Here is a 53,270-nt window from a genome sequence, read left to right as displayed (position 1 = left end):
CAGCGGAAGCTTTATTCTCCTTACAATTCTCCCGCTGTCTATCACGATCACCTCATCCGCTATGCCGTCTATGTACGATATGTTGTGGGAACTAAGTACCACAGCCTTGTTTTGCTTCTTCATATCCCTGATCATGGCGACGATCTCCTCACTTGAAGTCTGATCGACCCCATCGAACGGTTCATCAAATATAACAACATCAGGATTCTGTGCCATCGCTACGGCCACCGACAGCTTCCTCCTCATACCCTTGGAGAGTTGCGATGCCAGAACCTTGGAACTGCCCAGAATGTTCAGCCTTGACAGTATACGCTCATAGTCAGAATGCCCTTCCGATATATCGGAGAAGAACTTCACGTTTTCTTCCACATTTAGATTCGGGTATATACCCATATTCTCGGGGACGTAGGAGACCCTCCCGTGCACAGCAACCCTACCCTCGGTGGGTTTGAGCACGTTCGCCATTATCTTCAGCGCAGTGCTCTTTCCAGCGCCATTCCTTCCGATAAGGGCAAGGCACATGCCTTTCTGAAGCGATACGCTGAACCCTTCCAGGGCCTTTTTGGTATTTCTGATTCCGTATCTCTTGCCAACGCTGGTCATCTCCAGCAATACTTCGTTCATCACATCACCATATTTTCGCTATTTGGCAGAGCTGACAAGACTTACAGTGCCGTTGTCAACCACTATGAAATCGCTTGGTAAGAAGAGGTTTGGAATACCAGAACCTGCGCCAACTACCATATCTGCATACATTATGTAGTATCCATTTGGCGCAGGCATGAATGGTGGAGGGGTGAAGTTGTATACAGTTTCATTCCAGTATGCAACGGTCTTGGGATGTTCGTTTGACAGATAGAAGTGTACAACAGCAGATAGATCAACGTTTGACATGCCTGGAGGGATTACTCCGGAGCTGAGATCTTTAGCATCAGTTATGTTCGGGCCGACATAATACACATGTATACCCTCAATGTATTGAGTCTCCGGAAATGTGAATTTTGTCAGGGAGTTTGTTGAGTTTATTACCGCAGATATATAGAATGCCACTGAGCCGTTATTCAATGGCTTAACGCTGACATCTATGCCGATGTACGGCTGCGAATGCTCGTTGACATAGTCATGATAATAGACGATGCCTGAAACGAGGACAATCAGCGCTATCAATGCCGCAATTATTATTTTCCTCAGACTGGCCATTTTATAACCACCATATAAAATTTATAATATAAATATTGTCATTATATCATTGCTGCGTTGGAATCCCATACACATAGCCATTTTCAACCCAATAGTAATGGGTAAATGCATTTAACCATCCCCAGTAATGAGCAAAATGGCCGCCCTCCGTCAATGATACGTAGTCATATGGCCCGCTTCCTTCCACTGATACTGCCGTCATGAACGAGGTTGCCAGTGGGTGTTGCCCTGTACTGGCAAGATCGTTGGAGAACACAAACGTAGCATTGCTGTCTGTCATAGATGTTTGAGTCAATTCGAACATGGGCACATTGTAGGAGAATTCGACGGAGTATGTAGAGGAGAGCGAAGAATCGTACACTGTCTGGGCTGCGGTATCGCTGATACCAACGGTTATGGTGCCGGCACTGCCCTCTTCCATAACATTGTTTGGTGAATATTGATTGAATTCAGCCGCTGTCGGAGTCACTCCAGTTCCTATCGGCACGATATCCCATTCCGGATTCGTGAAGGAGCTTAGACCTGACCATTGACCGCCGTTTGGCTCGTTTCCCGCAACCCAGTACCCATTGTTTGAATCTGCTGTTATATAGGTATTTACCACATATATAATGTAATCAGAAGAGCTTGACGTCATGAAGGCGGAAAAGTTGAAGTAAACCGTGCTTTCCTTACCTGAGAACTGTACGAGCTGATTGAAGATCATCTTTGCGCCGTTGGTGACAATGGAATTGTCTTGGGCCGAATTATTACTCGCAGGCAAAGAAAAGGCAACTGACGGGGCGATTACAAATGCTGCAACACCGATCGCCAAGATAAATTTGGAGATGTCATATTTTTTCAAGCGATCAAATCATAACATGATCTGCAATATATATATAATTTTCTTTTTTAAATTATATTTCAGGAATATAAATGATATATTCGATTATTCGCATCGTATTGCGGTAAAACCTTGCAGAATTACAATATCTCACAATACAAATTACGGAATTATGTCAATGACGTTCTACGAAGGCCTCATTAATAATGCAAGCCATAGTTCTCAATGTCTGTAGGAAGAAGTATAAAAATTTAAAATACTGCCCATAATGGATATATCCTCGAGTATGGCATGTTTTCAGAGTATGCAGATTGCACAACTGAATGAAGCGACAGAAATCCGCAGGATCACTATGATCTTTATAATAATTGAATTGAAGGACTTGCATTATCTATCCTTTGAAGCAACCCAACCATCCTTTCTATGATTATCCCGACACCATTCATGTTCGATCAATAATTCGAATTAAGAATGAGGAGGCAATTGCAAAAATTTTTGGATTTCCGAGCGCCACAATCCCAGTATTTTCTAAATTGTTACTGATATTTTCTCATAAATTTTTATAAAATGAGCTCTCCTTATAATGTGGGATGACAAGATACAGAAAAGTATATATATTTTTATGACGTTGTCAGACGTATGGGAGATATAACGGATCTGCTTTCCAAAGTTTCAATCGATGATGTATACGATGACTGGGATGATCAGGCGTCCACCGGTCTGCCAGAGGATGCAGAGATAGAGAATGTTTACAAGACGCTGAATGTCAAGATCAAGGTCATCGGATGCGGTGGTGGCGGATCAAATACCGTAAACAGGCTGTTCGATGATGCGCTGAAGAACGCCGATCTGATAGCGATAAACACGGATGCAAGCCACCTCAGATCCATGAAGGTAAAGCATAAACTTCTCATCGGCCAGAAGACCACCAAGGGCCTGGGGACAGGTGCGGATCCGAAGGTTGGAGAAGAGGCTGCAATAGAGGAGATAGTGGCAATAAAAAAGATAGTGCAGAACACGGACATAACCTTCGTCACCGCAGGTCTAGGAGGCGGTACCGGAACAGGCTGTGCTCCTGTCATAGCAAGGGCCGCCAAGGAGGCAGGATCCATAGTTATATCGGTAGTTACATTGCCATTCGAATCAGAGGGCCCCCTCAGGATGGACAACGCCGTTATCGGTCTAGAAAAGCTGGCGCAGTTTTCTGACACGCTTGTTGCCATACCGAACCAGAGGCTCCTCAGCGAGGTACCAAACGCAGAGATGAAGGTGGCCTTCGCCTATGCGGACAAAGTTCTTGCGGATACGATAAGATCCATAGTTGAGATAATAACGAAGACGGGCATAATAAACATAGATTATTCGGACATAAAAACAGTAATGCAGACAGGAGGAGTAGCTCTGATAGGCATGGGACAGTCAAAGAAAGGCGGTGATCGCATAATGACTGCGCTGGAAGAGGCCATGAAACCGAGGCTCATAGACGTTGATGTTAGCACTGCCAAGGACTGCGTCTTCAAGATCATTGCACCGCCGGACATTACAGTGAGCGAGGTTGGAAAGGCCATGGATGAGATAAAGAAGAGAATAAATCCAAGATCCCGCATAATCTGGGGTCTTACGATAGACAAGAGCCTTGATAAAGATGTAAAGGTTCTGATATTCATGACCGGGGTAAGCTCTGCCTATCTTGTGAAGGACGTTGAGAGCGCCAGAAAGCTGGCGAGTATGTTTACAGGATCATATGCGGCCGAGATTGACTCTGTGAATTAGAGTGAGCTGCTCCTCGCTAAAGTTTCAGAGCTTCCTGCTTCAGCGACCAAACTCGATCCCAATACAAACATATCGCAGTTCCCCTTCGTTGGAAACTCTATTTTGATCTACGTCTGGAAACAGGTTTAAGGAGGTTGCTATCTCCACAGGTGTTGATTCGGATCGTACCGATCCTACTTATGTATCACATCACTTGGTCTTCGTGAAGGATATGTGAAGAAAAATAGAAAAACTATCAATAGATCTTTCTATTGGAGTAAGCCCGTGTATATCATAGCTGAAGCTGTTGAGACTTGTAGATCTCCTCAAACCCCTAACCTTCCTTTAATCGATGATCAGGGAAACATTTTCTTTAACCTGATAATCCCTTTCAGATGTCAGAATCAAGGCTCGTGGTGGCGCTGGACATAACGGACAGGGAACGAGCAATCAGAATTGCCAGATCCTTGGGGAAGAACGTATTTGCCATCAAGATCAACTGGCCGCTGGTTCTTGCCGGTTCAGGATCTGTAATTGGGGATATCGCGAAGATATCCAGGGTGGTATGCGATTTCAAGATAGCCGACATACCAAATACGAACAGCATTATAGCTAGATTTGCCAGGGATCAGGGAGCCTGGGGCATAATATCACATTCATTCACAGGCCTTGAATCACTTCGATCGGTTGTGGAAGCTTCCGGTGATATGAAGGTATTCTCCGTGGTAGCCATGTCGCATCCCGGGGCAGACCTCATCAATGGGAACTATGAGCGGCTCATGGACATATCTGAGAGGGCTGGCGTATACGGATACATAGCACCTGGAAACAGGTTATCGGATCTTTCGAAGATAAGGAAACGTACCATGAAAATGATAATGTCTCCGGGCATAGGATCGCAGGGCGGAAAGGCAGCGGATGCCATAAAAGCCGGTGCGGATCTGGTCATAGTGGGAAGATCGATATATGAGAGTGCCGATCCTCTTGCCGCAGCTGAAGCGATCAACGCTGAAATAGCGAAGGCGGCGGATCTTCCATAAAATATCCGGATGGTGCTGTATCGGCCTTGCCTGATATCTTGTTTAGATGCGGATCAAAACACTAAATAGATGATATTTGATAGGTATTTGTGTACATACTCAGAACCAGGATAGAGGGAACTATAACTCAACAGCTTTATAGATCGTATTATCCCATACTATCCTTTGCCGAAAGCAAGAAATCGGTTGCTGGCCTGGTCTTGGTTTTCAACTCCGGTGGCGGTGACGCTGTCGCTTCGCAGCTTATGTTCGAGATGATCCGTAAGATCAGGAAGAAGAAGCCCGTATACTCTTTCATACAGGGTATATGCGCCTCCGGTGCCTACTGGATATCCACCGGATCCTCGAGGATATATTCGCTTGAAACTTCACTCATCGGGTCTATAGGAGTCATATCTATGATACCATACATAAAGCCACTGCTCGACAAACTTGGCGTCGAGATGAAGGTGTATAAGGTTGGCAGATACAAGGACATGCTATCATCATACAGGGAGCCAAGCGAAGAGGAGAACGAACACTACATGAGGGTTCTGAACGACGTGTACATGAAATTCAGGGATTCTGTCATGTCGGAGAGGAATATCCCGGCAGATAAGATGGACGATATTGCACAGGGGCAGATATTTTCCCCGTCGATGGCGATGGAGAACCATCTGATAGACGGGATAGGTACAATGGACTCGATGATGGAGGACATGTACAGGCAGCTTGGACGAAAGTATAAAACCCGCGATATCCTTCCAAGGAGACCATGGATAATGAGATTTCTTGGAACCTGAGATCCGTGGATGGTCGAGTGGCATGAAGATGATTCAGGTGCTGGGAACATCCTCTGGGTCAGGTAAAACTACCATAGCCATGGCGATCACCAGGATACTCTCAGGAATGGGATACAGGGTCGCGCCATTTAAGGCCGTAAACATGTCGCTAAACTCAGTAATTGTTGAGGGTGAGTATGAGATAGCCAGGGCACAGTGGCTTCAGGCAAAGGCCGCAAATACCGTCCCGACCAGGTTCATGAATCCGATACTGCTGAAACCTGAGGGCATGGGTGCAAGCCAAGTCATACTTTTCGGAAAGTCCCTGGGTAAGAAATCAGTTGGAGAATATTACGAGTTCATAAAGAAAGAGGGCGGAAGGGCAATAAGGTCGGCCATTGACAGGATGGCTGGCGAACACGATGTCATCGTTGCTGAGGGCGCGGGATCCCCTGCAGAGATAAACCTGCTGGACAGGGATCTGGCGAACATTTACGTTTCATCGATTTACAATACTCCTGCGATGCTCGTTGGAGACATAGAGCGTGGTGGAGTCTTCGCGTCAATATATGGTACAATATCGCTAATGCCCAGACCTGATCTTGTTCGCTGGTTGGTCATAAACAAGATGCGTGGTGACGCCTCGATGCTCGATGCAGGAATAGTTAAGCTGCAGGACCTAACAGGAAAGAAGGTGATAGGCGTTGTTCCGTATTCGGAAAACAGGCTTCCCGGTGAGGACTCGTTCGACTACGATCACCCAAGGTCAAAGGGTTCGAAGATAGTGGTCATTCGATACCCTTTCATGGAGAATTACAGCGATCTCGATCCGCTCATATACACGGATACAGGATACAATTATGTAACGGCCGAAAATGCATCAGATATTTCGGAGGCGGATCTCATCATACTTCCAGGATCAAAGAACGTGTTCGCCGACCTTGAATATGTGAGGAGAAGCGGGATTTTCATGAAGATCCTTGAAAACGCCGGGAGGGCAAAGATACTGGGAATATGCGGTGGATACCAGATGCTGGGTCAGAGGATAACCATGGATGGTGTGTCTGTGGAGGGGCTTGGGCTGCTGAGAGCACAGACCCACTATGAGAAAATGAAGACAACGAGATCCGTAAGGTACCGTGTCCATAACAGCCTTATGGATGGCCCATGGGAGGAGGGATACGAGATCCATTATGGCATGGTATCTAACCTGGGGGACGAGCACATGAATGAGACAACATACGGTCCGGAAGGAAACCTGGATAGGGATCGCATGATCTTTGGTACAAATATACATGGAATACTTGAGAACAGATCAGTATTCAGGTTCATGACAGGAAGTGATATAGGCGATCCCGAAGAGCATCTCAGAAAGGAGATAGATAGGTTTGCCACTGTGGTTAGGAACAGCATAGATCTGGAAGATATCCTATCTTATGTCGATGGAAAGGACCACTGATAAATTCTTTTTGAGGGCCGTTATGCTATCCAATTGGATATTCATACTTTTCGATGATAATCGATCTGCAGGTGCCCAATGAAGCCATTCCCCATGGGCCAATATCCATTTGTTCGTTCATGGTATTGCTGATGCGAATGATGGCAATGTGCACATGATTAGCATCAGAACAATACCTCATGGTTTTCGTCAGCACCTCGATACTGAGTTTGATCCTTCCAGCGTTTCCTTTCCAATCTCCAACTTCTTTATAAATAACAAATTATTCTGGTAAGTAGGAGCAATTCGTGGCCACATGCCGGATCTGGTCACAGTGCAGCGTGTAAGACAATATAAACAGGTGGTTGCAGCCGGGAAACTGGTGAACATATGAATAATCTAATCATAATGATAATAATACTGATAGGCGCGATCGCAGTTGACATAATATTCGGCGAACCAAAGGAATACATACACCCGGTTGTTTTCTCCGGCAGGGTCTCAAAGAGGATAGAGAATTACTTCAGGCATCACGACAACAGGATAATATCGGGTTCTGTCTTTGCGGTATCAGTTATTGTCATAACGGCAGTACCGTATTTTCTTGCAATATATCTTTCAAGCTTTGTTGTGGTCATATATGTCATTGTTTCCATGATCGTTCTTAAAACAACCTTTTCAATCTCTTCAATGGGAGACCATATAAGGCTAATTGTGGAATCCCTCAAGAACGGAAACATAAATGATGCAAGGGTGTACCTTTCAAGGGTCGTTAGAAGAGATACATCTAATCTGAATGAGAATGAGATATCGTCTGCAGCCATAGAGACGATCGCGGAGGGCCTCGTTGATGGGTATATGACGCCGCTTTTTTTCTTCATATTCCTTGGCATACCAGGGGCCTTCGTGGCGAGAATAATAAACACCATGGACTCAATGTATGGCTACAAGGACAGGGAGAACTTCGAATTCGGAAGGTTCTCAGCCTTCATGGATACCGTCATAAATTACATACCTGCCAGGCTATCCTGGTTCTTCATAGGGTTCTCCGCAGACGTGCTGAACTACAGGCATAAGGTGATAAGCCCGCGCAAGTATGTCAGCAGGTTTGACAGCGTGAATGCTGGCTGGCCAATTTCAACCATGGCATGTGCACTAAATCTTAGGCTTGAAAAGAAGGGTTCATACATAGTTAACGATGATGGGTACCAACCATCGGTTAGGGATATAGAGCGCTCCATGCGGGTCTTCTACGTCGCGGTTTATTCGTACACAATAATATTCATTCTGCCGCTCCTGGTCGCAATGGCCTTCCTCATGTGATATTCGTACAGTATCTGTCCTTCAGCATCTCCTCATCCAGAGGTAATGACTAAAATTTCTTATAATGAAGTCAAATAAACTTCCGTGAACAACTCCATTTCCGGTTCTATTGGTCCATTCTTCCAATCTCTGTCTTCAATAGGGCCTATGCTGAACATAATTGGTCTCTTCTCGATCATTGCGGCTATAGACTATAAGGCCATATTTTACATAGTGATCATAGCCTTTGGCTTCTCCGCTTTCAACATCTATATGCCATACAGGGCCTCATCGCTGATAAGATCTAATGGCGGATACTATGCCATCACTGGTACGATCTCCGGGAAAAGGGCCGGTGTTGCCACCGCTTATCTCTATCTCATCTACGGTTTCTCCGCATTGCCATCCATAACGCTTTTTCTGATGTCATTCGCATCGTTCTTTTTAAACAGCATCTACATCGAAATGATCATACCGGTGGCTTACACCACACTTGCTCTGTACGTTATATCGAGGGGAGTGGGCAGATCTGTTGACACCATGAAGATGCTGGGACTGGCGGAGGTCGCTTTCATAATCATGCTCGACGCGATCATGCTGATCCGTCCAGAGGGTACCGTTCCGGGAATAAGTCGGATAGATTTCACTGGAGGCGGCCTCTGGAGCGGGCTTCTATTTGGAATGCTCATGTTCTCAGGTTCCGGATCGGCATTCTTCATAACGGAGAATACCAAGAATGGCAAGAAGACGGTACCGCTTGGAATTATCCTGGCCTTCTTTGCGTCCGGCATTCTGATGTCAATTTCGGCATACGCTGTCCAGGCATTCCTGGGCGGAAGAATGCTTTCCTATTCAATGAACCCTTATATAATCGTGGATTACATCAGATCTTCAGCAGGATCTATGGTCTATTATGCTTTCATATTTTTTTCGCTGTCCAGCTCATTCAATCTCACCATAGGCTATCTCAACTCGTTCAGGAACGCTGTTGCGCGTATGTCTCTTGATAATATACTTTATATGGGGAAGCGCAGGTTCTATGCTCTGGTCTTCCTGCTGAACATCGCGATATCCTGGGGTCTTTATCTGACCATTGGGTCATTCTACGGTTTTATTGTTGTAAGCGGCATAGTGTCATCAATGTATTTAACAGTGCATCTGATATCCACGGCGTCACTTTCCAGATGGATGCTTTCAAACAGGAAAAGGCTTTCAATGGCCATACTGTCTGTATCGTTCGTCATACTTACGATCACACTTGCATATTCAATCATAGCCGACGCAACTTCAGATGTTATGATAGACCTGATATACGCCATCGTCCTGGTAGCGGTTTTCGTTTCGATACTCTTCCTGTCAAGGAGGCCGGCAATTGATTCTGTGAGGTTCGGTGGTGAGGAGGCATGAATGTGGATGATGTGATAATGGGAAAGATGGCGGATGATCTTGAGATCTCAAGGGATAACACCATATTTGTCCTGATCGCCGGTACAACTGAGGTATCACTGCGCCAAGGAATAACAGCGGCCGGCTCCTCTCCGGAGTCAACCAGGATAACACCCACTGTCGATTCTGAGATAATAGGGGAGGGCAGATGCCTGAGCATGGATGAACCGCCAATGACTCCGGAGGGCATACCCACGCCGGCGATAGTGTCGCGTGCGATCCTCTCCCTCACTGGTCTCAGACACATGATAGTCAATGGTGGTTTTTCAGTACGGCCTAAAACGATCTTTCTAGAGACATACCTGGATCCGTCCAGGGATCCGGGCATTGAAAGATCCATAGCAGATCCGGAGAAAGTCATGGATGCAGGCCGTCGCATCGGAAGGATGATCGATGGAAACTACAGAAACATCATAATAGGTGAGAGCTTCCCAGGCGGAACCACAACTGCCTATATAGTGCTGAAGGCCATGGGCATAGATTCGGGAACAAGCAGCACGATGCCCACCGATCCGGATGAACTGAAGAGAAATGTCGCAGAGGAAAGCTTCAGAAGGCGATTCGTCCGATCACCATTGGAAGCCGCCACGGAGTACGGTGACAATCTAATGCTGTTCATGGTTGGGATGGCAGAGGCGGTCCGCAGATCATCGATGATACTTGCCGGAGGTACGCAGATGGCCAACGTGGCCAATCTGATAAGGCATGTTAATGGGCGGACAGACCCGGTTCTCGCGACCACGCAATGGGTATTCTCGCACAGATCAGACCTCTTCAGGATTCTCAGCCTTGAGGATCGCAGCATTGTTTCTGTTATGGACTTCAGCAGGATGAAGAACGCAGGTCTGAGGTTCTATAACCAGGGCCATGTGCGCGAAGGCGTCGGCATGGGTGCACTGTACGCCTATGCCAGAATTGTTGGGTTCAGCAGGGCCGAGATAGAATCCTCCATAGATGAATTCTATTCGAGCTTTCTGAACATAGGATGATACGCCATCCTGAAGGCCAGATCGCCTCCCCATCCGATTTTTCATCTGGCGTTTATGTTTCGGCGTTCATGCCCTGCGATGCCAGAACCAGGTATGTTGTCAGTGCATCCCTGTTCTCCTTCACGTCATGCACCCTTAGGATCGATACCCTGTTCTCCGCAAGATATATGCTTGTCCCTATCGTTCCTGCGAGCCTGTTCTCTACCTTCTGTCCGGTTATGGCCCCTATAAAGGTCTTCCTGGAAGTACCAACAAGGATAGGGAATCCGACATTCAGGCTCTTTATGTTCCTCAGGATCTCAACATTCCCCTTTGTATCTTTAGCGAATCCTATTCCAGGATCAAGTATTATCCGGTCGAAACCGATCTCATTTCTCAGGAGTTCATTGGCCCTGTCTGCTAGGAAACCAGCGACATCGTATATTATGTCATCATATGAGGTAAGGCTCTGCATGTTCTCGGGAGTACCGCGCATGTGCATTATTATGCAGTTTAGGCCAGAATCTTTCGCTATTTCTATCATCCTCTTATCTGTGAAGCCAGATATGTCGTTTATATAATTTATGTCGTATTTGGTCAGCCCATCGATAACTGATGGATGCCTTGAATCTATGGATATGGGTATATCTGAGTAATCCCTGACCATCTTGACCACAGGAATGAGCCTTTCAAGCTCAGTTGCTGGATCTACACCCCTGCTCCCTGGCCTTGTGCTCTCTGCGCCAATGTCCAGTATATCCGGTTTTTCGTCTATCACCCTGAATACAAGATCCGAGTGGCCCAGGACTCTACTGCCAGGATAGAATGAATCCGGAGTTGCATTCACTATACCCATTATCTTCGGTATTGCGGGCTTATCATCCAGCGCATTGAATATCGCGGCAGAAGCCAGATCCTCGTATCCAGGGTATATGGAATAGAATTCCATGAGATCCCTGACCGTCCTCCGATCTGCCAACACAATGTATTTTCTCCTTCCGCCCTCCATGATCACCTCGTGATCTATTGGCGGAGCCCTATCAGAATACACCTCAAACTGAAACTTTCCGTTTGATCCGCCGTGAGACCCTCTACGCGGGATGATCAGACCGTCCATGATCCCTTATTAAATGAAGCATCTTATAGGTTTTTTGTTTCCATGAAGCATCAGGAAGCATCTGAATGAACCCATGTTTCTGCGCAGATATGGCTATCCTGTCCATGCCATCAGGATGCCAAAGCATTCTGCAGGTCAGCTATCAGGTCCTCCGTGTCCTCTATACCTATTGAGAACCTAACGAGGTTGTCGCTTATGCCCATCTTCTCACGTTCTTCCCTTGAGAGTGATGAATGCGATGTTTCAGCTGGAAGCGTTATAAGGCTTTCCACACCACCTAGGCTTGCGGCCACCATTGGGATGCTCAGCTTCTTCAGGAAGGAGTGAACATCCATGCCCCTCCTTATCTCGAATGACACCATGCCTCCGAATCCTGTGAGAACCTTTTTTCCGATATCTGTGTCCGGATAGTAGACCCTCGATATCGCTTCATTTTTCCTCAGGAATTCAGCTATCTCCATCCCGTTTCTGTTGTGTTTTTCCATCCTCAGGCCAAGGGTCTTGAGTCCGCGGAGGGCCAGATAGGCCTGGAGGGGATCTGGGGTTGATCCGAATGTTTTCCTCCTTATGACGAGGCTGTTGAATATGTCCTTAACATGCGTGGCAACAACACCCATGACTATGTCGCTGTGCCCTCCTATGTATTTTGTGGCACTGTGTATAACGACATCCGCTCCAAGATCGAGAGGATGCTGATTGTAGGGAGATGCAAAGGTTGCATCGACTATTATCAGGGGCTTTTCAGCATGTTCCGATACGGATCTGATATCAGGAACCTTGAGCGTTGGGTTCGTTATTGACTCCATGTAGATCGCGTCGTATTTAGTTGGATCGAAATCCAATCTGTTGATCCTCTCCGTATCAATGTAATCTACCTTTATACCGAGATCGGCGAGAACCTTGTTGAAGAAATAGAAGGTCTGCCCATAGAGATCAGACAGGGAGAGCATCCTGCTCCCCGGACGAAGGAGGCCAGTGATGGTGGATGTTATCGCGCCCATACCGGATGAAAAGGAAAGTGCGTATTCCGATCCCTCAACAGAGGCATACTTCTCCTCAAATGACTGTATTGTCGGATTTCCCCACCTTGTGTATATGTAAGGTTCATTCCTTGTATGGTCAGTGTACGCCTCTCTCTCTGGGTTCGGGTAAACGAACGTTGACGTCTCGAATATGGGTGTGGTTACATTTCCGAACCTTGGATCTCTTAGCTCTCCAGATTGAACGGCCCTGGTGTTGAAACCCTTAAACTTCTTGGATACCATGAATCTGCATGGCACTTTAGGATAACAAGATTTGCAATTCTCATGATCACAGCGAAATTCTTCAGCACATCAATGCACTGCAAGTTCGACCGCTCAGTACATTTATTATCATGTGGCATCTATCCACCTGAATGTTCATAGCTATTGAGGGCATAGATGGGGCTGGTAAGACAACCCTGGCAAGAGGAATATTTAACCTGCTATCTGAAGAGGGCTACCCTGTATATCTCACAAGAGAACCAACAGACAGCATGGAAAATTATACCGGTGACGGGGTGGAACTTTTCCTCAAGTTCACCATCAACAGGTACGCGCATCAGAGAGAGATAGAGTACCACATCAACAATGGCGAGATAGTGTTATGCGACCGCTACATACGATCATCGTTTGCATACCAGTTCGATGGGATAACGGACTTCTTCGGCGATCCTGATAAGGCGTGGAGATGGATGGAGGAGGTATCGGAAATAATAACGCTGAGGCCAGATATCCAGGTATATGTGGATGTCGACGTGCGGACGGCAATGGATCGCATCTCAATGAGAGGAGTGAGGAACCCTGGATTCGAAGATGAACAGAAACTCAGAAGAGTTCGAGAGATATACAGGAAATTCCGATGGGATGTGACGGTCGATGGAAGCAAGGATAGGGACGTTATGATATCAGAGGCCTTCGGCAGCATAATTGAAAGGATACGGCGGATCAGGCAATGAAGACGTGGATACAGTTAAGACAACTTCAGAGATACAGATCATGTCATGAGGAGCATATGTGTCCTTGTTTCCGGCGCTGGCACGACGCTGCAGGCGGTAATTGATGCAATAGGATCGGGAAAACTGGATGCCAGGATATCAAAAGTCATAGCGGATCGGAAGTGCATGGCTATCGATCGCGCCACGAAAGCAGGCATCTCAACAGTTGTTGTGAAGAGAGGGAATGATTTTCAATCGGAGCTAATGAGGGAGATGGAGAGTTCAGATGCAGATTTCTTCCTTCTTGCTGGCTTCCTGAGCATACTCGAACCAGCAATAATCCAGAGGTTCAGGAACAGGATAATCAACACGCATCCCAGCCTTCTGCCATGCTTCGGCGGTAAGGGTTTCTACGGCATGAAGGTGCATGAGGCCGTCATCAAAAGCGGTTCCAAGTTCTCTGGATGCACCGTTCATTTCGTGACCGAGGAAATAGACGGTGGCCCTATAATACTGCAGAGGGCCATACAGGTTGATGACGTGGACACGCCAGAAACGCTTGAAAATAAGATACATGCCATAGAGCATTCCGCGGTGCTGCAGGCCCTGAATATCGTCATATCCGGTAGATACAGGATCGACGGAAAACGCGTGATTGCACCTTGACCGATCATCGACGTAGAAACAAGTAAAAAGGTACTTTTACTGCGATCAGAAATGATGATGGAAACAGAAAAATAGACTCAATGCATCATTGAATGGATCACTGTGATGAGAATTCATCTTTCTGATGCATGATGAAAGACGGGCAGGCTGAGTGATCATTAGATCTTTTCTTCATCTATTTTTCAGCGCTATGGAATGATCACTCGTTATCGTAGAATGAGTGGAATTCTTCTCTCTTCTTCTCTGCATTGTATATGTATATATGATCGCCCTCATCGGCAGTTATTTTGTGGGTTCCATCGCAGTATGGTTTATGCGAGGACAGGCCGCAGCCGCATATATGAACCTCTTTGTCGCCAACCTTTATCGCGTAGGGATGATCCCTCGTGTGCAGTACAAGTCTTGCCATATTCTATGATACGGATTCTCATTAAAATACATTTTGCAAATTGCTGTGAACAAACAGGGTATTATTTTATCCGTTCGACGTTGAACGATCCCAGGGTGAATGTACCGTCTTCAGGGTATATTCTCACCCATTCCTTTGTTCTTATCCTCTTCAGGGTGAGCACCCTGAGGTAGTCTCTGTCACCATCGTTTCTAAAATGAAGTGCAGAATCCATCAGATACGCGAACCATTCTGACCTTTCTTCCGGTACGAAATCGTCAACGGCGTAAATGGATACGAGGGATCTCTTACGGTTCATGCTTATCAGCTGTATGAAGAAGCGGTCAGTATTCGGATCCTGGGACATAAGATACCTTGTCGCAGAGATCATAACAAAGACATATTCGTCCATCCTCTGCACTGCGGATGTTATCTGCTTGAGCACAGACGGTATGTTTGAAGGATCGTCCAGTATCTCCGTATTTGCCGGTGCAGATATCTGGAAAGGCTTTGCAAAGCCGTCAAGTATATGTATCATGTCGGTGTTTGTGCCGCTGCGTGCCAGATCAGCCATTATCCCCTCTGACGGGAAATCAAAATCAGCGAGGATAACTCCTATCCCACTGTTTGCAGCGTTCCTTATGAAGCTGTAGATGAAATTCCTTTTCTGTGAGAAATTGTTTCCCTTGACAACCACATTGTCATTTCGATCGAAACCACCATAGAAGAGATCGTCAAGGCGCTCTATACCTGTTGAAACCTTCTCAATCTTCTGTAGTCCGTCCTGATCTGGCGCCATATAAAAAAAGATTATGCACTGATATAAAAATTATTTTTGTCGGTATGGCTTGAAGGTACCGGAAACCACCCATGGGGGTTCCTTGTCGTCGAAGGGCTCCATGCCAGAAACCTGGTATTTTGAAACTATGTCCTCGTTAACCTTGCACACTCCTGGTTCGCCAGTCAGGCTGAAGTACCCGTTTTCCAGTTTGTATCCCGATGATACAAGCCTCTTCTTCCAGTCCGGCCAGAACATCTCAAAGCTCTCCTGTATAATGAAATTGGTGATGGTTGTGTCAAGGTTCAGCGTAGCAGCGGTCTGTATTGGTCCAAATGCATTGTGTGGTGCAACCGGTATTCCGAAGCCGTCAGCTATCGCCGCTATCTTCTTGCCCTCAAGTATTCCTCCAGAATTGGTGAGATCTGGCTGTATTATATCGACGAGCTTCTGAGATATAAATCGGGCAAATATTTTTTTGTTCAGCACTCTCTCACCGAGGGCGATCGGTACTCTGTAATAGTTCTTCAGGTCCAGAAGATCATGGTCAAGATCAGGGTGAAGCGGTTCTTCATAGAAGAACGGATGGTATTCCTCCAGTGCCATGCCGGCCTTTATCGCAGCTATCTTTGAGAACCTGCCATGGTACTCTATCAGAAGATCGACCTTGTCCCCAAGCTCGGATCTCAGGGTTCCTACGATGTTCCTGGCATTCTCCAGGCCCTCGTTCGTTATTGAATCATAGTTGTCTCCGAACGGATCAAACTTCATGGCTGTGAACCCCATCTTCACAACTTCCTTTGCCTTCTTCAGGAAATCATCGGGGGAGACACAGTCGTTATACCATCCGTTTGCGTATGCTCTCATTTTAGGGTTCACTTCACCGCCCAGTAGCTTGTAAACCGGCGTTCCCAGTTGCTTTCCTATCAGATCCCATGAGGCTATCTCGAATGCGCTAAGCGCCGAGGTGGCTTCCATGGAGACTGGAAGATAGAAGGAATCTCTGTAAAAGTCGAATACGTTGCGTTCAACATTGAAGAAATCCTTTCCATTGAATACCCTTGCTACCTCTTTCATGCTCTCAAGAACCGGAAGCGTCATGAGAGTCGTGGGTGCCTCACCATATCCAACGAGCCCATCAGCACTTGTGATCTTTACCAGCAGTATCGTTGAGCTCCACGGGGAAGAAGTCTCACGTGATTTCTCTCCCATCTCTATTATCTCAATGTTCTTTATGGTAGAATTCATGAATGAGATATCGTCTCATTCCTCATAAAACTGTTGTGGTATTCGTGGAAAATATCATGAAACAAATCAGAAAATGAATGGATGTAAAATTGGATACGATGATAATTCGGCAACAACGCGTCATGGAACGATCATAGCTGCACTGGATCCCCGTGTCCCGGAAGGACGAGGTAGCCTTTCATGCCCTTTATTGTCTCAAGCGATTTCTCTGCACTGTTTATTTCGTAGGAGAAACTCTTGTTTATCTTCAGTTCTCCGCCTGATTCAACGGCAGCATCTCCGCTGAAAATGATGTGCAGATCTTCCACTATGTAGGAGGTGCTGCCAATGGTATGGCCCGGAGTGGCCATCTCCTCTATGCCTGGAATGCTAGCCCTGGAAACGGGCTTAACATCCTTGACCGGCTCAAACTTCAGCATACCGGTCACAATTCTTCCGAAGAATGATTTTGGCTTTGGTGGTTCCTCCTGGCCACCAATGATCTTCATCTCCAGATCCGGCACGAATATTTCTGGATTGTACCTATCCGCTATCTCTTTGAGGCCGCCAACATGATCCGCATGATGGTGTGTTATTATAACGTAATCTGGTCTCACTGCAGTCCTATCGAAGTGGTCTATTATCTTCCTGCCTCCGCCGGCCGTCCCAGTATCTATGAGAATCTTCTTACCTTCAATGCTTAGGAGATACGAATTGGCCGTTGCCCCATCGATCCTCTCAACAGCCTCATTTATCTTCATAGAATACATATCAACAGGATTTATAAAAACGTTAACAGGTTAAAGGTGTCACTTGAAAAGTATATATCCCATGGTAATTTATGGCAGACGCTCAACAGTACCCATTGATCAGGAAATTCTCCAATAAAGGCCTACGGAAAAAATAAGATAAAAATATATAGAAAGGATTTTAATATCGATTTCGATACACCGATATGGCTTTCGCAAATGCAAACGACTTGCACAGCTATATGGTTGGTACGAGATTCCAGTTTACGTACTATTTTAGGAGCCGGAGGTTCGTTGGACTTCTGATATTCTCTGTTTTCATAACCGCGCTCATACTGTTTCTCGATCTGCATTACAATTATTCGTTTTACAAGTCCGAAAACTCAGCGGCTTTCCTTGATGCATACTTTTCGAGCGATATCACAGCTTATTTCGCAATACTTGCAGCTTTCTTTGGTGGCGATATGGTATCCATGGATCTAGGTACAAATACCGCCTATTACACGCTTGTTCAGCCCATAAGACGCAGCATCCTGTACATCGGGAGATACACAGCAGCATTCCTCTCCACCGCCGTGCTCGTCCTGATAATATACCTCGGTGGGGTGGCCGGTTCACTTTACCTCTACGGTGATGTAACAGATCTAATAGTGCCATCTTTTGGATTCGCCCTGCTTTACATGCTCGCATTGATCTCATTCGCTACACTCTTCAGCGCCATATTCAAGACTCCAAGCATAGGGCTCGTCGTCTCCATACTTTTTCTGATACTCGTCTATCCTGCGGTGCAGGGCATAGTATCTGCACTTGCAGGGATCAATCCATGGATGTTCGTGACCTATGCTGGAGAAATGATATATCTGGTGTTTGAAAAGAGCTACGTTGTGCATTCAGTCAATCACACGCACTTCGGAACGATATACACATTCAATCCGACAGGAAATGAAGCTATATTTATAATGCTTGGATATATAATAGTATTCTCACTGATATCCATACTTGTTTTCACCAGGAAGGAGATAAAGGGGTGATATAGATGGCGTCAATAGAACTGGTCAATGTATCGAAGTATTTCGGAAAGTTCAAGGCACTCGAAAATGTATCATTCAGATATGAGGACAGCGGTGCCATCGGATATCTTGGCCCAAACGGCGCAGGTAAGACGACAACGCTGAAGATACTCACTAATCTTCTCAGGCCGTCGTCCGGGAAAGCCATGATAAACGGGATAGATGTGAACAGGAATCCGGTCGAGGCTTTCAAGAGTATGGGGTCTGTCATAGAGTCCCCATCACCGTTTCCGTACTTCACTGTTGAAGATTCCCTTATGTTCGTTGCGGAACTACGTAGGATGAACAGGAAGGACGCAAGAGATAAGATAGAGTATTATTCAAAGGCACTTGCCCTTCCCGATCTGGATAAGAGGATAGGCGATCTGTCCAAGGGCCAGAGGCAGAGAGTGGTGATCGCCTCTGCACTGTTGCCGGATCCACAGGTTCTTCTGCTGGATGAGCCCACAAGCGGTCTAGATCCATTTGAGATGAAGATAATACGCGATCTCATTGTTAAACTTAAGGAAGACAGGCTCGTGCTCATGAGTTCGCATCTGCTGTCCGAGGTTTCAGAGGTCTGCGACGAGGTCATATTCATAAATCACGGCAGGATTCTGGCGAAGGATAAGGTATCGAACATATCAAGAGAATTCAGGACAAAAGCTGTCGTCGTTGAATTCCTCGATCAGGTGGATGAGAGAACCATATCGGCGATCAAAGCCATTGGGCTCGATCCACAGATAAATGGCCGGAATTCTGTCGTTATACCATATGATGGAAGCAATGAGGAACGCGCCGAGATACTCCAGAAGCTGGTTGGGGTCGGAAAGATAATACGGTACGACAGCGTTGGATCTGGGCTGGAGGAAGCCTATATATCTATACTTAAAAATGGGGGGGATCAGTAATAGCCCTTCAGTGAGACCTCATATTTCGGTATCTCAACGCCAGTACCATTCTCCACATGGCCCAGAACCTTAACCGGTACCTTACCCTTGAGCGCATTCATCACATCTACTTTTTCATCCTCATCTATAACCAGGACAAAGCCCGTCCCCATGTTGAAGACCTCGAACATCTGGGCGTAATTCAGGTCACCCATCTCCATGAGCCTTACAAAGACGTTCTGGGGTTCGAATGGATCATCTATGATGTACTTCATATCCTTCATCCTTGTTATGTTCTTGAAGCCTCCGCCTGTTATATTCGCCATGCCCTTTATCGTTATTATACCCATTATATCAAGTATCTCCCTCACATATATCCTGGTGGGCTCAAGGAGAACCTCGTAGGTCTTCTTTGAATCTCCAGGGAAAGGATCCTGAAGATCTATCCTGTTATCTTCAATTATCTTCCTGACGGTGGTGAAGCCATTGGAATGCAGTCCGCTGCTTCCCAGCCCTATTATTATGTCGCCTTCCTTTATATTTGAACCAGTTATTATCTGGTTCTTCTGCACGATTCCAATAACCGCGCCGGATACATCTATATGCTTGACCACATCTGGCAGCACCGCCGTTTCCCCGCCCACTATGCTTATGTTGGCCATCTGGGCACCCACGTTGAATCCGGTTCCCAGCTGTTTTGCCATCTCATCGTCCATCCTGTTAACTGCAAGGTAATCAACCATCGCAATTGGTTCTGATCCAACGGTTATGGCATCGTTAACGTTCATAGCAACACAGTCGATACCCAGCGTATCATACTTATTAACCGCCTCAGCTATCATCGTCTTGGTACCGACACCATCATTGTTGAAGGTGATGGCAAAATTTCCCATGTCTATTATTGATGTGAAGCCACCCATATATCCAATATTCTTGAAATCTTCACGGTGAAATTTCAACTGCCTGATGAAGGTGTTTACGAATTCACCCTGGAGCTTCCTGTTTATGATCCCCCCTTCAACTTCGCTCATGATGTGGGTATCACTTCATATAATAACTTTGTTGTGATTTCATGGCATAGTGGAGATATGATCATTTTATATATGAATATCAATATAAAGGTAAATGTCAGATATAAATATCAGATACGTATTATGCATCACACACAGTAAGATCAGTTTCATGGCATCATGGTGATATAATGGGAAATGGTATAAACGCCGGAAGAAAATTACTCGAGACGAGGAAGAAATTCAGGTGGTCCGATAGAGATTACAAGAGGAGAGTTCTTCAGCTCAAGAGGAAGAGTGACCCCCTTGAGGGTGCACCCCAGGCAAAGGGGATAGCCATAGAGAAGGTTGGTATAGAGGCCAAGCAGCCTAACTCCGCCATAAGGAAATGCGTCAAGGTACAGCTCATAAAGAACGGAAGACAGATAACTGCTTTCGCGGTCGGTGATGGTGCAATCAACTATATCGATGAGCATGATGAGGTCACCGTTGAGGGCATAGGCGGAAGGATGGGCAGAAGTAAGGGTGATATACCTGGAGTGAGGTATAAGGTTGTGGCAGTAAATGGGATCTCGCTCAAGGAACTTGTTAAGGGAAGAAAGGAGAAGACGGTGAGATAAATGCTGATGCTGTTCAACAAATACGATGTCAATACCGTGGAGATCCACGATCCAGGTATGGTGAAATACATCAACGTAAAGTCCGCATTGAACCTGCATACCGGTGGCAGGTTCTCGTCCTATTATGCTGGAAAAATAAATATGAATGTGGTAGAAAGATTGATAAACAAGCTGATGAGGAGCGAGAAATGGACCGGCAAAAAATACAGCGCTTACAAGATAACAGAGGAGGCTTTTCAGATAATAGCAGAGAAGACGAAGCAGAACCCGTTGCAGATACTGATAAACGCCATAGAGAATGCAGGGCCAAGGGAAGAGGTTACCAGACTCAAATACGGTGGTATAGCTGTGCCAAAATCGGTTGATGTTTCCCCATCCAGGAGGGTTGATGAGGCCCTGAGGAACATTGCAACCGGTGCGACGAATGCCTCATTCAAGAACAAGAAGTCCATAGTAAACTGCCTCGCCGATGAGATAATGGCTGCAGCAAGGAACGATCCCTCATCATTCGCGATAAGCAAGAAGGAAGAGATAGAAAGGGTTGCGCAGTCCGCAAGGTAAGCGCACATCTGATCTATAACATTTTTACGTTTATTGAGAGTTTCCTTTCATTTATCATTAGAAGATAAAAGCGGAGAAATAAAAATAAAGATGTAAAATGGATCAGCTTACTGCTGATATTTGATCTTGCTTGAGGCCCTGAAGACGAATTTCTTCTTGGACGGTACTTCAATGACCTTCTTTGTCTGCGGGTTCCTTGCTTTCCTCGGGCCCTGCGTCCTTCTCTCAAAGATACCAAAGCCAGCCAGGTTTATCTTCTGGCCTCCGTTGGCCTGCGCGACTATCTCATCCAGAAAAGACTTTATCACGGTTCTTGCCACTTTCTGGGTGGTGTTTGCCTTCTTTGCTACCTCCTTGGATAGCTCACTGATTCCAACCATTCTTTACCACCTGTATGATAATAACATAGGAAGTATTAAAATATTTCTATCATGTTTTTATTGGAGCATTGTTTAGACGTAGTCTGCCAATATTCAAAATTTATAATAAAAAAATGTATCATTAATTATTCACGGATCATCGATGAAATAGCATATTTATTCATATATCAATATTATTTCTAATTAGGCATCATACATATATAGGTGTAAATTAAAAGCAATTTCACTGGACTTGTCAGACATGAACTTCTACAAAAATACGATTATGAGGAATGTTGCAGCCATCTCGATCGAAATTCGCAGGCAAGCCAACATTAATTTATAGAACTTAAAAATTGAAGCGTATGAGCATAGTAGGGATACTGCTTGCAGTACTCATAATACATGTCTTCGCCGCCATGATCTTCATTGGAGGGTCGCTCTTCATATGGTTCATTGTCTGGCCTGCATCTTACAAGGCCACATCAGACGAGAGTGAGAGGACGAAGATAGTTGGTATCATTGGACGGTACTTCGGCTGGTGGACAGACGCCACGGTTGCCATACTCCTTGTGACCGGTGCATACCTTGGCTACGAATACATAGGCGGTAACTTCTCCCTGTTGACGACGACGCTGGGTGGGGAGATACTGCTTTACAAGGTGATCATAGTCTGGATAACAATAGTTCTGATGTACGCAAACAACATCTATCACGGGAAATTGATAATGCGCCTGGCTGCAGAGAAGAAATACGATGAGATGAAGAGGATAAGGAGGATAACTCATATGGCATCTTTCATAACACTGGGCCTGCTGCTTATCATAATGGGTCTGGCCGTGGCCCTCCAGTTCTTCATGCCGTCCTAATCCTTTGTCATCAATTTTTTCCTTTCCTTGGCGGAATAGCCGGTCAACTTCTCTATGAAGTCGTTGTATGCCCTGACAACAGCCAGTTTGTCGGAACCGCTATCATAATCGCCAGTATTGACAAGGATCTTTTTTTTATCGGGCTTTATCTCTATCCTGGATATGCCCGGAATGGATGCTATTAGAAGATCTCCCTCTGATCTAACGCTGTATCCAAGTTCCGATATCTTCGCCCTTATGGATTCATAATCCGTTGGAAAACCCTTCTTGACAGGATATTCGCGCATTCAATCACCCGAAAGTGGTTTTTCTACGACCCTTTTTCTCTGCATCTTCTTGAAGTACGACCTGACATATATTATCTGCATGTACTGCGCGTCGTGCTCAAGCAGTGGCGATGAAGAGATTATTGTCATGTCGTCTGGATAATCGATCAGATACTCAGATAGAGTTTCAAACTTCAACGTACCGTGTTTTATGGCCGTGAGCCTCCGTTCCTCATTGCCATCGAATTCCACGCCGGAAAATTCCGTGTAGAGATCGTATTTCGCATACTTCTTGAAATCATTTATGACGCTTTCGAAATCCTTTATCTCAACGAGGGAACCTCCAGTTAAAGCATGGACGTGTGCAAAATTAAGTATGGGCTCTATGTTTATCCTTCTGGCCAGCTCCAGAACCTCCTTTGTCGTACCGAAGACCTCATGCTTCCCGGAGGTCTCGACACCAATGTATGGATAACCACTATCTGGAGAGAACTCGTTCAGTATATCAGAATAGACCTCAGCAAATTTGTTGAGGCTGTCCTTCTTGCTTCCATGATAGAAGCCAGAATGGGTGACAACTCTCCTTGCACCCAGATACTTCCCAAGGATGAGTGCCCATCTGAGGTGGTTAATCGATTTCTCAGCTATGTCAGGCGACCCTATCATATCCATATAATACGGTGCATGCATGGAAAGTGTAACATCCAGTTCCTTGGCAAGTTCGCCTCCGGTCTCAAGTTCGTCATAATTCCTTGCCATGTTCCAGAAGAGCTCCTGGACTATGTCATCTTCCTCTATTTCGGTATCTATGCCAACACTCCTGTAGTTGCCGTCTTCATCCTGCCTGAGTACGTCTATTATTATTGAATCCTCGACATCGTATGGCCTCAGGCCAGTATATTCTTCGGCCGAATTCTCCTGCACGTTGACACGGAGAAGTTGCACCTCCAACGCATTAAGGCCCAGGTTATGTGTTTCTTCAACCGAATCTATAAAAGTCCTTCCCTTGCTTGTGAGGGGTATTCCAGCAATACCGAATCTTATCATGTATAACCTTGATATTGCTATTTAATTGACCTATAAATATCTGACCATCATCGTATCAATGCGCAAAAATAAGCTGTCCGTCAGACAGATCAACTATATTTCCCATGTCCGTTGCGTGATAGAATACATTATATATCATTTATGCATTTGTTAATTTGATGCCGATTTTAGGTGGTAATGTTAATATCATTATCATTCAAAAAGGTGATATGGATGAACGTAGATCCAAACTTAACAAAATACATGATCAAGGCGAAGATATATACCGATGGGGTGGTTGAAAAACCAGATGTGGTTGGAGCAATATTTGGTCAGACTGAGGGTTTGCTTGGTGACGATCTGGATCTGAGGGATCTCCAGAAAAGCGGGAAGATCGGGAGGATCGAGGTCGAGATAGACAGCAAAAAGGGCAGAACCGAGGGTTATGCCCTCATTCCTTCTGGTCTTGATCAGGTTGAAACAGCCATCCTGGCAGCGGCTCTAGAGACAATTGACAGGATAGGTCCATGCAAGGCCAAGGTTGAGATAGCAAATGTTGAAGACGTGAGAGTACAGAAGAGGCAGAAGATAATAGAGAGGGCAAAGAAGATCTATCAGGATATGAACAGCAAGGGGGACGATCTCAGCGAAAGCCTTGTCAAGAGCGTTAGGGAGGAGGTAGAAAAGTCAGAGATAATATCCTATGGCGAGGAAAAGCTTCCAGCAGGTCCGGCGATAAACGATTCTGATTCGATAATCGTCGTTGAGGGCAGAAATGACGTACTGAATCTCCTGAAATATGGTATAAAGAATACCATAGCTGTACAGGGTACAAACATCCCTGATACCGTTAAAAAGCTTTCAAAGGAGAGAACAGTTACGGTATTTCTGGACGGAGACAGGGGCGGCGATCTAATACTGAAGGAGATGCTTCAGGTAGCCGAAGTGGACTTTGTTGCAAGGGCCCCACCGGGGACTGAGGTTGAGGAACTTACCTACAAGCAGATCGTCAAGGCCCTCAGGTACAAGACTCCAATAGACCAGTACCTGTCCATGCACGGCATGAACGACGAGCTCAAGGAATATTCACAGAGGAACAATATTGTCTTTGGATCTCAGCCCAGCAACAACCATGAGGCCAAAGCTGAAGTCGTGGAGGAACCTCCAGAACAGACTTCAAGGGCAGAGGAGATGCATGAGGAACAGACCCAGCAGGTAACCGTGCAGAAGGAGGGATTTCTGGATCTTCTTAACCCGCATGAAGTTTCCAAGAGGATAGAGGCGCTTGCGCAGCTCAAGCTGACCGAGGTCTATGATTCAAACGGCGAGAAGCTCTTTTCCTTTCCTGTTTCGGAGGCTGTGGACAGGATATCTCAGGATCCTAGGGGCAACACGGTCATAACGGGTGGCATAATATCACAGAGGCTGATAGACGTCTCATACAATGCGGGAATAAAGAATATATACGGGCTCAAACTTGGGCACATAACGAAGAAGCCCGTTGATATAAACGTGATAGCATGGGAACGTTCTATGTAGACTCTTATAATGATTATCCCGACACATCCTACATAAAGATACCAACGAATCCCCTGGAAAGGGTTATAGGTCAGGATGATGCCGTAAAGATAGCCATGGTGGCGGCAAAGCAGAGGAGGCATCTTCTGCTGGTTGGGCCACCCGGCGTCGGCAAGTCGATGATAGCGCAGGCCATGTCCTTCTATATCGAGAGGCCAACTGAGGAGATACGTGTGGTGCATAACCCACAGTATCCTGAGAGGCCATTTGTTGAGATAAAGACCAGGGAAGAGGTCATGGCTGAACGCGAAGAGGAGACATCCACATCAGGTATTATAATAGATCCAAAAGATGCCCCTACAAGCGTCGCTGAGCGCCTTGGATACAGATGCAGCAAATGCGGTTTCTACTCTTCACCATCAGATGCGGTATGCCCAAACTGCAACTCACCTAAGGTGCAGATGGGTACACAGGGGCCTTTCGGTGACGTATTCAACGTAATAGGTGCGGCATTCGGTGTCCAGAACAATCTGGACAAGGTCACGCTCACGAGGAGAAACGGAGATCACGACGAGATAATAGTGTACGAGAGATACAACGACAAGATAAGGGTTCTTGATGAGAAGACGCTTGAAAGGCGCAGGAGACTTGAGAAGAAGAGCCCAAGCAAGACCATCGTACCGATAGACAGAAATCCGTTTGTTCTTGCGACCGGAGCAAGCGAGACAGAGCTCCTTGGCGACGTCAGGCATGACCCTTACGGCGGGCATCCGCAGCTTGGAACGCTGCCCTACGAAAGGGTGATAGCGGGATCGGTTCATGAGGCGCATCAGGGAGTTCTCTTCATAGATGAGATAACACATCTTGGGAATTTACAGCGCTATATACTGACTGCGATGCAGGAGAAATCATTTCCCATAACGGGTAGGAACCCTCAGAGTGCAGGGGCAAGCGTCAGGGTGGACAAGGTACCAGCCGATTTTATACTCGTAGCTGCATGCAACATAAATGATCTTCCATACATACTCAGCCCTCTGAGATCCAGGATCGTTGGGAATGGATACGAGATACTTATGAAGACCACTATGAAGGATACGGAGGAAAACAGGATGAAGTATCTGCAGTTCATATCTCAGGAAATAACCATGGATGGAAAGATACCGCATATGACCATGGAGGCGGCAGGTCTCATAATAGAAGAAGGAAAGAAGAGGGCGAAGATCATAGACAAGAAGAACAATGAGCTCACGCTGAGACTCAGGGAACTTGGCGGCCTGATCAGGGCTGCCGGGGATATAGCAGTGTTCAAGGGCAACAAGCTTATAGAGAAGGAGGATGTTGAGGAAGCCATAAAGCTCTACGTACCTGTAGAGGAGAAGATAACCAAGGAGTACGGCAGCATGGCTGCGGCATATTCTTCCGAGAATACCACATCGCAGAAAGATTTCTACAACTACAACCTTGACGACAGATCATACGAATGATTCGATCGACCTTTCATAGCGCCCCATCATTTTCTGATCCGCGGCAATAAAAATAAATATATACCGTCCCACAATTTTATCAGAAGGTGTACCGTTTGCAGATAGAAAAGATACGAGGGTTCAGAGATTTTTATCCCGAGGACATGGATGTCGAGAAGTTCATATTCAGGAAGGCTGAAGAGGTCGCTGAAGCTTTCGGTTTCAGGCGGATAGATTTTCCGAGCCTAGAATATCTTGACCTCTACAGGTTAAAGTCAGGGGAGGAACTTCTTCAGCAGACGTATTCATTCGTTGACAAGGGGGGCAGGGAGGTAACGCTTATACCTGAGGCAACGCCATCCACGGTGAGGATGGTCACCTCAAGGAAGGATCTTCCGAAACCCCTTCGCTGGTATAGTTTTCCTAAGGTATGGCGCTACGAGGAGCCTCAGGCCGGCAGATACAGGGAGCACTACCAGTTCAATGCTGATATATTTGGGAGCGACAGCCCAGAGGCAGATGCGGAAGTCATCGCACTCGCGTCATCCATACTTGACGCTCTTGGGCTCTCTAATGTGTATGAGATAAGGATAAACAGCAGGAAGATTATGGAGGAAATCATAGGCGGAATTACATCATCCGATCCATTCTCAATTTTCTCCATCATCGATCGGTACCACAAGATCAGCAGGGATGATTTCACCGATCAGCTCAGGTCAGCAGGTGTTGGCGAAGATGGGGTATCCATGATAGTTGACCTTTGCTCTGGGACGCTTGGAATAGACGAGATAGAGAAGATAACAGGAAGGGGTAGCGATGAGATAACTAGGATGGGACTGGTGAAGGATCTGCTCGGTTCATACGGTGTCAGAAACGTGCGCTATGACTTTTCAATAGTGCGTGGTTTATCCTACTACACGGGTATAGTATTTGAGGCCTACGACAGATCTGGTCAGTTCAGGGCCATACTTGGTGGTGGAAGATATGACAATCTCGCATCTCTTATGTCTGGAGATTCCGTTCCTGCCGTAGGTTTTGGCATGGGCGATGCGGTCATATCGCTTCTCCTCAGGAGGGAGAATGTTCAAATACCAAGGCAGAGGAAATCGGTTTACATGTGCAGGGTCGGAAAGGTAAATTCCGGCACGTTGAACGAGTACTCTAGAAAGCTAAGGGATGTCGGGATAGATGTGACCGTTGAGATAATGGAACGTGGGCTTTCATCGCAGCTCAAATACGCCTCTGCCATAAACGCCGATTATGCGCTGATATTTGGCGAACGTGATCTTGAAAAGGGAAACGTAACTCTTAGGGATATGCGTACTGGAGAGCAGGAGACAGTTTCTCTTGATTCCATTGTGGATCATGTGGTTTCTAAGGCCAGATGAAGGAACATGAAATGAAAAAAATTTAAATATTTTCGAATTCTGGGAGGCTTATGGATCCTGTACTGGAATTGTTCAATGAGAACCCGGATGTGTACCTCACAGAGGAGCAGATCCTTTCTGTAACTGGCCTGAAGGATCTTGATAAGAAGCTTCAGGAACTCGTGAAGAGCGGCAAACTGGTTAAGATTGAGACGAATAAAAAAAGTGGGAAGAAGATTTATTACGGCCTGAAGCAGAACTAATCCATGGATTCAACCATGGCCTTATCACTATGAACAACACTTTTCCCAGATTCATCCATTATTATTAGCGTGAAAGATTCAAATTTTCCGTTTATTATTCCATCTATGCGTTTCCTCAGTGCCGTTATCTTCTCATTATTTTGATCGTCAACTGCAAGTAGATCGAGTTTTTCCCCTATCCTGTATATTATCCCCTCTATGGTCGTGATCTCTCCGTTGGAATATTCGGCGGAATCTATTGACGCTTCCATTTCTGGTATGTAAACGTCTGCCCTTCTAGATCTGTAAACTATTATGCGGAGGTCGTCAGGGCTCTCGACCTTCACTGTGATCTTTTTCGGATCACGCTTCTCATCGGAGTAGACCTCAGTTTTCCTGTACCTGCACTCCTTGCAGAAATAGGTGTATATGGAAATACGCCCCTCGTAAGGTATCTGGGTATCATAGGTGATAAGGTAAAGGTTAGAACCGCATACCGGGCATTCCATCTCAGTTTCGATCTCTCTGGGAACATCCATCTATTTTGCCTCCAGCCATGATCTCAGTGGATCTGCAACGATCTTTTTAGTAAATTTAAGCTCATAAACATTTTTGTTTCCCGTCAAAAACAGCGCGACACGGAATTCACGCTGTATTAGTTCTATGTTTTTCATCAGCTGTTCCGGGGCGGTGTCTGCATCCTTCAGAAGGCTTCTGGCGAAGCCACCGGCTGTCGCGCCCATGGCTATCGCCTTTGCCAGATCAAGGCCATTTCTCAGGCCACCGCTGCCGATCACCGGTGCCAGATCGCTGCAGTAATAAACAGAGGCGGGGGAAGGAATGCCCCAGTTCCAGAAGGTCTCGCCTACCCTCATCTTCTCAAGATTGTTCTCCTTCTTCGCCCTGTAGTACTCAACAGCAGCGAAGGTCGTTCCACTGACACCTGAAACCTCTATGGCCTTTACGCCAGCATCTATCAGCCTTTCGGCAGTTCTCCGGCTGAAGCCGCTTCCAGTTTCTTTCGCTATTATGTTGAATGATCCGGCCAGATCCCTTATCCTGTCTATAACACCCTTCGAATTGCGATCACCCTCTGGCTGCACCATCTCCTGCAGGAAGTTGAAGTGAACTGCGAGGAAATCGGCCTTTATCAGATCGTATATATAGGCTATGTCCTTTGTGGATACGGCCTCCTTGTCCTGCCTTACCAGCTGCGGCGCCCCTATGTTTGCTATCTTCAGGGGTACGTTGCTCTCATTTATGACTGCATAGGTATCCTCTATGCTCCTGTCCAGTATGGCAGCCCTCATGCTGCCCACACCCATGCCTATCCCGAACTTCTCGGCTGCGATGGCGAGGTTTCTGTTTATGTTCTTGGCTATCTCGGCACCGCCCGTCATGGACGAGATTATCATTGGGAACTTAAGTTTCTTCCCAAGGAAATCAACAGAGGTGTCTATCTCATCGTAATTGACCTCTGGGTCGGCCTCATGCATCAGTGTTATGTCGTCCCAGAAGTTGTGGAATGCCGATACATCATCATTCTCCGCGATCCTTATATGCTCCTCCTTCCTCTTTCCTATCATCTTATCACCGTTCCTATGAATGATCCACTTCCGATATCTCTGATCCTCTCCGGATGGTTGCCATTGATCAGGTAAACTCCTCTCTTCACGTTTTTCTTCATCCTCATCATGGATTCGAATTTCTTCCCTATGCCGCCGGTCACATCGTTCTGCACCTGATCGAACTCAGGGCTTGTGCTGATCTCCCTGAGCAGAACGGCGTCTCTGTTCCTCTTTGGGTCCCTGTCGTAGATGCCATCCACGTCCGTCAGGAAAATGGCCATATCCGGTCTAAGCAGTTCAGCCATATCTGCCATTATGTCGTCTCCAGAATATATACCATATGAATGCTCATCCTTTATATATACGTCACCATAGGAAACCGGAACAAAGCCAGCATCGATGTACCTCAATATGGGCGTATAATCGAATCGACCCTCGTACCGCAGAGAACTAACCGGTACGGAAACAGGCCGCATGCCCAGCTCTATCATGGAATTTATTACCATAAGATCAAGCTCCTCCATGTCCCTGTGCACGATGCTGTAACCCATGCTCGACATCTCGGTTTTCGGTCCTGGCAGGCCGTACTCCCTGGCCTTTATGTGGCCAAAGGATCCACCACCGTGCACAATGCAGACGATATCATTCAGGCCGGAGAGAACACCAACGATTTTCCTGATCGCATCGGGCTTAGCCGTTCTGTATGTCGACTTATCCGTGATAACGCTTCCGCCCATCTTCAGTATAATCATATGTTCAGCCTTGCGAATTTTATGAAATCGTAGTATCTTCCACCTATCCTGATCGCATCACTCTCTCGCCCTTCGATCCTGAATCCATTGCGCATCAGTACGATCATTGAGGGAAAGTTGAACTCAACCACGGAGGTGTAAAGCCGATGTATCTTCATATCCCTTGAATATTTAACAATAAGATGAAGGGCCTCGGTCGCTATACCTTTACCCCTGAACTTTTTTCCGACCCAGTACCCGACATGCGCGTTGCTGTCGGTGCGGTTGATCTCGCTGAGACCGATGACCCCCGCAGGCCTGCCCTCAAACTTTATCAGGAAATCAACGCGGAAGACCTCGCTTCCATAGGACCTCTGCGATTCTATGAAGTATATGGCATCCTCACGCGTGTACGGATATGGAAAGGAATGGCTGCCTATGCTTCTTACAAGTTCTCTGTCGTTGGCAAGATCAGCTATGTCATCTGCATAGCTTATGTCGATTGGCTCCTCGATCTCCAGGTTCATTCTGGCGGATCTGATCTTCATCGTGACACGAAAACACGCGTATTTAAAAAGTTGGTGTATGCATCAGCGATAGGATCTCCGGCAAACCTTTAATGCAATACTACGATATTACAGCATGTCTGGCTTGACATTGGAGATACTGAATGACGGCTACTTTTACCTAGACGCAGGTGCCATATTCGGCGTGATACCAAAGGCAATATGGTCCAGAACCGTTAAGGATGTGGACAACACCATAAGGCTGGCAACCAACGTAGTATACGCACACGGTGACGACATCTCTTTCCTCATAGACAGTGGTATCGGTAGGAGCTTCAGCGAGAAATTCCAGAAAATATACAGGATAGAGAAGAGCAGCGATGTGCTTGAATACATAGAGAAACACGGAGATCCGGATTCGATAACAATGATAATAAATTCGCACCTGCATTTCGATCATGTTGGTCACAACAATGATTTCAGGAACGCATACACATACGCTCAGTCCACCGAATTCAGGGATCTCAGGTACAGGAATGCGGTGACAAGGGCCAACTACACCATCAACTACTCAGATATAAAGCGGAAGATAGCGTTAAACGGATCGAGAAGGATCGGGAAATACATCACAGTCATAAAAACTGGAGGGCATACGTTTGGACACCAGGTCATATTAGTGAATACCGGGAACACCAAGGTCATGTATCTTGGCGATCTTGTCCCATCAACATTCCATCTCAAACTACCCTACAGGACCGCCATTGATCTTGATCCCGTTAGGACCGTTCAGATGAAGAAGATCCTCATAAGAAAGGCGATAAGGGAAGGTTACGTCTGTGTGTTCAACCATGATCCTGAGACACCGGCGGCTGTACTCCACGGTGATTACGAGAATCCAACGTTCGAGAAGGTAGATCTATGATCCGGATCGGCATTTCAATATGATTATATTCAATGATCTTTTTATTACCTCGGGTAATATTATTATATCGAATCGCGATATATCATTATGGAAATGATGCCCAACATCGAGGAGCTCAGAAAGATGCGGAAGAATCTGGGAATAAGCCAGAAGGATCTGGCGAAGGTCACTGGCGTCAGTCAGTCCTACATAGCAAGGCTGGAGAAGGGCACTATAAATCCCACATATTCCAAGATAAAGGCCATATATGAATACCTGACAAAGTCAAGCGAGAGGGCAAGTACCATGGTCCTTACATGCGACAGAATAATGACGAAGAACGTGGTTGTCTGCAGATCGGATGATTCCATACTGAACGCTCTCAACATAATGAGAGACAAGGGTTTTTCGCAGTTGCCCGTTGTGAATGAGGAGAACAAGGTCATAGGCACAATAACGGAGAACAACATCAACGACATGCTGCTAAAGGGCATGAGCGTGGACTCGCTGAGAGGGCTGACCGTCAGGAGGGTCATGAGCGATGTGCTGCCTCAGGTTGACAGGAACACGCCTGTAAACATAATATACCAGCTGCTGAAATACTCGAATGCTGTCCTCGTAATAGAAGCCGGTAACCTTGTGGGCATAATAACGAAGGCAGATATTCTGAAGACTGTCGCCGGCATGGCCTGAAGGAACGCTGAAAGTCCGTACTAGGTTGCCAGGCATATCCGGCAGTCTGCATGTAGGAAATTTATTAAATATCCGTAGATTAGCCAGGCATTGAACGAGATAGTGGCCGTCATACAGTCTATCATAATGTTCATACCGGCACTCATAGCGAACTCGGGTGCCGTCATAACAGGAGGGCACTTCGTAATAGACAGGGGGAAGAAGTTTTTTGATGGGCGCAGGATACTCGGGAATGGAAAGACGCTGAGCGGATACCTGGGAGGCATAGGGATAGGCACGATCACCGGTTTCATCATCTATCTCATATCAGGCGCATTCGGTTACGCCCTCGGTACTTATGGAAACGTCTATGGCGCACTGATGATACCTCTAGTGATGGCTACAGGTTCTCTGACCGGAGACATAGCAGGTTCCTTCATAAAGAGGCGCATAGGCATAGACCGTGGTGGCAAGGGCGGCCTCCTGGATCAGTGGCCTTTTGCCCTAATGGCATTTCTTTTCCTTTACATATTCGAGAGGTCATACTTCATGCTGCATTATGTCTACCTCCCAATGATAGTGATACTGGTGATAGTGCCCCCTATACACAGGGCCGTAAATATAATTGGATACAGGATGCATAAGAAGGATGTGCCATGGTAAAGAAGATGGTCATAGCAGTCAGGAAGGATCTGGATATGGGCAAGGGAAAGATAGCGGCCCAGGTCGCTCATGCGGCGGTCAGCTGTGCCTTAAGATCGATGAGAACGGACAGAGACACCTTTGACGAATGGTACGATGAGGGACAGCGCAAGATCGTTGTGAAGGTTAACGGCCTAGACGAAATAATGGAGATCAAGAGGATGGCCGATTCCATGGGCATAATAAACGAATTAGTACAGGATAGGGGATACACGCAGGTCGAACCGGGAACGATAACGTGCATCGGCCTCGGCCCGGACGATGAAGAAAAGCTGGACAGGATAACTGGAAAATACAAACTCCTATAAATTCAATGATGCCAAGGCGCTGTAACCATGCCATGCACAGGGCTTTAACAGTTAATGGAAATATTTTGCATAATTTTACACAATAACCCAGAGTGAACTTCCTAAAATATTATGTAAATGACGCAAAACTGGAGCGCCCGCTCTAAGCGAATCCTAGTGTCTCAACTGTGCGTTATATACTACAGAGATGGGCTGGAAGTGGTGGCTGCTCATTCCCTTCTATTAAGGAGCGCCAGAAGCTGTGCCTTTCTCTGTGTTAGTACTTCATACTCATGCTTATCAAAGCCCTGCTGTGGTCTGTTCTGGTGTATCTGCTGAAGCCTCTCGTTTATGTATGCAAGTTCAGCCTGTGCCTTCATGATCGTTTGCATGTCCGCCATTGTATCACAGGATGTCATCGGAAAAATCGATATATAATTTTCCCGTCTCCTCGCGAAGGTGCGGTGTAAAGCCGAGGATCATTATAAGGTATATATTGCTATAGAAAAAGTTTTTATTGATATATATGATAAATAGACATGGAACACGTGACCAGAAAGGTCCAGGTAACAGGCGGATCAACCTATATAATATCACTGCCACCAGAGTGGGTGAAGAGAAATAACATAGGCAAGGGAAGCGAAGTCTATGTTATGGATCAGGGTGGTGATCTCATCGTGGCGCCTCCAGACAGCACTGAACCTGAAATAACGAAGAAGATCACTCTTCCAGGGTCATATACGGGAAAGCCGCTGCAGAGGCTTCTGACATCGACATACATATCCGGCTTTGATACGCTGGTGGTAGTGTCCAAGGACAAGATGACCATGGAGATGAGGGACGATATAAAGCGCTTCGCCAAGGTTGTCATGGGCATAGAGGTTATAGAAGAAACCTCAAAGAGCATAGTGCTACAGAACGTGCTGAACGCAAGCACTTTCCCGCTTCAGAAGGCTATCAGGAGGATGTCGCTCAACGTGTCAACGATGATAGAGGATACCATCAAGGCCATACAGGACGAGGATGATGACCTCATAGAGAATATAATTCTGAGGGACGATGAGGTCGACAGGTACCAGTGGTATATATACCGTGAGGTAAAGATCAGGTGCAGGGATGACCGGTCAAACGTTTACATACTTGTCCTGTCCAGGATACTTGAGAGGATAGCGGACCATGCGGTCAACATATGCCAGGTCATAAGGAACAGAAAGGACATAAAGGGGAAGGATAAAATGGTGGAGAACCTCATCTATTCAAAGGATGTCTACAACAGAGCCATGGAGGCATTCTACGCCAAGAAATTTGAGGAGATAGATGGCATAATAAACAGGAAGGGAGAGATAATTTCAAGAAAATATGAACTGTTGAGCATACTGAACTATGATACCGTTATAAGCTCCATAGCAGAGGAGATCTCGAGAATAGGCCTTTATGGCACGGATATAGCAGAGCTGGCCATGGACCTCATAATGTCTGATAAAGAGGAATTCACCATCTGATCCCTCTGCATAACGCCAGGTACAAGGCATTTACGATCGTATAAGCGCCTGGATCGCGGATAATAGCAATCATGCATCATGGAAGATCCTGCGCTCAACTTTAAATAGCTCTTTTGCGGTAATCCCCCGTCATGCCTTTAAACGCAACAGTGAGGAAATACAGCGCTGTTTTCATACTGATAATCGTAGCTCTGCTTGCCTATGCCCTTGGGTACCTGGTATCATACGTCGAGAGCCTTTTCCTTCTCGTGTTCATAGTGCCGATAATCATACTCGTGCTGATGCACTATCTGGGCCTTTACGGTCTCAAGAAGAGGCTCCTGTATGGCGTGGTTATAGTTTTTCTGGCAGCGCTCCTGATAGCATCCGCGGAATCTCAGGTGTATTATTCAACGGATCATCCCGTCTCAGCTTCGTACACCACCCCGGTCGGTTCTATAACCGCAACCGCAAACGTGAAGCCTTTCTCTGGAAGTTTTCCCACCTACAATTTCTCACTGGATATAAGCGATTACAAGGACCTGAAGAGGTTCAATTTCAGCCTGCGAATAGCCTCTCCTGGCTATGAATACAACGTGAGCAGTGGGATGCTTCGGAATTACACTTCAGGCGATCAGATGGTCGTATACTATGACGCACCTTCTGGGTCTTTGCCACTCGGCATATACAATTACACATTCACGTTCTACAATTACACGCTCGCAGCGCCTGGCCCCATTAATACGCCACTGAGCACGTGGATGGCGGACAGCGTGCTTTCAGTGACGATACTCTACTTCATCTACTACGAGATAATACTGCTCGCCGGAATTTTCCTGATGAGATCCATAGAGCATTCCAGATCCTACAGGACCAAGAAGTAGTGAGATATCAACGCAGATCATCTCCTGCATAGTGCGGGCTGTAAATATAACTACAGGAAAACGAAAAGGTATAATCTGATCTAGCTATATCTCACTATGGTAGAGATAAAAACTGATTCTTTTGAGGTGAACGGGAGGAAGTTTTACTATTATCCACTGAAAAAGATCTTCGGGGAAAGGATCAACAGCCTGCCAAGATCCCTGAGGATAATACTGGAATCCATGGTGAGGAACCTGGATGGAAGATCGATTTCCGATGAGGACGTGAATGCGATTCTGAACTGGAACCCAGAGAACGTTGCCGATACAGAGATAAGGTTCAAGGTTTCACGCGTCGTCATGCAGGATTTCACAGGGGTACCTGCGGTGGTGGACCTTGCCTCCATGAGAGATACCGTGAAGAACCTTGGGAAGGATCCAGAGCTCATAAACCCGCAGGTCAGGGTGGATCTGGTTATAGACCACTCCGTTCAGGTTGATTACTACGGAGAAACATTCGCACTGGAGAAGAACGAGGAGCTGGAGTTCGAGAGGAACATGGAGAGATACAGGTTCCTCAAGTGGGCACAGAAGGCGTTCAAAAACTTCAAGGTGATACCGCCGGGTACCGGCATTATACACCAGGTCAACCTGGAGTACCTTGCGGAGGTCGTGTTTGAGGGAAAGGAGGACGGAAAGGATTATGCATATTTCGATTCTCTCGTGGGCACAGACTCGCATACCACCATGATAAATGGTATAGGAGTGCTTGGGTGGGGCGTAGGCGGAATAGAGGCCGAGGCTGCACTGCTTGGCCAGCCGATAACCATATCGCTTCCGGAGGTCATCGGTGTCCGCATAAAGGGAAAGATGCAGCCGGGAGTGACGGCTACCGATGTTGTTCTCACCGTCACAGAAATGCTGAGAAAGGTTAACGTTGTCGACAAGTTCGTGGAATTCTTCGGGCCATCGGTGAAATACCTCTCTGTTCCTGAGAGAGCCACGATCTCCAACATGTGCCCTGAGTACGGCGCAACGTGTGCGCTCTTCCCCATAGATGAACAGACTCTTCAGTATCTGGAGACCACTGGAAGATCCAAGGATCACATCGATCTAATAAGGAAGTACCTGGAGGCGCAGGGTCTATTCGGAGAGGGATCTGATCTGCGGTATACGAGGGTCATAGAACTTGATCTCTCCACGGTCAAGCCGAGCGTCGCTGGGCCGAAACTGCCGCAGCAGAGGCTGGATCTGGATCAGGTGCCCGGAAGCTTCCTGTCCACTCTGGAACAGAATGGGAACGAACGCCTTGTAACGATCCGCAAGGTTCCACTGAAGATGAAGGGCAGAGATGTTGAACTCTCGGACGGGGATATCGTCATAGCCGCGATAACCAGCTGCACAAACACCAGCAACCCCTACGTCATGATAGCGGCCGGCCTTGTAGCGAAGAAGGCTGTGGAAGCCGGTCTGACCGTCAATCCAAAGGTCAAGACAAGCCTGGCACCAGGATCACGCGTCGTCACTGATTACCTCACAGAATCAGGTCTCCTTTCCTACCTTGAAAAGCTCGGTTTCTACATAGTTGGATACGGGTGCACGACCTGCATTGGAAACAGTGGACCGCTTGATCAGGACCTTGACAATGCCATAGTAAACAATAACCTCAACGTCGTATCCGTGCTTTCTGGAAACCGGAACTTCGAGGCCAGGATACACAAGGATGTGAAGGCAAACTACCTGATGTCTCCGCCGCTCGTTGTTGCATACGCACTGGCCGGAAATATAACTGTTAACCTGAATAAAGATCCGATAGCGACCGTCAACGGGAGGAAGGTCTATCTCAAGGACATATGGCCAACCAACGAGGAGATAAACGAAGCCGTAAACAAATATGTGAAGAAGGATATGTTTGAGAGGAGATACGGAAACATCACGAACGAAAGATGGGAGAAGATAGATGCGCCATCATCACCAACATATGCATGGGATCCGAAGAGCACATACATAAGGAACCCGCCATTCTTCGAGAACTTCAGGCTTGATCAAGAGTTCACCGACTTCCGTATAAAGGGAGCGTATCCTCTGCTCGTCCTTGGCGACTCAATAACGACGGATCACATATCACCTGCCGGATCCATAGCAAAGGACAGCCCGGCCGCCAAGTACCTCATGGAGAATGGAGTCAGGCCGGAGGATTTCAACTCATACGGTTCAAGGCGCGGAAACCATGAGGTCATGATGAGGGGCACGTTCGCAAACGTCAGGATAAAGAACCTGATGGTCAAGAGGGAAGGAGGATACACCATATTCGTGCCGGAAAACAGGGAAATGTCAGTTTACGACGCCGCGATGAAGTATAAGGAAAAGGGCATACCCGTTGTAGTGATAGCAGGAAAGGAATACGGGACAGGAAGTTCCAGAGACTGGGCGGCCAAGGGAACATATCTCCTGGGCGTTAAGGCCGTCATAGCGAAGAGTTACGAGAGGATCCACCGCAGCAACCTTGTTGGGATGGGCGTAATCCCCATAGAGTACGATGCGTTCAATCCGCAGGACATAGATTATACCAAAACAATCGATGTTGACATAGAAAGCATAGAACCAGGATCGGAGGCAAAGATGACGTATACGGACAAGAACGGGGAGAGGCACACCATAAAGGTCAGACTCAGGGTGGACACACCAGCTGAGTCGGACTACATAAGGAGCGGCGGAATCCTGCAATACTCGCTCAAGAAGATTCTTGCGTCATGAATCTTCCATTACTAATTTTTTGAAGCGATGGGACCTGGCTGTACCATTGATACCCCGATATATGGAGTCAATTCGCATTCTGCAACTCATTTATAATCAGGGCAGCGATTACACCACATGGACAGCGAAGTGATACCTTCTTACGAGGATATCCTTTCAGCAAAGGCCTATCTTGAAGGCCGCATAAACAGGACGCCGTTGATAAAGTCCACCACGTTCGGAAACGAGTATGGCGCGGAGATGTATTTCAAGCTGGAGAATTTTCAGAAAACAGGTTCATTCAAGTCCAGGGGTGCACTCTTCAAATTTTCGAAGATCGGCGATCAGGACAGGAAGAGGGGAGTGATAACTGCCAGCGCCGGAAACCATGCCCAGGGTGTGGCATACGCGGCCAAGGTTAACGGCATAAATGCAAAGATCGTGATGCCGGAATACACGATACCGCAGAAGGTCAATGCAGTTGCCGGTTACGGTGCAGAGGTTGTACTTCATGGGTTCGATTACGATGAAGCTCACAGGTACGCCGATGAGATCGCGATGAAGGAGAACAGGCTGTTCATAGAGGCATTCAACGACAGGTGGGTCATATCTGGGCAGGGAACAATAGGCCTAGAGATCATGGAGGACCGGCCTGATATAGATACGATTCTTGTGCCCGTGGGAGGTGGTGGCCTGATATCAGGCATAGCACTGGCGGCTAAGCACATGAACCCGGATGTTCGCATAATAGGCATAGAATCAGAACTTTCTGACTCCATGAAGGCCTCGCTAAGGGAGGGAAAGATCATCGCCCACACGAGCGGCGTGAGCATATGCGATGGCATCTCAGTGAAGTATCCGGGCGATCTGACATTTGAGATAGCCAGAAAATATGTTGATGACATAGTGACGGTGACCGAGGAGAGTGTATCAAAGGCCATATACAGGCTATTCGAGAGGATGAAGATCGTGGCTGAGCCATCAGGCGCCGTTGGCCTGGCAGCAATAATGGAGGGTAAGGTGGACGTCAGAGGCAGGAAGGTTGCCATAGTGGTGTCCGGCGGAAACATAAACCCATTGCTGATGTCAAAGATAATATATAAGGAACTGGAGAACCTGGGCCAGCTGGTGCGTATAGAATGTATAATACCGGATAGGCCTGGCAACCTGCACAGGATAGCGGAGGCCATTGCGAAGAATGGCGGCAATATATACCATGCAGAGGTAGACAACCTAAGGAAGGAAACGCCTCCAGGGTTCCAGAGCGTAATATTCAGCGTGAATGTCAGAGGCCAGGATCACCTTGACAGGATCCTTGCCACGCTCAGGGAGATGGGCTACATATTCAGGGTGACATAAAAAGGATAGCATGGAGTACTGCGGCCTGCATATAGAGGAATGCGACGGCGTCTATCCGCCGTCGGATGATTCTTTTCTTCTTGCCGAGAATGCAACATGCTCCGGCAGATCAATAGAGATAGGCTGCGGCACAGGTATAGTCTCGATCTGCCTCCTGAAAAGGGGCTGCGAGATCGAGGCCGTTGATATCAGCGATCTGGCGGTGGAATGCGCCAGGGCAAATGCATTGAGAAATGGCCTGCATCTCAACGTCCATCATTCCGATCTCTTCTCAGATGTCCATGGGAAATTCGACACCATACTGTTCAACGCCCCGTATCTGCCTGTTTCGGGCGAAGACATTTCTTGGAGCGGAGGGGAGAAGCTTGAGGTCGTTTCCAGATTTCTGCATCAGGCCAAGCTTCATCTGAATCCATCTGGGTGTGTCTATCTCGTCCTGACGGATCTCACAGATAACGAAGCCATGTTCATGGATAATGGGTACGAGTACACAGTCGTCAAGAAGATCGTATTCGACTTTGAGGCAATAATACTATATCGGCTTACGCTGTCCAATGCAGGATCACCGCCTCATCACCAGTCATGATCATTGGCAATCACGGCAAAATATGCAAAATGGGTCATATTCCATGGATCTTTTTGCATAAAATCATGTTCGGGACGAAAAACTGATCCGCTGGCCGCACAGTCCTCTTTGGGAAAAATGTTATTTACTCCGCAGATAATATTCATGGGATGTTCAAAATCTCAATAACGTCAGTTCCATCAAGGGTGGACGAATCAGATCTTGACAGGAGCATAGCCTATTTTCTTTCAGACATAGGTTACATACCGAGGATAAGCCCATCTACCGACATGAACTCAATAAAGGCATCGGTCTACTTCAGGCTGTTCAAGGAGTGTTTTCTGATACACAGCGAGAGATACTGGACCCCTGAGGAGCTCATGGCATACCTGAACACAAGCAGATCGACACTTTACAGACATCTGAACAAGCTGAAATACCTCGACATACTGGAGGAGATCAAGGATGGAAAGGTGAAAAAATACAGGCTCAGGTCAGGCGATCTCCTCAAGGCCTGGTCATGGGTTGAGATCAACATAAAGATGGCCATAGAGAACTACAGGAACAACGTGGAGCACATAAACAGCCTGATAAGAAACGGTAAAGCCTAGTCCGCCTTGATCATCCAGCCTATGAAAAATATCAAGCATTAAATACAGGATGATGGAGAAAATATCAAAAGATATCCACTTTCTGCAAATTGCGAGAAAGCTGACGGATCGACCATTCATGGTGAGGAAAATCATCGTCGATAAGCGTGATCACTCATCAGGTAATGAATCCACGGCATGTTTTTAACCTGTTCTATCATCATGTACTGTGCCGCTGTACAGTGGGGACAGGATCAGCATAGGAAAGTTCGTGATAGGCAGCCCAATGCCAATAGTCGTGACATCGGTCTTCTATGAGGATGTTGAGACGTTCATTGAGAAACTCCAGAACAGGACGCTATCTGACAGAAATCTGTACGAAATCCGGTTTGACATGTTCACGGAGAGGGAGGTTTCAGATGAGGAGGAGTTAATCTCCGCCTTGAGGGAAATGGACATAGACTACATATTCACATTCCGTGGAAAGGATGCAAAGGAATACTATGAGACGGCCATAAGGAAGATGGCGCCCGCAGTAGATATTGATATGGATCTGATCGGAAAAATAAACGTGAAACCATCGGTGACAAGGATCATTGGATCCTATCACACATCCGATCCTGCAGCCATGATGAACGCGCTTGAAACCATGATGGCTTCGGATGTGGATATGGTCAAGGTAGCGTGTTCCTATTCAGACGATCAGGAGTTTCTGGCCGATCTGAACAGGATAATCGATGTGAGAAAGGGCAGGAAGAAACCCATGGCATTCATTCCCATGGGAAGGACGTTCTGGAGGGCGCTGGCCGGATACTACGTTTCTGATATAGTCTACGCCATGAATGAGAGGCCAACGGCCTATGGCCAGCCACCTGCTGACTATTACTATCAGGCATTTAAATCCCTCTTCTATTGATTTTTCGTTAAATTTTTTCCCCTTTCATTAAGCAAAAAGATGCTTTTCGACTGATTTCGCAGCCATATGATAAGTATAAATTAGAATGGTGCTATTCAAGTCATATGGCATATATTCAGATAAAGGAGGACGGAACCCTTCAGATTCCAGATAGAGTGACCATTGGATATATAGAGGGAGACGGGATTGGCCCGGACATATCCAAGACAACCATAAACGTTCTGAACGCTGCACTAGAGATAGCCTACGGTGGAAAGCGATCAATAGAATGGAAGAAGATCCTTGCGGGTGATGAAGCCTACGATAAGACTGGGGACAGGCTTCCGCAGTCATCGCTTGACGAACTGAAGAAGTGCGTTGTATCGCTGAAGGGGCCGCTCACAACACCCATAGGTGAGGGCTTCAGGAGCCTGAACGTCACGCTGAGGCAGTACCTTGATCTTTACGCTAACATCAGGCCTGTTAGATACTTCCCAGGCGTACCATCTCCCGTTGTGCATCCTGAGTACATGAATATGGTCGTGTTCAGGGAAAACACCGAGGATCTATATGCAGGCATAGAATGGAGATACGATTCGGATGGTGCAAAAAAGGTCAGGGAGTTCCTGGCATCGACCTTCAACATAAACCTGACAAGCGATACTGGTATTGGAATAAAGCCGATAAGCAAGTTCAAATCGACAAGGCTTGTAAGGAAGGCGATACAGTACGCAATAGCCAACAAGAGAAAGAGCGTCACGCTTGTGCATAAGGGAAACATAATGAAGTACACGGAGGGCGCGTTCAAGGAGTGGGGCTATGAGGTTGCGAAAACAGAGTTCGGAAATTATACGGTCACCGAGACAGAGTACCTTCAGGATCCGGAGAAATACTCCACCAAGATAGTCATAAAGGATAGAATAACGGACAACATGTTCCAGCAGGTTCTGACGAGGACGCAGGAGTACGATGTGATCGCAACTCCGAACCTGAACGGTGACTACCTGTCAGATGCCCTTGCGGCGCAGGTCGGAGGCATTGGCCTTGCTCCAGGCGCGAACATAGGCGATCATTACGCCATATTCGAGGCGGTTCACGGGACAGCTCCGAAGTACGCTGGCATGGACGTGGCAAACCCGACATCGTTAATACTTTCAGGGGAGATGATGCTGCAGCACCTTGGCTGGAATGAGGCCGCAGACATCCTTGATGAAGCCATAATGCAGACCTACAAGGATCAGAAACTCACTCAGGACATCGCCAGGCTGCTCAACGTAAAGGCACTGAAATGTTCGGAGTTCGGGGAGGAGATAATCAACAGGATGAAAAAGCCTGTTCACTGATCCTTCCTGCTGTTTTTGTTTCTCACCCTCTCTATATCCATTTTTTCCTCTTCCGTCAGCGTCACATCTTCATGATCGGCATCGCTGATGTATTCCGGCGGTATCTCCTTCGTCAGGTAGATATCATCGCTGGATCTGTATATCTCGTGTCCGTCCTCGATCATGGATCGGGCGTTGATGCGGAGGATGAACGGGTCGTCTATGTGGTACAGGCCGGATACGTATGATCTCCTGTACGTACCTGAAAGGTGGATCCAGCTCTTGTCCGAAGGGTATATGCCAGCCTCCTTGACGAGCGGGGCTTCAGCTGCAGACGACTGGTAATACAGTGTTTCTGGTATGTTGTCGTCCGGCAGATCGCTCAGATCAACGGGTATTGTGTGACCGTACATTGCCCTTATGAGAACGCCAGAGACCTGATACCTGCCCTTTGGATCGGTTTCAGCAAGCGCAACTATGTGGTCGAACGTGATCCACCTCATGCCCTTGGCCTTTCTCAATACGCTCACTATGCCAGCTATCCTGGCGTAACCATGGCTGTCCAGCCTTATGTGGTACCTCTCCGGGTCATGCCGCAGTATCGCAGCAAGCGTCCTGCTGACCTCGTCCACCTCCCTCTCGTTCATCAGTATCTTTCCAGGTTTCCCGCAGACGGGGCATTCCTTTCCGCGATATGGGCCGTGGCATGTTCTGAGTTCAGGCATGTGTACCGGTTATGTAATCACAAACTACCTGATAAACAGATATGTCCGAGTATTTACCCGCCACCGTATCGGTCACATGGATCTCATCCGCGTTCTCCAGGATCTTGGACTCGCTGCTGTTGACGAAGAGGCCATGGATGGCAGATACATATATTCTTGATGCCCCCTTCTGCCTCAGTATTGCAGAGGATTTCGCTATCGTTCCACCGGTGGAAATTATATCATCGAGGATCAGCACGTTCTTGCCCTTAAGGTCTATGTCAGGCGCCTTCATCTCAACGGTCCTGTCATCGATTCTCTTCTTTTCTATATAGAAATACTTCTTGCCGAGTGCCTCTGCAACATGCTTAACCCTATCCAGGCCACCATCATCAGGGGAAACGACGTAATCGATATCCACATGACGGTAAAAATCTACGATGGATCTGTCCGCATGCAGATCAGTAAACTTTACCTTGGAGTAGCTCAGGGTCTGTTCATCATGTATGTCAACGGTCGCTATGCTCCTGCTGTATGAAGCGAATATCTCGGTAAGTATCTGCGATGATATGGGCTCTCCCCGCCTGTACCTCTGATGCTGCCTTGCATATCCATAATAAGGCGCTATGATGTTGACGCTCTTTACAGCGTAATCCCTCACGGCAGAGAGCGTGAGTATCATCTCTATTATCTCGGCATCTGTGTGCGTATTGCCTATTATGAAGACATCCTCCCCGCTGAGATCCGAATCGCAGCGCACGTATAGCTCTCCATCGGGAAACCGTCTCTCCTCAGGCATGACAAGTTCGCTGTGAAGCTGTTTTGCAACCTTCGCAGCAAGATCTGAAGATGATCGAAGGCCTATTATTTTCATAACGCACAGGTATGCCGAACCCCATTAAAAATTTGAGGGAACATCAAACATCTTTCATACGTGGGCAATCGGATCCGGGGTATCTCAATCGATCTGTGCGTTTTGGGATCGGTATGAGCGTGGGATGAAAAAGAAGATAAAAATAGCACGATTGCGTGTATTTTCCAGATGCACATGCCAGTTGTAAGGAACACAATCGGATCTGCGATATATGTATATCTTGATAGGCCTGAGAAGAAGAACGCCATAGATATGGAGACCATATCCGATCTTGAGAAGGTCATTGATGACTCGGAACTGGACGAGGAAATACGCGTCGTTGTGATATCTGGTAGAGGAAGGGATTTCTCTGCAGGCGCCGATATAGATATGCTGGCATCATTCAACAGCACATCTGCATATCAATTCAGGATTGCTATGAACAGAGTCTCGAAGAAGATACGTGATATGTCGAAACCAGTTGTTGCCATACTTAAGGGGTACTCGCTTGGAGGTGGGCTGGAGCTGGCGGAATCTGCCGATATAAGGATAGCGGTGAAGGGTGCGGTGATCGGGCAGCCAGAGATATCCATAGGAATAAATGCAGGTGCGGGCGGAAACGTGATACTGCCAAGGATCGTCGGAGCAGGGAGAGCGATGTATATGGCCATGACTGGACTGAAGATGAGCGCAGAGGAGGCCAAGGCTGCAGGGCTGGTGGATGAGGTTGTGGATGACGAAGAACAGGCCATGAGGATCGTGGAAGACATATCCAGAAAACCCCCCGTAACATTGCAGTACATAAAGCGGCTCGTGAACGCATCACTGGATCTTCCCCTGGACCGTGCGATGGAGGAAGAGGCATTATATTTTTCCATGCTATTCACACGGAAAGAGGTTACGGACATCCTATCCAGATGGAGGAGGGAATGATGATTCTGGGCGTAGACGGAGGATCTACTAAGACGCTTGCCATAGTTTTTGATGAGATCAGCGAGAGCATCATCGGGGTTGGCGTATCAGGGCCATCTAATTTCACAAATGCTCCGAGGGAGACGTCAACTGCCAACATCTCTGATGCCGTGAAAAAGGCATGTTCGGAGGCAGGAGTGGATGTGAGGAGCATAGATACCAAGGTATTCGGACTTGCCGGTATAGGAGACAGCAAGGAGGCAACAGAACTGGGAAAGGATATAGTCAGATCAATCGTAGGTGATGCACAGGTCGTATCAGACGGCCTCGGAGCGTACAAGTTTGCCAACCTGAACGAAGACGGCGTTATATTCGCCCCAGGAACAGGAAGCGTCGGCTTCATAAAGAATGGTGGCGATCCGCAGAGATTTGGGGGATGGGGCTGGTTTATCGGCGACGAGGCTTCAGCCAGCTGGATGGCCAAGCAGGCCATACTTCTAGCAGAGAGGGAATATGATGGCATAGCAGATACTGGTTTCAAAGAGATGGTGACTCGGTACTTCGGCATGGATCTGTACGAAGCGGTTTATGCAATATCCAAGGAGAGGATAGCGAAGAGGGTAGTGGCTGCGCTGGCACCGCATGTATCGGCCATTGCCAGGGCGGGAAACGTATACGCAATGTCAATCTTCGAGGAAAGCTCGTCGTACATCGCGGAACTGCTTAAGGCAAAGTCGAGAATTCTTGGCGGTTCTGGCCGATATTCTGTCCTCGGGGGAACCATGCTGTCTGGAGACTTCTACAGGCAGATGATCAGGAGGAAGAGCAGCGTCGACGTGAGCATATACTACGGATACCAGGTGGCCATCGGCGATGTCCTGATAGGGCTGGAGAGGAAGAACAGTATTGATAGGTACCTGAGAGATAGGATGATCGGCCAGCTCAATTCAAGCCTCAAGAATAAGCAGGAGGATATCAAGAAGTTCCTGTTCCTCGACAGTGTGCCTGAATCCTAAGATATCCTTCTCCTCTCCATCTCAAATTCAGCCTCGAGATCCTCCGGTATGTCTCCTATCTGTCTGAAGTATTCACTGATGTTCTTCATCTCCTCTCTCCAGCCTTCTCTGTCTATACTGAACAGCTCATCCATATCCTGCTTTGTGAGGTTCAGGCCCTCCGTGTTTATATGTTCTGGAATGTATCCTATGGGGGTTTCTACGGCATTATCGTTGTGATCCAGGCGATATATTATCCACTCAATCACCCTGAAGTTCTCCGAAAAGCCGGGCCATATGAACGATCCGTCGGATCTCCTCCTGAACCAATTCACGTAGAATATCTTTGGCCTTCTGTTCAACTTCCGTCCGATCTCGATCCAGTGCCTGAAGTAATCCGATATGTTGTAGCCGCAGAACGGCCTCATCGCCATGGGATCCCTCCTGAGTTCACCGATTTTTCCCTCAGACGCAGCGGTCCTCTCCACCCCCATAGTGGCTCCCATGAACACACCGTGGTTCCAGTTGAAGGCCTCGTATACAAGCGGAACGAGGGAAGCCCGGCGGCCGCCGAACAGAATGGCAGAAACTGGAACACCATCCGGATCGTTTATCTTTTCTGACAGGAATGGATAATTTGTCAGGGGAGAGGTAAATCTGGAGTTCGGATGCGCTATTGGATCTCCATTTGGCTTTCTGAGGATTCCTTTCCAGTCGTACATTTCATCATCGACAGGATCGAGCCCTTCCCACCATGGTTCGCCGGTCTTTGTTAGCCCCGTGTTTGTGAATATGGTGTTTTTAGTCAACGTCAGCATTGCATTCCTGTTTGTCTTGTGGTTAGTCCCTGGTACAACTGCAAAGAATCCGTTCTCAGGATTGGTCGCATGCAGTTTGCCATCCTCTATCTTCATCCAGGATATGTCATCGCTGAGAAGCCTTGTCTTCCAGCCAGCATCTGCATAATGCTTTGGCGGATTGATCATAGAAAGGTTTGTCTTTCCGCTTGCACTGGGAAATGCACCGGTTATATAGATCTTTCTGCCCCGCGGATCCTCCACCTCAAGCAGCAGCATGTGCTCTGCCAGCCAACCCTCAGTTCTGGCCTTTACTGACGCTATCCTCAGCGCATGGCATTTTTTGCTTAACAGTGCATTTCCGCCATAGTTTGTGTTGACGCTGAGTATGTCCGCATCAACACCCTCGGGCTTGTCCCAGGGAAGATGTATTATGTACTTGTTTTTCGGATCGAGGGTTCCGGTTGCATGAACTCCCTTGACAAATCGATCAGGAATTCTCTGCATGATCTGCTTCCCCATTCTGGTGATGTAGTGCAGATTGAGGACTACATATTTGCTGTCCGTGATCTCTATGCCATAGTCTGTGAACCTTGAATCTAGTGGGCCAAGCGCATATGGTATTACGTACATTGTCTTTCCATGATAGGCGTTCCTGAAAAACCTGTTCCACACATCGCCTACCTGTTCCAGCGACATATAATTGTTGAGATTTCCGACCATCTTGCTATCTGGGGCGGCAATGAATGTACGTTCCTCGCTTCTGGCTACGTCTGTCCTATCACTTCTGTAAATGAATGAATTAGGATAGTGATCCTTGTTCAGCTCAATGAATTCTCCAGATCTAACCATTTCGTCCGCTATCTGTGTAAATTCTTCTCTTGATCCATCACAGACCACAACATTTTCAGGATCCGTGAACTTTTTGATAGATTCTATCCATTTCAATGCATTTTTGTTAAGTTCTGTTTCATTCAGCGCGAGCATAATAATTCTACGAAAAAATGGTATATATAAATATCTAAGGCGGTATTTATGGAGGTGCGTGTAAGATAACCCTTGATTTTTCTAGGTAGGCTAAAGATTTATTGTACGAACTGCTTAAATTATTTAATATAAATAATCAAAATATATGAATATAAAAACTATAATTTAAAGAAACAAACGCAAATTTTATATGAAGTTCATTATACGGTTGAAAGTTCAAATTCTATGCGTTTGTTTTTCCTTCCCTTATTCTCTATCTTTCTCAGGATTATGCGGCCAACTTCCTTCGTATTTGCAACATGCGTTCCGCCGTCTGACTGCTCGTCAAGGTCTTCAATGACTATTATCCTCACAACGGGCAATGATTCTATCAGTCTTCTTCCAGGCTCTGTCCTTGCCAAATTTGGCCTCTTCAACGCTTCCTCCCTGCTTATGTTCTCAGCATACACGCGATGGCCCTCAGCTATGAATTCGTTGGCCTCCTCTATGATCTGATCGACGAATTCCTTTGTGAAATTCTCTATGTTCATATCTATACGGGATCGATCTTCATATATCTGTCCCCCAGTGAGCAGGGCCTCTGAATTGTGCCTGGCTGAAACAATACCGTCCAAAATGTGTATGGCTGTATGATATCTCATATGGGCATACCTCCTCTCCCAGTCTATCTTTCCGATCACACGGTCGCCGGCCTTAAGCTCCTCTGCGTTTTCAATGACATGGACAACATCGTCTTCCCGCTTCTGCACGTCAATCACCCTGTAAGCCCTGTCTCCATTTGTCAGAAAGCCGGTATCGTTTGGCTGTCCACCACCGGTGGGATAGAAGGCAGTCCGATCAAGAACAACACTGTTCGAGTCAACGGAAACTATTTCAGCCTCGAACTCCTTGAGGTACATATCGTCGTAATACAGTTTTTCGGTCACGGTACACAGCATGTTATCATGCCTTAAACGCTTTGCCATGCATGGCTACACAGATCTGTGTAGCAAAGTTTAAGTATAATAAAAAAATGACTGCTCATGGCGAATCTCATAAGAAAAGAGGACAGGGAATACCTTAAGGGCGAGTTCGACAAGTATCTGAAGAATGATGTTGATCTTGTGGTTTTCACTTCAAATGATGAGAACTGCAGGTACTGCAAGGAGACCGTACAGCTTGCGACTGAAGTTTCGGAGATAAATCCGAAGATCCATCTCAAGGTCTACAACTTCGATGAGGACAAGGAGATGGCCAAGAAGTACGGAGTTGAGAAGTATCCCGCCACCATCGTTTCAAAGGCAGGAGTCGAGGACGGTAGGATCGTGTATTATGGCCTTCCGTCCGGTTATGAGTTCGGATCGCTCATCGAGGACCTAAAGAATGTGTCAATAGGTGAAGCTGATGTCTCATCGAAGGCTGCAGAGCTCATATCTAAGATAGACAAGCCGATAACAATAAAGGTCTATGTTACACCTACATGCCCGTACTGCCCGAGAGCAGTCGGTACAGCGCACAAGTTCGCCCTGCTTAACCCGAACATAAAGGGCGAAATGATAGAGGCGCTGGAGTTCGAGAACGAGGCTGAAGAGGTCGGCGTTTCCAGTGTCCCGCACATAGTGATAAACAACGATGTGACCTTCATAGGCGCATACCCAGACGACCAGTTCGCCGAATACGTGATGGAAGCCTACGACCACCAATAAAACTATCATTTTTTACATTTTCATTTTGCTCTTAATAAATAATTCGGGTCTCGATTTTTTTGGTCGGAAAAGAATGATATCTGTTTTCATTACCGGTTATCCGTCAGAGAATATGGATTTGACGACATCAACCATTTCGATCCCCAGGCCTTCAGATCGTTCAGAACAATCTTAAGATCCATCCCCTTTTGGGTGAGTGAATAGACCACGCGAAAAGGCTGCGTAGAAACAATATTTCTGACTATTATGCCCTTTTCCTGCAGCCTTTTAAGAGTGTTAGAAAGCGTCTTAGGGCTCATAGTCCCTGCCATCCTGAGCATCTCATTGAAGCCAAGGCTCCCATCGGACAGGAATCTTATAACAAGCAGGTCATTCTCATTTCCAACTTCTCTGATCGCCTCAACGATAGGGCATGTTTCTCCTTTATCCAATTCCTTCACCTTTATTAAGATGGGTATAGTTAATATACATGGAGTTATTTAAAATATTTAAATGTTTATTGTATATCGACTTTAGGAATTATAGCAGGTGAAAAAATGGAAGTTTTGAAGACATGGATGGCGGACACCACGCATTCCAACGTGGAGTTCGTTGTAAGGCACATGATGATATCAAAGGTAAGAGGAAGCTTCAAGAAGTATGAGATAGTATTCAACGGTGATCCTGAGGATCTTGAGAACGGGAAGGCCACGGCGAAGATAGAGGTTGCAAGCATATTCACGGGCGAAAATGGCAGGGATGACGATCTCAGGTCTTCGAACTTCTTTGAGGTATCGAAATACCCTTACATAACGTTTGAATCTACAAAGATAGAGAAGGTATCTGATGAGCGGTACAAGGTTCATGGAAATCTCACAATAAAGAATGTAACCAAGGAAGTCGTCTTTGACGGAGAGCTCGGAGGAAAGCTCAGGGATCCGTATGGAAACCAGAGATTCGGTTTTTCAGCAGAGACATCGATAAACCGCAGGGAGTTCGGACTCACCTGGAACATGGTGCTAGACAACGGCGGCGTAATGGTTGGCGATACAGTTAAGGTGGAACTTTCTTTAGAAATGGTGGAAGTGAAGCAGAGTTGAAGATGAAGATACCTGAATACGTCTTCGAGGGATCGGTGGCATACGACGGTGCTGGTGTGAAACTGAGGAGAATGTTCGGTTCTCAGCGAACAGCATACATAACCGATCCATTTCTCCTCATGGACATGTTCGGTTCGGATCGCAGGGAGGATTACGATAATGGCTTTCCCTGGCACCCTCACAGAGGCATAGAGACGATAACGTATCAGATCAAGGGCAAAACGTTCCACGAAGACAGTGAGGGCCATAGTGGTGTAATATTCCCAGGCGAGATACAGTGGATGACTGCTGGAAGCGGAATATTCCATCAGGAGATGCCAAAGCCGATATACTATGGGGAGGAGAGCAGGTATCAGCAGAGGGATGATTCAAACGCTGGCATACAGCTCTGGCTTAACATGCCGGCAACTTCAAAGATGTCCGATCCGGCATACAGATCGATAAAGGCAGATCAGATACCTCAGATCTCAGACGACTATGGAAACAAAATAAGAATCATTGCCGGCTCTGTTAACAGGGTCTCAGGCGCTCTAAACGAGAATTTCCAGTATGACCTCATGAACAGGATCGACCCATATTATATTGAAATACTAATGGATGCTGATACGAAGACAAGCTTCTCGATACCCGAGGGCTATCGGACGATGATAGCAGTGTTAGAAGGGGCAATAAAAATTAATGGCTCTCCATTCAATGAGAAAAACGTTGTCGTGTTATCCAAAGAAGGAATGGACGTTTTGATAGAATCAAACACAGGCTCCAGACTGATACTTATTGCAGGTAAGCCGCTGAATGAACCCATAGCTTGGTATGGTCCAATCGTTATGAATACGCATGATGAGCTCGTACAGGCATTCGAGGATCTCCAAGAAGGAAAATTCGTGAAAACCAAGAACCCTGTCTGGCAATGAGAGGATGTGTATTTTCGTCGGTATATTACAATCAAAAAATATTATTAAAATATCATAAATTACTTGGTAATTTGAGCATCGAAAATCTAAATTAGATTTACTTATGAAACATTTTTTTGGATCTATTTATCCTTCAGTTAAATTTTATTCTAATTAGATTATTCAAAAATAAGCTTTATATTATATAATAATATTATATATGAATTTTAAAATATTAAATATAATATCATTTATATCAATTGATTATTTATTTAATATAATAAATAATATTTTCTTATTCGATATATGATTTATTAAATTTTTACATTGAACTTAGG

General features: G+C 46.6%; 58 protein-coding genes. 35 read left to right on the top strand and 23 right to left on the bottom strand.

The genetic code is table 11. The annotated features are described in order from the left end of the window. The 3 genes from F6Q11_RS05105 to F6Q11_RS05095 all read right to left on the bottom strand — a co-directional run. Window positions 1–624 (bottom strand): ABC transporter ATP-binding protein (locus F6Q11_RS05105; protein WP_297026841.1); only part of this gene is annotated, 624 nt, incomplete at its 3' end. 18 nt (window positions 625–642) lie between these two features. After that, window positions 643–1,200: a hypothetical protein gene (locus F6Q11_RS05100; protein ID WP_297026840.1), complete on the bottom strand. Its 558-nt coding sequence runs from the start codon at window positions 1,198–1,200 to the stop codon at window positions 643–645. Between the two features lie 46 nt (window positions 1,201–1,246). Next, window positions 1,247–1,906 carry a hypothetical protein gene (locus tag F6Q11_RS05095; protein ID WP_297026839.1) on the bottom strand — a complete coding sequence of 220 codons (660 nt, stop codon included), beginning with the start codon at window positions 1,904–1,906 and terminating at the stop codon, window positions 1,247–1,249. A 756-nt stretch (window positions 1,907–2,662) separates the two neighbouring features. Here F6Q11_RS05095 and ftsZ point away from each other — a divergent pair. The 7 genes from ftsZ (at window position 2,663) to F6Q11_RS05060 (ending at window position 10,751) form a co-directional block, all read left to right on the top strand. Beyond that, on the top strand, window positions 2,663–3,796 hold the full coding sequence (gene ftsZ, locus F6Q11_RS05090; protein WP_297026838.1) for a cell division protein FtsZ: 1,134 nt from the start codon (window positions 2,663–2,665) through the stop codon (window positions 3,794–3,796). Window positions 3,797–4,170: 374 nt separating this feature from the next. Continuing rightward, a complete protein-coding gene (gene pyrF, locus F6Q11_RS05085) occupies window positions 4,171–4,815 on the top strand; it encodes an orotidine-5'-phosphate decarboxylase (protein WP_297026836.1) in 645 nt (214 codons plus the stop codon). Window positions 4,816–4,904: 89 nt separating this feature from the next. Beyond that, window positions 4,905–5,597 carry a signal peptide peptidase SppA gene (sppA, locus tag F6Q11_RS05080; RefSeq protein ID WP_297026834.1) on the top strand — a complete coding sequence of 231 codons (693 nt, stop codon included), beginning with the start codon at window positions 4,905–4,907 and terminating at the stop codon, window positions 5,595–5,597. Next, entirely contained in the window at window positions 5,587–7,035 is a 1,449-nt protein-coding gene (locus F6Q11_RS05075; protein ID WP_297026832.1) for a cobyric acid synthase, read from the top strand. The genes sppA and F6Q11_RS05075 overlap by 11 nt, the downstream gene beginning before the upstream one ends. Window positions 7,036–7,404: 369 nt before the next feature. Beyond that, complete coding sequence (locus tag F6Q11_RS05070) at window positions 7,405–8,337, top strand: cobalamin biosynthesis protein (RefSeq protein ID WP_297026830.1); 933 nt, start codon at window positions 7,405–7,407, stop codon at window positions 8,335–8,337. Window positions 8,338–8,421: 84 nt separating this feature from the next. Next, the gene (locus F6Q11_RS05065; protein ID WP_297026828.1) at window positions 8,422–9,723 is read left to right on the top strand and encodes an APC family permease; all 1,302 of its coding nucleotides are present in this window, start codon (window positions 8,422–8,424) and stop codon (window positions 9,721–9,723) included. Beyond that, the gene (locus tag F6Q11_RS05060) at window positions 9,720–10,751 is read left to right on the top strand and encodes a nicotinate-nucleotide--dimethylbenzimidazole phosphoribosyltransferase (RefSeq protein ID WP_297026826.1); all 1,032 of its coding nucleotides are present in this window, start codon (window positions 9,720–9,722) and stop codon (window positions 10,749–10,751) included. Before F6Q11_RS05065 ends, F6Q11_RS05060 begins: the two co-directional genes overlap by 4 nt. A 52-nt stretch (window positions 10,752–10,803) precedes the next feature. Here the strand turns inward: F6Q11_RS05060 and folP are convergent, their stop codons facing one another. Both folP and F6Q11_RS05050 read right to left on the bottom strand, forming a co-directional pair. Next, entirely contained in the window at window positions 10,804–11,847 is a 1,044-nt protein-coding gene (folP, locus tag F6Q11_RS05055; protein ID WP_297026824.1) for a dihydropteroate synthase, read from the bottom strand. A gap of 110 nt (window positions 11,848–11,957) precedes the next feature. After that, complete coding sequence (locus F6Q11_RS05050) at window positions 11,958–13,112, bottom strand: PLP-dependent transferase (RefSeq protein ID WP_297026822.1); 1,155 nt, start codon at window positions 13,110–13,112, stop codon at window positions 11,958–11,960. A 131-nt stretch (window positions 13,113–13,243) separates the two neighbouring features. Here F6Q11_RS05050 and tmk point away from each other — a divergent pair, with 131 nt between their 5' ends. Both tmk and purN read left to right on the top strand, forming a co-directional pair. Next, window positions 13,244–13,825 carry a dTMP kinase gene (gene tmk / locus F6Q11_RS05045; protein ID WP_297026821.1) on the top strand — a complete coding sequence of 194 codons (582 nt, stop codon included), beginning with the start codon at window positions 13,244–13,246 and terminating at the stop codon, window positions 13,823–13,825. 45 nt (window positions 13,826–13,870) lie between these two features. Beyond that, entirely contained in the window at window positions 13,871–14,470 is a 600-nt protein-coding gene (purN, locus tag F6Q11_RS05040) for a phosphoribosylglycinamide formyltransferase (protein ID WP_297026819.1), read from the top strand. A gap of 199 nt (window positions 14,471–14,669) precedes the next feature. Here purN and F6Q11_RS05035 read toward each other — a convergent pair whose 3' ends face one another. The 4 genes from F6Q11_RS05035 to F6Q11_RS05020 form a co-directional block, all read right to left on the bottom strand. Then, the gene (locus F6Q11_RS05035) at window positions 14,670–14,879 is read right to left on the bottom strand and encodes a CDGSH iron-sulfur domain-containing protein (protein WP_297026817.1); all 210 of its coding nucleotides are present in this window, start codon (window positions 14,877–14,879) and stop codon (window positions 14,670–14,672) included. Window positions 14,880–14,940: 61 nt separating this feature from the next. Further along, a complete protein-coding gene (locus F6Q11_RS05030) occupies window positions 14,941–15,657 on the bottom strand; it encodes an RAD55 family ATPase (protein WP_297026815.1) in 717 nt (238 codons plus the stop codon). A 30-nt stretch (window positions 15,658–15,687) separates the two neighbouring features. Beyond that, window positions 15,688–16,884, bottom strand: coding sequence for a mandelate racemase/muconate lactonizing enzyme family protein (locus tag F6Q11_RS05025; protein WP_297026814.1), 1,197 nt, complete (start codon window positions 16,882–16,884; stop codon window positions 15,688–15,690). Window positions 16,885–17,015: 131 nt separating this feature from the next. Then, window positions 17,016–17,624: an MBL fold metallo-hydrolase gene (locus F6Q11_RS05020; RefSeq protein ID WP_297026812.1), complete on the bottom strand. Its 609-nt coding sequence runs from the start codon at window positions 17,622–17,624 to the stop codon at window positions 17,016–17,018. A gap of 194 nt (window positions 17,625–17,818) precedes the next feature. Between F6Q11_RS05020 and F6Q11_RS05015 the strand changes: the two genes are divergently transcribed. Both F6Q11_RS05015 and F6Q11_RS05010 read left to right on the top strand, forming a co-directional pair. Beyond that, window positions 17,819–18,643, top strand: a complete 825-nt coding sequence (locus tag F6Q11_RS05015; RefSeq protein WP_297026810.1) for an ABC transporter permease — start codon at window positions 17,819–17,821, stop codon at window positions 18,641–18,643. Between the two features lie 5 nt (window positions 18,644–18,648). Beyond that, window positions 18,649–19,572 carry an ABC transporter ATP-binding protein gene (locus F6Q11_RS05010; protein ID WP_297026807.1) on the top strand — a complete coding sequence of 308 codons (924 nt, stop codon included), beginning with the start codon at window positions 18,649–18,651 and terminating at the stop codon, window positions 19,570–19,572. Here F6Q11_RS05010 and purM read toward each other — a convergent pair. Next, entirely contained in the window at window positions 19,566–20,582 is a 1,017-nt protein-coding gene (gene purM / locus F6Q11_RS05005) for a phosphoribosylformylglycinamidine cyclo-ligase (protein WP_297026806.1), read from the bottom strand. The two genes, F6Q11_RS05010 and purM, sit on opposite strands and share 7 nt — an antisense overlap. Window positions 20,583–20,752: 170 nt before the next feature. Here purM and F6Q11_RS05000 point away from each other — a divergent pair, with 170 nt between their 5' ends. After that, a complete protein-coding gene (locus tag F6Q11_RS05000) occupies window positions 20,753–21,181 on the top strand; it encodes a 30S ribosomal protein S12 (RefSeq protein ID WP_110640114.1) in 429 nt (142 codons plus the stop codon). A gap of 6 nt (window positions 21,182–21,187) precedes the next feature. After that, on the top strand, window positions 21,188–21,742 hold the full coding sequence (locus F6Q11_RS04995; RefSeq protein ID WP_297026805.1) for a 30S ribosomal protein S7: 555 nt from the start codon (window positions 21,188–21,190) through the stop codon (window positions 21,740–21,742). 107 nt (window positions 21,743–21,849) lie between these two features. Here F6Q11_RS04995 and F6Q11_RS04990 read toward each other — a convergent pair whose 3' ends face one another. Next, window positions 21,850–22,122: an HU family DNA-binding protein gene (locus F6Q11_RS04990; protein WP_110640116.1), complete on the bottom strand. Its 273-nt coding sequence runs from the start codon at window positions 22,120–22,122 to the stop codon at window positions 21,850–21,852. 344 nt (window positions 22,123–22,466) lie between these two features. Between F6Q11_RS04990 and F6Q11_RS04985 the strand changes: the two genes are divergently transcribed. Beyond that, the gene (locus F6Q11_RS04985; RefSeq protein ID WP_297026802.1) at window positions 22,467–22,970 is read left to right on the top strand and encodes a hypothetical protein; all 504 of its coding nucleotides are present in this window, start codon (window positions 22,467–22,469) and stop codon (window positions 22,968–22,970) included. Here F6Q11_RS04985 and F6Q11_RS04980 read toward each other — a convergent pair. Next, window positions 22,967–23,257: a DUF5611 family protein gene (locus F6Q11_RS04980; RefSeq protein ID WP_297026799.1), complete on the bottom strand. Its 291-nt coding sequence runs from the start codon at window positions 23,255–23,257 to the stop codon at window positions 22,967–22,969. The genes F6Q11_RS04985 and F6Q11_RS04980 overlap by 4 nt on opposite strands. Then, the gene (locus F6Q11_RS04975; protein ID WP_297026798.1) at window positions 23,258–24,283 is read right to left on the bottom strand and encodes a TIM barrel protein; all 1,026 of its coding nucleotides are present in this window, start codon (window positions 24,281–24,283) and stop codon (window positions 23,258–23,260) included. A 213-nt stretch (window positions 24,284–24,496) separates the two neighbouring features. Between F6Q11_RS04975 and dnaG the strand changes: the two genes are divergently transcribed. From dnaG to F6Q11_RS04955, 4 genes are all read left to right on the top strand, one after another. Next, entirely contained in the window at window positions 24,497–25,801 is a 1,305-nt protein-coding gene (dnaG, locus tag F6Q11_RS04970; RefSeq protein ID WP_297026795.1) for a DNA primase DnaG, read from the top strand. Next, window positions 25,783–27,264 (top strand): Lon protease family protein, encoded by a 1,482-nt coding sequence (locus F6Q11_RS04965; protein WP_297026793.1) that lies wholly within the window; start codon window positions 25,783–25,785, stop codon window positions 27,262–27,264. Before dnaG ends, F6Q11_RS04965 begins: the two co-directional genes overlap by 19 nt. 86 nt (window positions 27,265–27,350) lie before the next feature. Continuing rightward, on the top strand, window positions 27,351–28,631 hold the full coding sequence (hisS, locus tag F6Q11_RS04960; protein WP_297026791.1) for a histidine--tRNA ligase: 1,281 nt from the start codon (window positions 27,351–27,353) through the stop codon (window positions 28,629–28,631). A 50-nt stretch (window positions 28,632–28,681) separates the two neighbouring features. After that, window positions 28,682–28,873 (top strand): hypothetical protein, encoded by a 192-nt coding sequence (locus F6Q11_RS04955; RefSeq protein WP_297026789.1) that lies wholly within the window; start codon window positions 28,682–28,684, stop codon window positions 28,871–28,873. Here F6Q11_RS04955 and F6Q11_RS04950 read toward each other — a convergent pair. The 4 genes from F6Q11_RS04950 to F6Q11_RS04935 are packed head-to-tail and all read right to left on the bottom strand — an operon-like array spanning window position 28,870 to window position 31,699. Next, on the bottom strand, window positions 28,870–29,391 hold the full coding sequence (locus tag F6Q11_RS04950) for a ZPR1 zinc finger domain-containing protein (RefSeq protein WP_297026788.1): 522 nt from the start codon (window positions 29,389–29,391) through the stop codon (window positions 28,870–28,872). The genes F6Q11_RS04955 and F6Q11_RS04950 overlap by 4 nt on opposite strands. Then, complete coding sequence (gene fni, locus F6Q11_RS04945) at window positions 29,392–30,438, bottom strand: type 2 isopentenyl-diphosphate Delta-isomerase (RefSeq protein ID WP_297026787.1); 1,047 nt, start codon at window positions 30,436–30,438, stop codon at window positions 29,392–29,394. It abuts the gene before it with no gap. Then, window positions 30,435–31,172, bottom strand: coding sequence for an isopentenyl phosphate kinase (locus F6Q11_RS04940; RefSeq protein ID WP_297026786.1), 738 nt, complete (start codon window positions 31,170–31,172; stop codon window positions 30,435–30,437). Before F6Q11_RS04940 ends, fni begins: the two co-directional genes overlap by 4 nt. After that, window positions 31,169–31,699 (bottom strand): GNAT family N-acetyltransferase, encoded by a 531-nt coding sequence (locus F6Q11_RS04935; protein WP_297026785.1) that lies wholly within the window; start codon window positions 31,697–31,699, stop codon window positions 31,169–31,171. Before F6Q11_RS04935 ends, F6Q11_RS04940 begins: the two co-directional genes overlap by 4 nt. Before the next feature lie 94 nt (window positions 31,700–31,793). Here F6Q11_RS04935 and F6Q11_RS04930 point away from each other — a divergent pair, with 94 nt between their 5' ends. The 4 genes from F6Q11_RS04930 to pth2 all read left to right on the top strand — a co-directional run bounded on the left by F6Q11_RS04930 (window position 31,794) and on the right by pth2 (window position 34,240). Then, window positions 31,794–32,579, top strand: a complete 786-nt coding sequence (locus F6Q11_RS04930; protein ID WP_297026784.1) for an MBL fold metallo-hydrolase — start codon at window positions 31,794–31,796, stop codon at window positions 32,577–32,579. Between the two features lie 87 nt (window positions 32,580–32,666). Then, the gene (locus F6Q11_RS04925) at window positions 32,667–33,251 is read left to right on the top strand and encodes a CBS domain-containing protein (RefSeq protein WP_297026783.1); all 585 of its coding nucleotides are present in this window, start codon (window positions 32,667–32,669) and stop codon (window positions 33,249–33,251) included. A 90-nt stretch (window positions 33,252–33,341) separates the two neighbouring features. Then, a complete protein-coding gene (locus F6Q11_RS04920) occupies window positions 33,342–33,893 on the top strand; it encodes a CDP-2,3-bis-(O-geranylgeranyl)-sn-glycerol synthase (RefSeq protein WP_297026782.1) in 552 nt (183 codons plus the stop codon). After that, on the top strand, window positions 33,887–34,240 hold the full coding sequence (gene pth2, locus F6Q11_RS04915; RefSeq protein ID WP_297026781.1) for a peptidyl-tRNA hydrolase Pth2: 354 nt from the start codon (window positions 33,887–33,889) through the stop codon (window positions 34,238–34,240). The genes F6Q11_RS04920 and pth2 overlap by 7 nt, the downstream gene beginning before the upstream one ends. A gap of 209 nt (window positions 34,241–34,449) precedes the next feature. On the opposite strand, the gene F6Q11_RS04910 is transcribed toward pth2, so the two are convergent. Then, window positions 34,450–34,620: a hypothetical protein gene (locus tag F6Q11_RS04910; RefSeq protein WP_297026780.1), complete on the bottom strand. Its 171-nt coding sequence runs from the start codon at window positions 34,618–34,620 to the stop codon at window positions 34,450–34,452. A gap of 138 nt (window positions 34,621–34,758) precedes the next feature. On the opposite strand from F6Q11_RS04910, the gene F6Q11_RS04905 reads away from it, so the two are divergent. The 8 genes from F6Q11_RS04905 to icd all read left to right on the top strand — a co-directional run bounded on the left by F6Q11_RS04905 (window position 34,759) and on the right by icd (window position 44,051). Next, window positions 34,759–35,721, top strand: coding sequence for a phosphate uptake regulator PhoU (locus F6Q11_RS04905; RefSeq protein WP_297026779.1), 963 nt, complete (start codon window positions 34,759–34,761; stop codon window positions 35,719–35,721). A 131-nt stretch (window positions 35,722–35,852) separates the two neighbouring features. After that, window positions 35,853–36,584: a hypothetical protein gene (locus F6Q11_RS04900; protein ID WP_297026778.1), complete on the top strand. Its 732-nt coding sequence runs from the start codon at window positions 35,853–35,855 to the stop codon at window positions 36,582–36,584. Window positions 36,585–36,680: 96 nt separating this feature from the next. Further along, window positions 36,681–39,320, top strand: a complete 2,640-nt coding sequence (acnA, locus tag F6Q11_RS04895; protein WP_297026776.1) for an aconitate hydratase AcnA — start codon at window positions 36,681–36,683, stop codon at window positions 39,318–39,320. Window positions 39,321–39,437: 117 nt separating this feature from the next. Continuing rightward, on the top strand, window positions 39,438–40,658 hold the full coding sequence (gene ilvA, locus F6Q11_RS04890) for a threonine ammonia-lyase (RefSeq protein WP_297026774.1): 1,221 nt from the start codon (window positions 39,438–39,440) through the stop codon (window positions 40,656–40,658). A gap of 10 nt (window positions 40,659–40,668) precedes the next feature. Further along, window positions 40,669–41,244, top strand: a complete 576-nt coding sequence (locus F6Q11_RS04885; protein WP_297026772.1) for a HemK2/MTQ2 family protein methyltransferase — start codon at window positions 40,669–40,671, stop codon at window positions 41,242–41,244. Between the two features lie 149 nt (window positions 41,245–41,393). Continuing rightward, on the top strand, window positions 41,394–41,834 hold the full coding sequence (locus tag F6Q11_RS04880; protein WP_297026770.1) for a helix-turn-helix domain-containing protein: 441 nt from the start codon (window positions 41,394–41,396) through the stop codon (window positions 41,832–41,834). A gap of 208 nt (window positions 41,835–42,042) precedes the next feature. Continuing rightward, window positions 42,043–42,729 carry a type I 3-dehydroquinate dehydratase gene (locus tag F6Q11_RS04875; RefSeq protein WP_297026768.1) on the top strand — a complete coding sequence of 229 codons (687 nt, stop codon included), beginning with the start codon at window positions 42,043–42,045 and terminating at the stop codon, window positions 42,727–42,729. 104 nt (window positions 42,730–42,833) lie between these two features. Then, entirely contained in the window at window positions 42,834–44,051 is a 1,218-nt protein-coding gene (gene icd, locus F6Q11_RS04870; RefSeq protein WP_297026766.1) for an isocitrate dehydrogenase (NADP(+)), read from the top strand. On the opposite strand, the gene F6Q11_RS04865 is transcribed toward icd, so the two are convergent. Both F6Q11_RS04865 and F6Q11_RS04860 read right to left on the bottom strand, forming a co-directional pair. Further along, window positions 44,045–44,755, bottom strand: coding sequence for an RNA 2'-phosphotransferase (locus F6Q11_RS04865; protein WP_297026765.1), 711 nt, complete (start codon window positions 44,753–44,755; stop codon window positions 44,045–44,047). The genes icd and F6Q11_RS04865 overlap by 7 nt on opposite strands. Beyond that, window positions 44,748–45,608 carry a ribose-phosphate diphosphokinase gene (locus F6Q11_RS04860; protein ID WP_297026764.1) on the bottom strand — a complete coding sequence of 287 codons (861 nt, stop codon included), beginning with the start codon at window positions 45,606–45,608 and terminating at the stop codon, window positions 44,748–44,750. The genes F6Q11_RS04865 and F6Q11_RS04860 overlap by 8 nt, the downstream gene beginning before the upstream one ends. 174 nt (window positions 45,609–45,782) lie before the next feature. On the opposite strand from F6Q11_RS04860, the gene F6Q11_RS04855 reads away from it, so the two are divergent. Together F6Q11_RS04855 and F6Q11_RS04850 are read left to right on the top strand one after the other, a co-directional pair. Beyond that, window positions 45,783–46,520, top strand: coding sequence for an enoyl-CoA hydratase/isomerase family protein (locus tag F6Q11_RS04855; protein WP_297026762.1), 738 nt, complete (start codon window positions 45,783–45,785; stop codon window positions 46,518–46,520). Next, window positions 46,520–47,515 carry an N-acetylglucosamine kinase gene (locus F6Q11_RS04850; RefSeq protein WP_297026760.1) on the top strand — a complete coding sequence of 332 codons (996 nt, stop codon included), beginning with the start codon at window positions 46,520–46,522 and terminating at the stop codon, window positions 47,513–47,515. Before F6Q11_RS04855 ends, F6Q11_RS04850 begins: the two co-directional genes overlap by 1 nt. On the opposite strand, the gene F6Q11_RS04845 is transcribed toward F6Q11_RS04850, so the two are convergent. Together F6Q11_RS04845 and alaXM are read right to left on the bottom strand one after the other, a co-directional pair. Continuing rightward, complete coding sequence (locus F6Q11_RS04845; RefSeq protein ID WP_297026758.1) at window positions 47,512–49,278, bottom strand: phosphoenolpyruvate carboxykinase (GTP); 1,767 nt, start codon at window positions 49,276–49,278, stop codon at window positions 47,512–47,514. The two genes, F6Q11_RS04850 and F6Q11_RS04845, sit on opposite strands and share 4 nt — an antisense overlap. 200 nt (window positions 49,279–49,478) lie before the next feature. Further along, the gene (alaXM, locus tag F6Q11_RS04840; RefSeq protein WP_297026756.1) at window positions 49,479–50,243 is read right to left on the bottom strand and encodes an alanyl-tRNA editing protein AlaXM; all 765 of its coding nucleotides are present in this window, start codon (window positions 50,241–50,243) and stop codon (window positions 49,479–49,481) included. A 57-nt stretch (window positions 50,244–50,300) separates the two neighbouring features. On the opposite strand from alaXM, the gene F6Q11_RS04835 reads away from it, so the two are divergent. Then, complete coding sequence (locus tag F6Q11_RS04835) at window positions 50,301–50,963, top strand: thioredoxin family protein (RefSeq protein WP_297026754.1); 663 nt, start codon at window positions 50,301–50,303, stop codon at window positions 50,961–50,963. A gap of 89 nt (window positions 50,964–51,052) precedes the next feature. Here the strand turns inward: F6Q11_RS04835 and F6Q11_RS04830 are convergent, their stop codons facing one another. After that, window positions 51,053–51,394 (bottom strand): helix-turn-helix domain-containing protein, encoded by a 342-nt coding sequence (locus tag F6Q11_RS04830; protein ID WP_297026752.1) that lies wholly within the window; start codon window positions 51,392–51,394, stop codon window positions 51,053–51,055. Window positions 51,395–51,499: 105 nt separating this feature from the next. Here F6Q11_RS04830 and F6Q11_RS04825 point away from each other — a divergent pair, with 105 nt between their 5' ends. Continuing rightward, complete coding sequence (locus F6Q11_RS04825; protein WP_297026749.1) at window positions 51,500–52,042, top strand: YceI family protein; 543 nt, start codon at window positions 51,500–51,502, stop codon at window positions 52,040–52,042. A 2-nt stretch (window positions 52,043–52,044) separates the two neighbouring features. Then, window positions 52,045–52,953 carry a pirin family protein gene (locus tag F6Q11_RS04820; RefSeq protein WP_297026745.1) on the top strand — a complete coding sequence of 303 codons (909 nt, stop codon included), beginning with the start codon at window positions 52,045–52,047 and terminating at the stop codon, window positions 52,951–52,953. Window positions 52,954–53,270 lie beyond the last annotated feature (317 nt).

Source organism: Thermoplasma sp., assembly GCF_008709555.1.
Lineage (GTDB): Archaea > Thermoplasmatota > Thermoplasmata > Thermoplasmatales > Thermoplasmataceae > Thermoplasma.
Note: the sequence above shows the minus strand (reverse complement) of the source record. Positions and strands in the feature narration are given on the sequence as shown.

Bases quoted from the DNA above. Each gene is read 5' to 3' on its own strand.
- F6Q11_RS05100 (WP_297026840.1), bottom strand. From the start codon at position 1,200: ATGGCCAGTCTGAGGAAAATAATAATTGCGGCATTGATAGCGCTGATT.
- F6Q11_RS05095 (WP_297026839.1), bottom strand. From the start codon at position 1,906: ATGATCTTCAATCAGCTCGTACAGTTCTCAGGTAAGGAAAGCACGGTT.
- ftsZ (WP_297026838.1), top strand. From the start codon at position 2,663: ATGGGAGATATAACGGATCTGCTTTCCAAAGTTTCAATCGATGATGTA.
- pyrF (WP_297026836.1), top strand. From the start codon at position 4,171: ATGTCAGAATCAAGGCTCGTGGTGGCGCTGGACATAACGGACAGGGAA.
- F6Q11_RS05070 (WP_297026830.1), top strand. From the start codon at position 7,405: ATGAATAATCTAATCATAATGATAATAATACTGATAGGCGCGATCGCA.
- F6Q11_RS05060 (WP_297026826.1), top strand. From the start codon at position 9,720: ATGAATGTGGATGATGTGATAATGGGAAAGATGGCGGATGATCTTGAG.
- folP (WP_297026824.1), bottom strand. From the start codon at position 11,847: ATGGACGGTCTGATCATCCCGCGTAGAGGGTCTCACGGCGGATCAAAC.
- F6Q11_RS05050 (WP_297026822.1), bottom strand. From the start codon at position 13,112: ATGGTATCCAAGAAGTTTAAGGGTTTCAACACCAGGGCCGTTCAATCT.
- tmk (WP_297026821.1), top strand. From the start codon at position 13,244: ATGTTCATAGCTATTGAGGGCATAGATGGGGCTGGTAAGACAACCCTG.
- purN (WP_297026819.1), top strand. From the start codon at position 13,871: ATGAGGAGCATATGTGTCCTTGTTTCCGGCGCTGGCACGACGCTGCAG.
- F6Q11_RS05035 (WP_297026817.1), bottom strand. From the start codon at position 14,879: ATGGCAAGACTTGTACTGCACACGAGGGATCATCCCTACGCGATAAAG.
- F6Q11_RS05030 (WP_297026815.1), bottom strand. From the start codon at position 15,657: ATGGCGCCAGATCAGGACGGACTACAGAAGATTGAGAAGGTTTCAACA.
- F6Q11_RS05025 (WP_297026814.1), bottom strand. From the start codon at position 16,884: ATGAATTCTACCATAAAGAACATTGAGATAATAGAGATGGGAGAGAAA.
- F6Q11_RS05020 (WP_297026812.1), bottom strand. From the start codon at position 17,624: ATGAAGATAAATGAGGCTGTTGAGAGGATCGATGGGGCAACGGCCAAT.
- F6Q11_RS05015 (WP_297026810.1), top strand. From the start codon at position 17,819: ATGGCTTTCGCAAATGCAAACGACTTGCACAGCTATATGGTTGGTACG.
- F6Q11_RS05010 (WP_297026807.1), top strand. From the start codon at position 18,649: ATGGCGTCAATAGAACTGGTCAATGTATCGAAGTATTTCGGAAAGTTC.
- purM (WP_297026806.1), bottom strand. From the start codon at position 20,582: ATGAGCGAAGTTGAAGGGGGGATCATAAACAGGAAGCTCCAGGGTGAA.
- F6Q11_RS05000 (WP_110640114.1), top strand. From the start codon at position 20,753: ATGGGAAATGGTATAAACGCCGGAAGAAAATTACTCGAGACGAGGAAG.
- F6Q11_RS04995 (WP_297026805.1), top strand. From the start codon at position 21,188: ATGCTGTTCAACAAATACGATGTCAATACCGTGGAGATCCACGATCCA.
- F6Q11_RS04990 (WP_110640116.1), bottom strand. From the start codon at position 22,122: ATGGTTGGAATCAGTGAGCTATCCAAGGAGGTAGCAAAGAAGGCAAAC.
- F6Q11_RS04985 (WP_297026802.1), top strand. From the start codon at position 22,467: ATGAGCATAGTAGGGATACTGCTTGCAGTACTCATAATACATGTCTTC.
- F6Q11_RS04980 (WP_297026799.1), bottom strand. From the start codon at position 23,257: ATGCGCGAATATCCTGTCAAGAAGGGTTTTCCAACGGATTATGAATCC.
- F6Q11_RS04975 (WP_297026798.1), bottom strand. From the start codon at position 24,283: ATGATAAGATTCGGTATTGCTGGAATACCCCTCACAAGCAAGGGAAGG.
- dnaG (WP_297026795.1), top strand. From the start codon at position 24,497: ATGAACGTAGATCCAAACTTAACAAAATACATGATCAAGGCGAAGATA.
- F6Q11_RS04965 (WP_297026793.1), top strand. From the start codon at position 25,783: ATGGGAACGTTCTATGTAGACTCTTATAATGATTATCCCGACACATCC.
- F6Q11_RS04955 (WP_297026789.1), top strand. From the start codon at position 28,682: ATGGATCCTGTACTGGAATTGTTCAATGAGAACCCGGATGTGTACCTC.
- F6Q11_RS04950 (WP_297026788.1), bottom strand. From the start codon at position 29,391: ATGGATGTTCCCAGAGAGATCGAAACTGAGATGGAATGCCCGGTATGC.
- fni (WP_297026787.1), bottom strand. From the start codon at position 30,438: ATGATAGGAAAGAGGAAGGAGGAGCATATAAGGATCGCGGAGAATGAT.
- F6Q11_RS04940 (WP_297026786.1), bottom strand. From the start codon at position 31,172: ATGATTATACTGAAGATGGGCGGAAGCGTTATCACGGATAAGTCGACA.
- F6Q11_RS04935 (WP_297026785.1), bottom strand. From the start codon at position 31,699: ATGAAGATCAGATCCGCCAGAATGAACCTGGAGATCGAGGAGCCAATC.
- F6Q11_RS04930 (WP_297026784.1), top strand. From the start codon at position 31,794: ATGTCTGGCTTGACATTGGAGATACTGAATGACGGCTACTTTTACCTA.
- F6Q11_RS04925 (WP_297026783.1), top strand. From the start codon at position 32,667: ATGGAAATGATGCCCAACATCGAGGAGCTCAGAAAGATGCGGAAGAAT.
- pth2 (WP_297026781.1), top strand. From the start codon at position 33,887: ATGGTAAAGAAGATGGTCATAGCAGTCAGGAAGGATCTGGATATGGGC.
- F6Q11_RS04910 (WP_297026780.1), bottom strand. From the start codon at position 34,620: ATGGCGGACATGCAAACGATCATGAAGGCACAGGCTGAACTTGCATAC.
- F6Q11_RS04905 (WP_297026779.1), top strand. From the start codon at position 34,759: ATGGAACACGTGACCAGAAAGGTCCAGGTAACAGGCGGATCAACCTAT.
- F6Q11_RS04900 (WP_297026778.1), top strand. From the start codon at position 35,853: ATGCCTTTAAACGCAACAGTGAGGAAATACAGCGCTGTTTTCATACTG.
- acnA (WP_297026776.1), top strand. From the start codon at position 36,681: ATGGTAGAGATAAAAACTGATTCTTTTGAGGTGAACGGGAGGAAGTTT.
- ilvA (WP_297026774.1), top strand. From the start codon at position 39,438: ATGGACAGCGAAGTGATACCTTCTTACGAGGATATCCTTTCAGCAAAG.
- F6Q11_RS04885 (WP_297026772.1), top strand. From the start codon at position 40,669: ATGGAGTACTGCGGCCTGCATATAGAGGAATGCGACGGCGTCTATCCG.
- F6Q11_RS04880 (WP_297026770.1), top strand. From the start codon at position 41,394: ATGTTCAAAATCTCAATAACGTCAGTTCCATCAAGGGTGGACGAATCA.
- icd (WP_297026766.1), top strand. From the start codon at position 42,834: ATGGCATATATTCAGATAAAGGAGGACGGAACCCTTCAGATTCCAGAT.
- F6Q11_RS04865 (WP_297026765.1), bottom strand. From the start codon at position 44,755: ATGCCTGAACTCAGAACATGCCACGGCCCATATCGCGGAAAGGAATGC.
- F6Q11_RS04860 (WP_297026764.1), bottom strand. From the start codon at position 45,608: ATGAAAATAATAGGCCTTCGATCATCTTCAGATCTTGCTGCGAAGGTT.
- F6Q11_RS04855 (WP_297026762.1), top strand. From the start codon at position 45,783: ATGCCAGTTGTAAGGAACACAATCGGATCTGCGATATATGTATATCTT.
- F6Q11_RS04850 (WP_297026760.1), top strand. From the start codon at position 46,520: ATGATTCTGGGCGTAGACGGAGGATCTACTAAGACGCTTGCCATAGTT.
- F6Q11_RS04845 (WP_297026758.1), bottom strand. From the start codon at position 49,278: ATGCTCGCGCTGAATGAAACAGAACTTAACAAAAATGCATTGAAATGG.
- alaXM (WP_297026756.1), bottom strand. From the start codon at position 50,243: ATGGCAAAGCGTTTAAGGCATGATAACATGCTGTGTACCGTGACCGAA.
- F6Q11_RS04835 (WP_297026754.1), top strand. From the start codon at position 50,301: ATGGCGAATCTCATAAGAAAAGAGGACAGGGAATACCTTAAGGGCGAG.
- F6Q11_RS04825 (WP_297026749.1), top strand. From the start codon at position 51,500: ATGGAAGTTTTGAAGACATGGATGGCGGACACCACGCATTCCAACGTG.
- F6Q11_RS04820 (WP_297026745.1), top strand. From the start codon at position 52,045: ATGAAGATACCTGAATACGTCTTCGAGGGATCGGTGGCATACGACGGT.